Below are 57671 nucleotides of genomic sequence, written 5' to 3'. Positions count from 1 at the left end.
TTTGCAGCTCAAACACATTAACAACCAGAATATACAAAGGAACTTGCGTAACTTGGTAAGGAATCATCATGGAGACAAGCAGCACCGCAAACAGCACGCCTCTCCCTTTAAAACGAAGTTTAGAAAATGCATATCCGGCCATGCTGGCAAAAATAACATTGGACACCATCACGGTAGTCGCCACGATTAGCGAGTTCAAAATCCAACGATACGAATACTCGCTATAATCAAAGAAATATTTGAAGGAAGCGAATGTAAACTTGCTTGGTAAAATGGAGTAGCTTACCGCTCCGGCCTCAACCGGATCAGCAAAGGATGAAATGACCATGAAATAGATCGGAAATATCGTCGCCAAAGCAAAAAGTAGAAGGAGTATAAAAATGATTGAATTACGAAAGGTTTTTACGCTAGGTTTTCCTGCATGATTGCTGTATAAAGCCATTTATTATCCTCCTAATATAGGGATCTTTGAGCGTAGCTCAAAGTCTCTCCGCTTAGGGATCTTTGAGCGGAGCTCAAAGCCTCTCCGCTATTAATACTCGACGTCTTTTCCTGCGTATTTGAACTGGATAACCGAAATTCCCGCGATAATAACAGCTAAAATCAACGATTGCGCTGCGGCTTTACCGAATTCAAAATAAGTAAAGGCATTATTGAAAATCAGTAGACCAACCATCGTAGTCGCATTGTTCGGACCGCCACCGGTCATGAGGTACGCGTTTTGGAACACTTGGAATGAACCAATAACACCCGTCACCAACAGGAATAGCGTCGCTGGCTTCAAAGAAGGAACAACGATGTGCCACAGCTTTTGAAAAAAGTTCGCTCCGTCCATTTCCGCTGCCTCGTAATACGTATCATCAATGCCAAGTAGACCGGCCAGATAGATGATAATACTTGTGCCATGACTGGACAACCAGGACATCAGAACCAAAGAGAACATGGCCGTTTTGCTTGAGCCGAGCCAGTTCTGATTGGTAAAGCCAAAGAAATGAATCAACTGATTCAAAATTCCGCCTTCCATTGGATCGAAGATCCAAAGCCATACGACGGATAAAGCAACACCTGAAGCAACTACAGGCAAATAATATACACCTTTGAAAAAGCCCTGCGTTTTTTTCCTAAGCGGCAGAATCAAAATAGCGATCACCATGGACAAGAACAAGTTAACAGGCACTGTCAAAATCGTATAGACAACGGTATTGCGCATGGCTTGCCAAAACAAACCGTCTTTCACCGTAGAGACATAATTGTCGAATCCAACATAAGTGGAACCAAGAGGTTTGTATTCTTGGAGACTAATGATAAACGCGCTTACGACCGGATACGCAGTGAACATCGCAAAAACAACCAGAGCGACGGCGATGAATGCATATCCCCATGCACCTTCTCCTTTAATTCCTTTTCTTTTCATCGGTTTAGCGATATTCGTTGCCATACTGTCTAACCCCCAAACCCCGTTTCAGAAAACCCGGATTAAAATAGTTCGGATAGCCGCGCAACCTGCATCACGACTATCCGAGGTTTACATCTTATGATTAATCTTTCACAACGCCGTCTGCGCCAAATGCAGCAATCGCAGCAGTTTTCACAGCTTCATACATCGCTTCAGGAGTAATTTCACCTGCAATTAGACCTTGGAACTTAGGCACGATAACTTCTGTTTCCAATTTGATCGCTTTAGCACCCAGTTCTGTCGGGATATCCGAACGAGCCGGTGTGGCATTTTTCAGCATGTAGTCAACAGCAGCGATGTTCTCAGGGCTTCTGTCAATTTTCATGCTTTCAGCCGCTTTTTTTCCACTTTGCGTAATATGTGCAGAGAACAGATCACTGTTTGTTGCAGCAGCATTTTTACCGCTAGCTAAGAAGTAAGCCGCTTTAACGACATTCGCTTTGTGCTCAGCCGTAGGCTCCTTTTTACCGCGGAATGTCATGTAACCGTCAACGACAGTAGCGAATGATGGTTTTGCACCTTGGAAAGTCGGAGCCGGCAATACCACATAATCAACCGGGATGCTGTCTTTTACAGCACTAGCGTCACTTGCTTTAAGCTTTGCGTTATTTGTTTTAGCGGAATTCTCAAACACAGCAAGACCTTTACCTGTGATCATGGTTTGGCCTGTTAGGAACATGTTCCAACGCTTGCCAGCGTCTACAGAGCTAAGCTCTTTCGGCATGGAGCCGTCATCAATCAGCTGACGAAGATCTTTGAGCAATCCTAGGTAGTTTTTGCTTGTGTACGCATATTTCAAATCTTTATTAAACGCGTGCGGCATTCCTGCATTTTTCGCCATGATACCCAAGTAGTCAACGGCAGCAACACCTTTAACAGCGAACACGAAACCGTAGCGCGTTTTGCCGTTTTCCGTTACGATGCCTTTTTTAACCGCTTGGCGGAATTCATCGTATGTCCAACCGCTCGTTTGTACTTTTTTCCAATCGATGCCGGCCTTTTCCAAGAACGCTTTGTTCCCGCCTAGAGCGTGAACTTCCATATACGCCGGGAAGCCGTAAAGTCCTTTGCCGTTCTTCATGTATTCAAGCGGAGCTTTATCATAATCGCTAATCATCTCAGGAGTTGCTGCATCCGTGATGTCCATGAGCAAACCTTGCTGCAGATATTTAGGGATGCCGTCAGAGCCTCCGAACGCAATATCCGGCGGGCTGCCTGCATTCACTTGCGTATCCAATTTCTGTTTCATATCTTCCCAGCTTGCCGGTTCGATTTTCAAAGTCAGGTTTGGATACAATGCTGTGAAGTCTTTCGACATTTGTTCGAAAGTTTTCTGGTAGTTCGGTGAAACCGGCGGCAGCAAAGCTGTGATTGTGTCTTTAGCTGTTGAGGCGCCGGCAGAAGCCGCTGGAGCAGTTGTTCCTGCTGGTGTTGTTGTTGCTTTCGTACCGGAATTGCCGCCACCACAAGCTGTTAAAGCCATAGTTAAAGCTACAACGGATGCTAATACAGGCATTCTTCTTTTCATGAAAATAGACCTCCTAATATAGGGATCTTTGAGCGTAGCTCAAAGTCTCTCCGCTTTGGGATCTTTGAGCGTAGCTCAAAGTCTCTCCTTTTTTAATATTTCACACAACTTTACTAAAAGTAAGTATGGCTGTTTTCAAGCGGCCGTCGCATTGATGCAAGGCTTGTTCTGCCTCTGCTGCACTCAGACCGGTTTTTATCATCATAATTGCTAATTTGCAATTCATGGAAGCGCTTTCTAAATGGGCAATAGCGCACTCCTCATCTACCCCTGTTGCTGCCCTAATGATGCGAACAGAACGATCATACAATTTGATATTGCTTGCCTTCATGTCTACCATGAGGTTGTTATACGTCTTTCCTAGCTTCACCATCGTACAGGTCGTCAGCATGTTAAGAACCAGCTTCTGTGCTGTCCCCGCTTTCAATCGGGTAGATCCCATAATCGCTTCCGGCCCAACTACTGGCGCAATACATACATCACAGACAGGCTCTAATTTTGAATTTTTGTTATTCACTACGCCGATCGTTGCTGCACCAATGTCCTTTGCTTTTTGCAAACTGGCAATGACGAATTGTGCGCTTCCACTGGCCGTAATTCCAATAACAGCATCCTTGTCAGTCACACCGCACCGTTCAATGAGTGCGATCCCCTCCTCCGCATTGTCTTCAAATCCTTCAACTGCAGTCCTTAGTGCCCCATCGCCACCGGCGATATGACCTTGCACCAGCATGGGGTCAATTCCAAAAGTAGGAGGACATTCAGAAGCGTCGAGTACACCGAGTCTGCCAGAAGATCCAGCTCCTACGTAGAACATTCTGCCACCGTTTTTCAGAACATGATGCAAAATATCAACCGCTTTCATAATTTGCGGTATTTCTGCTCCCACTGCAGCGGGAACCCCAGCATCCAGCTCATTCATTAAACGCAGCATTTGTTCCGTTGTACATTCATCCATAATCAGCGTTTTCTCATTAATCTCTTCCGTAGTCAACCCCGACAGATACTCATCCATAGCCATCCTCCTATCCTGTTTGTTTCAATTTCTAATTTCATACTAGCGAAAAATTTCATGATGGTCAATAGTTTTTGAAATTTTATTTCTTTTTACAATAAACATTTGATTTTTTATTTTATGTGACAACAAAAAAAAGACAACAGCTTTATCTGGCTAAAGCGTTGTCTTGTCTTTTATTTACGATGCTTGCTGCTGGCTATAATATCGTGCGTTTTAGCTAAATATTTCTTCACTTTCTTGTATTCCGCACTGGCTACGCCAGCAAAAAGAATATCAATTACCGTCAGCATGGCAATTCGCGATCCCATCGCACCGCTTCTAATGGTGACCTCTGGTGTAGAGATGCTCAAGACGATAGTTGCCTTGTCTGCTAACTCGCTTTTATTATATTTGGTAATCGCAATAATACACGCGCCATTCTTTTTGGCTATTTCTAGTGCATCGAGAATTTCCGTCGTACTTCCCGAATTCGAAATAAAAATGGCCACATCACTTTTGTCTAACAGCGTAGCCGCCGTAAGCTGGCTGTGTCCATCCGTATAGGTATGGCACATCTTGTTGATCCGCGAAAATTTCTGCTCCGCATCGATACCGACCAGACCGGAAGCACCAATTCCGAAAAAGGCAATACGGTTACTTTCACGCAGAACTTTTACAGCACGGGCTATTTCATTTTTATCGATGACACTGAGGGTGTCTTCAATAGATTTACTATTATTGCGGGAAATATTAGAGATAATGACGGATAGATCGTCCCCTGGTTGTATATCGGTGTACTGGTCCTTCTCATCATCATCCATAGATCCAATTGAAGCTGAAATACTTACAATAAAGTTTCGATAACCTTTATACCCCATCGTTTTACAGAAACGAAGAACGGATGCGTCACTTGTCTTCGTCAGCACGGCAAGATTCTTAATCGAAAGATGCGGGATTTCCTCTAAATTCTCCAAAATGTACTCGGCTACCAACTTCTCTACAGGAGTTAGGCTGTCTTTCATTTCACGAATCTTTATCAAAATATTATCGTTAATGGACATATATATTCTTTGTTCACCCTATTTTCTCTGAGCTAAAATTTTAATCTCATCATACGTTATAATTGCTCAAAAAAACAAGATTAATCTCTAAAATTGTAAACAATTTTGAATATTAAGACGAGAAATTTATTTTCAAAATCAATCTAAAAATATAAAATAAAATTACAATTTATATTGCGACGTTTCGGAAAGCGATGCTATAATAGCAGCGAGATTGAGCTGAATAGGAAGGGTGAATACATGGATGAATAATAAATTGAAAATAGCGATTATTGGATCAGGGAGCACCTACACACCAGAACTGATTGAAGGAATGATTAAGCGTAAAGATGTATTACCAATAGATGAACTAGTGCTTATGGATATTGATGCAAGAAAACTGGAGATTGTAGGAAAACTCTGTGAACGCATGATACAGTCAGCGAATATTCCATGTCGAGTGATCTTAACCGAAAACTTGGATGAAGCGCTGCAGGATGCGGATTTTGTGTTGTCACAAATTCGTGTGGGCAAGCTGCCTGCCCGTGTACTCGACGAGACCATTCCTCTCAAATACGATTTAATCGGGCAAGAAACTTGCGGAATCGGCGGTTTTTTCAAAGCCATGCGTACAATTCCCGTAATGCTTCATATTGCCGACCGTATGAAAGAACTGTGTCCGGATGCTTGGCTCATCAACTTTTCCAATCCAGCCGGAATAATTACAGAAGCACTGCTAAACCATTCCAACGTGAAAATGCTTGGTCTGTGCAATGTCCCATTCAACATGTTCAAGAGCATTCGTGAAACCTTGCAATTAGACCATGCTAGCTTCACCTATGTTGGACTTAACCATTTAAGCTGGATTACGTCTATTGAGCAAGATGGAACGGATTATGTGAAAACAGCACTAGATATGGGGCTTAACAGTGAAGCGATGAAGAATATACCTTCAAGCGGATTCAGTAAAGAGGTCGTTCAGATGGTAGGAGCGATACCTTCTTCTTATTTGGAATATTATTACTTCAAAGAGAAGAAGCTTAAATTGCTGAAAGAAAGCGAATTAACACGAGGCGAGAAATGTATGCAGATTGAGGAAGAACTGCTAAACATCTACTTGGATTCCGAGCTGCATTCAAAACCAGAACTGCTTTCTACTCGCGGCGGTGCCAATTATTCGGAAGTGGCCATCAGCTTAGTCGATGCCATATATAACGACAAACAAGAGGTTCATGTAGTCAACCTTCTTAACAACGGGGCACTAGATTTCATGGAAGACTCCGATGCCGTTGAAGTTTGTGCTGTTATTGGAAAAGATGGCGCTGCACCGATCAAAGTAAAAGATTTCAACAATCAACATATCATCGATTATATGCGTATGGTCAAAGCCTACGAACGTGAAACCGTATCTGCCGCAGTGAACGGCAGTGAAGATGCCGCCATGCGTGCCCTATTGATGAATCCATTGGTCGGTGACTACGATGCCGCGCATAACTGCTTCAATGAGTTGAAGGAAGCCCACAAGTCCTATCTCCCGCAATTTTTCGCAAAAGAGTAGTAGTTATGATCGATAAAAACTACATTATCGGTGTCGACGGCGGAAATAGTAAAACGGACTACTTTCTATTTGATATCCATGGGAACTTTGTAGACCATATTCACGCAGGGACATGCAGTCACGAGCAGTTCCCCGACGCATACTTGAGCGCATTCAGAATCATGAATGAAAATATTCAGCATCTGCTGACGCGCAATCAGTTAACCATGGATCATATTGCAGCAGGTGCCTTCGGATTAGCCGGTGCGGACATTCCATCCCAGAAGAAAAATTTATGTACAGTCATTGAGCGTATCGGTTTTACTCACTATGCCATGGACAACGACTCATTCCTGGGTGTTAAAGCTGGCAGTGAAAAGGGCTTCGGCATTTGCTCCATTAATGGATCAGGCTCTTCTACGGGCGGCATTTCTCCAAGTGGAAAGCGCCTTCAAGTAGGCGGTGTTGGCAGTGAGCTTTCCGGGGATGAGGCCGGGGGTTTTTTTCTAGCCAGAAAAACACTTCGGTCTGTCTATGACTTTTTCTACCGTATGGGGCCGGAAACCGAGATGACTGACCCCGTCATGAAGCTGCTGCAAATACCCAGGAAAGAATTGTTCATTGAATACACCTTGAACGCCATACAAAAGCGAACAAGTCCCACCACCAAGCTGGTGCAAATCCTGTTCTCCGCGGCAGATAACGGGGATTCCGCAGCTCTGAATATATTAGATAACACAGCCAAACAACTGGCTTTCTCCACGGTTGGCTGTATGCACAATCTAGATTTTGGTCAGGAAGTCGATATCATTCTGGCAGGCTCTGTTTGGGTCAAAGCAGAGAGTCCTCTGCTGCTCCAAAACTTCAAAAAACATATCGCAAACTTGACCAATCACAGCTGCAATTACATCCTACTGCAAGTCCCGCCCGCAACTGGCGCAGTCCTATGGGCACTGGAACTTGCCTATGGACATCCGGTGAACCTTGATACTCGGCTGAAAGTGATTGAGGCTGTGGAGCAACACAATAGAAACTAGAAAATGTTGAGGGAACGACGAAGCGCTATTTGGGCGAAAATGCCCGAAATCACGAGGAAGAGGAACGAGGATGCGTTATATCGCGTTTTTTTGCCTCCAGATCGTTCCAATTGGTCAAATAGCGCTTTCTCGTTCCTCTTATTTTGATTTTATGCACATAATCCCCAAAATAAAGGATCTGCGTTCCGCACTTCATGCCTCATAAAGCCTCCAACAAACGTTGCCGCTCATTCGATCCCATCGCTAAGTGAATAAGATGAGCCACCAATTTTTTCTGTTCTGGATTTAATCGGGTGAACACTCTAGGTTCTAGTTGACACATTTCCCTGATGACAGATTCCAGCTCTTCTTTTCTGGTAGTGTCTTCAGGTTCGTCATTAAAAGTAGGAAATGCCTTAGATTCCGCAAAGTCTTCAATCACATGATCTGCGAATAATCCTAAATAGGGCTTCCTTTTTTGCTTAATAAACGTGTTGATTTCTTCAAGTAAAAATTGAAATGCCTCGCTTCTTCGGCTTGCTCCAAAAGATAATTCCAATTGTCCACCGTTGTCTTCACTATCAAAATCGAAATGATCAAATCCCTTACTTTGAATATAGACACTGTGATAGAAGGAATCACCTTTATTATTAAAAGTTGTCGGCTGCTTATGCTTCTCCGCTAAATTCGAATCGAGAAAGTAAAGTTTGGAATATTCATGATTAATTCTATCTTTCCAACGAACATATTTGATGGCAAACTCCGTTTGAGTAGGCACATGAACGATTTTAAAACATTCTCTTTCGGCGATCACACACGAGTAATCTAAGGATACGCCATCTATTCTAACGTCGAAATGTTTCTCAGAATGAAGCTCCAGGAACCACCCAAATTCCTTACATAAAAAAGTCAACAAATCCTCATAAACAAAGTCTTTTATGATATTTTGAAAAGTTACCGTCGTCCCCACTTCTTCATCTGTTAGGATGTTATTCGTCACCTCATAAGTATCCAAATTTTTCGAATGAATACGAATGGTATACGTGTTTTTAAGAAGCCCGTCCACATAGGTCGTTTTCCAAGCTGCATCGGAAGCAAAATGATGGAAGGTTAATCGACCGATGCCATTCTTTCCATGCATGGCAGAAGTCGTTCTGCCTCGCTTTTCAGGATCAACTTGCTTCTCTGATTCAAAAAACGGCGTAAACTTCCGTTCTAATTCTTTCCTATTTATGCCATACCCGTTATCAGCAATAACAATTTGATCTATGCCGCCCAAAACATTCTTAGAAAGCCTAATATCTACCACAGTAGCCTCCGCATCGAATCCATTCCAAATATATTCAGATATAGCTTGCAAATAATCAAACTTACGAAGAGTTTTTTCGATACCTTTTGAGGATATTTCTATTTTGCTTTTGCCCAAAACGATCAACCCCTTCAAATGAATAATTACGCAAATAATACAAATCTATCATATGCCAAATCTATCATTCCGTATGTCGATTCGTGCTTGCTGTATGCATATGTTTTTCGACAAAAAAATGACACCTCAAAGGTGTCGATACTGCAAAATCTATTTTTTTATTATTTAAAAAGGTTTGTTAGAGGAATTGAAGTGTGTCATATCAATCCCTTCCCAGATATTACTTTGATGGACTCGTTCTGGATGATCAAAGACTAAGAATGAAGTAGGCAGATACCGCATCCCGTAGCTGCTTGATGGTCGATTAATCACTTGATTATCCTTGACTAGAACTGAGGATGAGCCTCCATCAAGGTTAGCCGCGGTTACAGCACCTTTTTCAAGCAGAATCTTCTGAACATCGTACAGCGTGGCTCCAACGGAGTACCCAGGCTGTCTGCCATCAATGACTACAAATAAGATTGTCCCATCTTTTAATTGAGCCATACTGGTACGAGGAGCAATTCCCCAACCGTCTGATTCACTTTTGATTAGGCCTTTTCCATTCACAATGAATTTGGGTTGGAATGTTACAGCATCGTTTACGCCCATCTTAATCAATTCCGACGGTTTATACCGGCCTGCCACCATGACTCCGTTTCTGTCAATTCCCACGACATTTACCGGGTCTTCCATCCCAACATCTTTGTACAAAAGTTTGCCTCCGGACATGACGATGCCCGCAGGTTTAAAGCCATTCCCATCCCAGTTAGGATCATCAAAGGCTCCGCCATTAACCCCAGCAATGGCTCCGGTCCTTTTAACCATATCCAAAATCTGCTCGCCCTGACCGACAATCGATGTCGTAACCACTCGAATCATTTTGGGATTATGCACGTATAGAATATGCCCCTTATACCCTTTTCCCTCAATTGCCTCTACTTCTACATCCTTATTGGATTTATTAGGCAAGTTGATCGCGTGATTATCTTTCACTTGCCCCATTTCATTAAACCTGTTGAGATAGTCATCTACGCGCTTATCCAATTCGCTTTGGCCAATTAAATATTTCGCAAGATCCCGATGCTGAGAAGTAATAAGCGTATCAGCAATCATGTATCGGTAAGCCGTTCCAGACGCAGTGAGATAAAACCATGCTGCAGAAGTAGCCATAACAACGAATATAAAAACAAACGGATAAAGAATCCAATTCCATCCACGCTGTTTTCTGGGTGGAAACGGCTTGTTCTCGATCATTTGCATGCTCTGTATCTGTGCCATTGAAAAAAACACCCTACTTTCTAGTATGAATCCGTGATGTTCAGCTAACCATAAAAGTGTAAAGGTTCAACCTTAAATCTAAATGAAAATGGAACATCCAATTTAAGTTAAAAATAATGAAATGATACATACAAAAAGAAACCGCATTTTGGTGAAATAGAGTTAACCACCCTACCATAACCAAAGGAGCGATTTCTTTTGGACAATCAATCTTAATCTTAATACATGCACTAACTTTTTCTGCCAATAGATTTAGAGGAAGATATTCCATGATAAGCTGATCATAGAACTTTAACTTTTCCTTTTTTATGGGTATACATGCGATGATCCGCTTGGATAATCAATTCGCCTAAGGTTACGGGCTTAGCAGGATTATAATGAAATAATCCGAGACTGATCGAAAGATGATAGATTCGGCCAGCGCTCAAATTAAAGCTATGTAACCTCTGCTGGATTTTCAAGATCATTTCCTGTTCAAATGTATCTAAGCTTGGTGAATGTCCATGCGTATCCGGTAAAATTACGGTGAACTCATCTCCCCCCATACGAGCAATAATATCAGAATCGTAGAAAACTTCTTTCAATATATTCGCCGTATCCATTAAGGCCAAGTCGCCCATATGATGACCAAAGGAATCGTTGATTTGTTTCATGCCGTCCAAATCAGCAACGATCAAATAAAAGCCATTGCCTTCCTGAGCATTCGCATTCATAACCTGCTGCCCCTGGTTAAAAAAACCTCGACGATTGTAGAGACTCGTCAACTCATCAATAATAGATAAGTTATAAAGCTCGTCCTGAAGACGATGACGTTCAATGGCATAACGCATGGAACGCATGATTACCGAACTGTTGACTTGTCCTTTAATCAAATAATCCTGAGCCCCGTGCTGTACGGCATTTATGGCAACCTCCTCATCATCAAGCCCGGTCAGTACAACGATTGGGATGGCAGGCGCTTGCTCCCGAAAGCTGATGATTGTTTCCATGCCATGACTATCCGGAAGTGAAAGATCGAGTAAAACAACGTTAAAATCATCCTTGGTTATCAGTTCAATGCCCGTTTCCAACTGATCGACCCATTTCAACGTAATATTCTGATTATCTATATCCGATAAAACTTCGCGAATCAATCGAGCATCTCCCGGATTATCTTCAATTAATAAAACCTTGATCAATAGTTCTACCTCCTAGGGAGCTTAACAAGTGTAAGCCAAAAATTTTCAATTGATCTTACGACTGTTAAAAACTGCTCTAGGTTGACAGGCTTGGTGATATAACAATTCGCATGCAGATCATAAGCTCTTAAGATGTCTTGCTCTGCTTCGGAAGTCGTTAAAATAATGACTGGAATATACTTCAGCAGCGGATCTTTTTTAATTTCGGCAAGAACTTCGGTGCCATTGATTTTGGGAAGATTTAAATCTAATAAGATAATGTCCGGCACAATCGCATCCTGGTAGCTGCCTTCGCGCTTGAGATATGCCAAAGCCTCCTCCCCATCTTCAACCACGCTCAAATTATTGTTTATTTTCCCTTCCTTCAGCACTTCAACAATCAAACGAATATCTCCGGGATTATCTTCTACTAAAAGAATTTCTACATTCTGACTGAGCTTATTATCGATCATGTAATCTGTTCTCCTTTGTCTGGCAGCGTGAAGTAAAAGGTTGTCGAATGACCCACTTCTGAATCAACCCATATTTTCCCGCCATGACGTTCTACAATTTTTTTGCAAATGGACAACCCTATGCCAGTACCCTGGTATTTTGTTTTATTATGGAGCCTTTGAAAAATGAGGAAAATGCGATCCCGATACTTCGGATCAAAACCAATTCCATTATCATGAACGGAAAATAACCACTCATTCCCCTGCCGTTTAACCCCGATATGAATGATGGGCGCGCGGTTGGCATCGCGAAACTTAATGGCATTACCAACTAAATTTTGCAATAATTGCACCATTTGTGTAGGATCAGCCAGCAATGTAGGCAAAGGATCATGCGTGACCAGCGCGTCACATTCTTGAATCGCATGTTGTAGATTCGTAGACACATGCTGCAGCACCTCTTCAAAATCAACAGACTTAGGCTCCTTCCCCTTCGTACCCACTCTGGAAAAAGCCAATAAATCGTTGATCAAATTCTGCATACGCTGCGCACCATCAACGGCGTAATGAATAAAATCATCCGCGTCCTGATCTAATTGACCTTGGTATCGTTTTGCTAGCAGCTGCACATAACTGGCTACCATCCGTAAAGGCTCCTGTAAATCGTGTGAAGCGACATAAGCAAATTGCTCTAATTCCGCATTGGAACCAGCCAAATCTTCCTTTTGCCGCTTAAGCTCAAGCTCATTGTCTTGAATATTTTGCGACATTTGATTAAATGCCTCACATAACTGCAGCAGCTCGACGGGAGCTGACTTCAAACTGCTGTAATCGATTTTATAATGATAATCGCCTTGCTTCAGTCGTTGAACCCCTTTCAATAAATGCTGAACGGGATGTTCAATATGATACGATATCCGCAGCATCAAGATAAACCCTAATGTAAGCACGATACAAATGATGATCATCATAACAATTAATTGCCGATTAAAGGTTCGATACACTTCATCTCGCTCAATTTCGTTAACAGCGATCCATTTTCCGTTATTCACTAACTGGTAAGTCCCGAAAACTCGCTTGCCGCGGTAGCTCTCATACGTCGAGGTTGCTTGTGTTCCTTGTTTCGATCGTTCGAGAATATCGCTGTTTAATTGAAATTCCAGACGTTTCCAATTTCCCTTGAACCGCGATTCAGTGACTAGATAGCCGTTTCGGTCAATCAAATACGATTCACCACTGTCTCCATTACGAAATTGCTCCATGAGTTTATCAATCGTCTTTAACGTAACCGTTCCATAGATAACACCCGCAAGTTGCTTCTTTTTATTCATCACAGGAGCAGAAAATAAAATCATCGGTTGATTGGTGACCTTGCCGAGCATCACATCAGATATATATTCACGACCTTTGGAGGCCTCTTCCAAATAGGTTCGTTCGGTAAAATAAGCGCCAATTTGGTTCATTGTGCTAAATTCAACAATACCCTCTTTATTTGCAAAAGAGACCGCTTCGAACTCCTGTTGATGTGACGCAAAAAAGGTAAGGTTATTTTGAATACCATCCGCATCCAGCTCTACGGTCGATTGTAAATTAGCTAGATTGCGGATTTCAGAAGCTCTTGCAGCTACCCAACTATCTATGGCTGTTTGCTGAATCGCACTGTCTTTTCTCATCGAATTAATCTGATTGCTTTCCGTTTGGCGATACTCTAAAAAGGAATAAGATGAAATGGTAAGCAGTCCAACCATAAGCACTAACGAAATTCCAAAAAATCGCAATCGTGCTTTTAAGCTGTGAAGCCGAAGTAATCGCAATATGAGGTTCATGGGTCCTTCACCATCAATCCAGAATAAGGGTCGCCTTATCCTTTATATAATTCACATCGGCTTCTTTCAATTCATTTTGAAGCTCTTTCCCTGACAAAATATGATTTAACGCCGCATTTATGGCGTCATTCGCTGAATTGGTAAACAAATGTCCCGGGTTGATCGATGTTGGATAAAGCTGCAACGCTTTCTGCACATCTTTCATCGCCGGATTGGAGTACTCAGCAATCACATCTTTAAAAGCAGATAAGGCAAAGTTCTTGCTATAAATCGCCAACATGTCTTTATCCAGCAGAAGGGACATTAAATATTTGGCTTTTACTGGGTATAATGTTTTCGCATTAATCGACACCTGCTTGTCCGGCGCTGCTGCCATTACCGTTTTTCCATTCTGATCTGGAAGAGCGAAAAAACCCATTTTGAAATCAGCCGTCTTACTATCTACAACCCCAGGAGTCCAACTGCCCATTAACTGCATAGCGCCTTTTCCGTCAATAAATTGCTGCGTCGATTCATCATAACCGATTTGTGAAGCATCCGGATTAAAAAAACCATTGTGCGCGAGATCGGCAAATTTCTGCATCGCGTTGTTGACCTCAGGACCGTCAATTTTCACTTTGCCCGCATATAAATCCAATTCAAAATTAGGGTTTTGGAGAAACTCTGATGTTGCGGCAATAGGCAAGTACACGCCCTGAATCGTCCAAACATCTTTAAATCCGCCTATGATCGGCGATATCCCAGCCTGCTTGATCTTGGCGCTCAACGTAATAAATTCATCCCACGTTTTCGGCGTCTGCAATTGCATACGATCAAAAATTGCTTTATTGTAATACACGCCAAAGGTACTTACATCAAGAGCTGCTCCATAGGTTTTCCCTTTGTAGGCAACCGTTTGCTTCGCAGACTCAATCATTCGCTGGGTCCAAGGCTGATCCGATAAATCCAGCAGATAACCCGCTTTGGCGTAATCCTTGATCTTCTGATTGAATAGGATATCAGCGGCTTGGCCTGACTTTAACTGGTTATCTGTCACTTCGGCAAAAGTTTTCTCATCCAATTTATCCCATTTGATTGAACCGTTCGGATATTTCGCTTTAAACTTCTTTTCAACCGCTTCAAAGTATCCGTTTTTATCTTGAGCCCAATAGGATACGCGCAGCGTAAACGCCTCGTCGGTTCGATCTTCCTGGTTTGGAGCTTGTCCATTCGAAGGAACCGGTTGCTGCGCTGTATTACTGCACCCTGCCGTAGTCATTATAAAGGACAAGGCCGTCAGACCAATGATCCATTTACGCATCCGTTCATTCCTCCTGATTAGTTATAAACTTCGATCTCATAAATTCTGGCGTACCCGTCAAATCCCGACTGCGTCCCCTGTGTAATGTACAATCTGACGTATCTTCCTGTCGCATTCACATTGCGATCCGTAGAGTTTGCTGTATTCCCCGTCACCGTATCGGCATCTGTGAAGTTAATGCCGTCATTACTCACCTGCAATTTGTAATCCTTGGTATTGAAATTGGCGGATTCTCCATTTACAGCGGCATGTTTCACGACCCAACGGCTAATGTTAGTCACATAGCCCAGATCAATCTTTAACCAATTCGGGGACGCCGCGACGGATGCCCATTTGGAACCTGTCGAGCTGTCAACAGCATATTGCGGCGCTTCACTAGGCAAATTATAGGCATTTGCCGTGGCTATCTTGTTTAGCGCTGCATTCCCGCTTGCGGTACCATATACTTCAAATTCATCAATTCTCGCATATCCGTCATAACCGATTTGCGTTCCTTGCGTTATATACAGTCTAACATATCTGGCGTTCGTATTGATGCTGCGATCTGTTAAATTTGTCGAATTTCCCGTTACTGTGTCGACATCTGTGAAATTTATCCCGTCGCTACTTACCTGCAGCTTAAAATCACGGGTATTATAAATCGCTGATTCTCCGCCCGCTCCCGCATGTTTAACAACCCAACGCTTCAAATGATAAGACTTACCTAAATCGATTTTCAGCCAGTTGGGCGATGCCGCGACAGATACCCATTTGGTAGCTGTTGAACCATCGCCAGCAAACTGCGGCGCTTCACTCGGCAAATTATAAGCATTTGCCGAAGCTGTTCGATTCAGCGCAATATTCGTCAAACCATAAACTTCGAAATCAACGATTCGTGTTGTACTGGTCCCATCCTGCTGACCGGCCGTTACATAAAGCCGAACATATCTGCCGTTCGCGGATACATCCCGATCCGTAAGATTAGCTGTATTTCCCGTTACAGCATCAACGTCGTTAAAGTTCGTACCATCACTGCTGATTTGCAACTTATAGTCTTTTGTATTTAAAGTGGTCGATTCTCCATTATAACCTGCGTGTTTGACGACCCAGCGGCTAATATCATAGGAAGCCCCCAAATCAACTTGCAGCCAATTAGGTGCTGCTGCAGTCGAAAGCCATTTGGATGTTCCCATGCCGTCTACGGCATGATTAGCTGTATCCCCGCCCGAAGAGCTGTTGCTTGTTGCCGTTTTATTTTGCGAAATCGGAAGGGAATACGTACTCAGATCCTTGTCGTAGACATTCACGCTGCCTCCGCCGATACTGACGCTTTTGACCATATTCCCCCAAAGTAAAGAATCATAGATATTTAAGGTACCGCTAAAAGATGAAGTCGTTCGCGCAAAGTTTTGCGATGTGCTGCTTCCCGCCTGTAGGCCAATCATCTGGATCGTTCCGCCGCCTTCAACCGATACGTTTGGACCGGAAGAGGTATCGACGGAAGGCAAATAGAATGATGCATTTTGCGGCCCGGTACCCGCGCCTTCTTTGATCGTACGAATCCCTGATTTCACACCGAAGGAATCCACAGCGAATGTTTTTAGATCATTGCCATTGCCCACAGTCAGGGCATCCGTATTCGCCAGCGTATAGTTTACGGCATGCGTAAAGCCATACGTATGAGGACTATTGTTATGTTTGGATTGAAAATGTGTTCCGAAGGTGACCGCCGTCTGCTCCACCCAGCCGCGCTGTGTTCCACCGCCTACATAAACGGCTTTTTTGGCCGCATTGATCCAATTGCCGGAAACAACAAAATCATTCGACGCATTCGTGGCAAAATCAGCGCCATTGTAGCTATTTTCAAGCTCGACATATTTCATCCATGTGCCTGAGCCTGCACTGCGTACCGCATACGGATACGTGTGAATTGGATATAACGTTCTTAAATCAGTTGGAACTGACACGTCACTGCCATTCACAAAGCCTTGTTCAGGATGAAAGATGGTCAAACCACGAACACCCGCGTTCGCATTCAACGTAATGAAGGCCGTCGCCGTATCTGGTGAAGCTGTATCCTTGCCGTCATAGGCAAGCAATACGGTCGTATCTAGGTTTTCATGCGCATGCAAGTAATCGTAGCTGCCTCGCAGTTCAACGCCGCTTGGAACGTTTAATGTTGTAGAAATTTTATAAGAACCTGGAGGCAGGAATACCGTTCCGCCTCCAGCGTTGCCTGCATCGGTTAACGCAGATTGAATCGCGGTGCGATCATCCGTGATCCCGTTCCCTGTCGCGTTGTATGGCGCATTTTTTACATTATAAAAATTCGTATCGCTTGCAGGCTTTTTGGCGGGTGCAAACGTATAGTGCTGTCCACGAGCTTGCCACACCTGATCAAGATTGAGAAATTCGCCGACCTCCGGACGCAAATAATCCTGCTGAACGGAAGCGTTTATTTTCGACATCGCGCCATAGGAACCGTTAGAGGTAGGCGGGCCCTGCTCCATCAAGATCCCCATTTTCGCATCGTTAACGCTAATATCGTACATCGTTAAACCGTCATTTTTCCACAGCTTCATCCCATATAAAAACGAGTTTGTGTAACTTTTAATGTAACCAGTCTGCGTGCTGTCCGGTTTATTGGTGATCGCCGAAGGTGCATTTTGCCAAATTCCCGTATCCATAAACACATTCGTCACATACGAATATTCATAATTGCCATCCATCGTAATGCCTTGAAATAAAAAGGTTCCGTAGATATTACTGATATTCGTGCCGCTGGCGGACGAAAAATTGATGCCTTTAAAAGAATTGTAGAACGTCACGTTCACCACATTCGCTGCAAAAGAATTCGAATCAATCGTATACGGGTAAGAGGTAGGCGTAAACACGCCTCCTGTGTAACTACCTTGATTCGGATACCAAATGCTAAGATTGCGCACGGTCGTATTCGGCGCGTTCAAAGAAATCGCGGAAGCTGTCGTACTGTAAGCAGCCAAAATCGTACCCGCTGCCGGTGTGCCGTCAAGCGGACTTTTCCAATCCCCGCGTAATGTTACATTGGTTGGAATCGTCAGGCCTCCGTTCAATCGATACGTTCCCGCTGGTAGAAATACGACACCGCCGCCCATTTCCCGTGCCTGATCAAGAGCAGCCTGGATGGTTGCCGTCGCATCATTCGTCCCCGTTGTATCCGCGCTTACCGTCACATTGGCAACTACCACCTCGTCTGAGGTCAGCAAGCCGGTTTTAATAGCTGGAGCTGGATATGTAGGTGCAGTCCCTCGCTTCGTAAACGTAATGCTGTCTAAATACGTTGCCGGATCTGGACCGCCAAATTCAATAGTCAGTACATGTGTCCCTGTGCTCAAATTAACAGGCATCGGCACTGTATAGTCTTGGAACGTTGTGCCTGTTATCGCTGGCGTTGCGCCAAGCTGAATGCCGTCTATAAGCGCGGTTATCGTTGATTTCGTTGTGGAGCTGCCCATTTTGGCACGGAATTTGATGTCATGCCAGCCAGCATTCGCGCTGCTGACATTCACCGTATATTTCAGATATTCGCTTACATATCCCGCAGTTGACGACCCGCTGACCTGATCATTAGAACTCACTACGTATCGGTAGGTTACCGAATTAATCACTTCTTTAAAAAGATCGACATTCTGCACATCCCGATACGTGGTATCGCGAGTAATTTGCGCGGACGGGTGCGCAAAATAAGCATCATTTATCGCGCCAGTGTTAAAATCCTCCGCCTCAAACGTCCCAGGTACATTGATCGTCGAAAATGGGACTCCATCTGAAGCATGTGCGATTTGCGGCAGCATCCATGGAAACAAACTCAAAACCAAAAAGAAACTCATAAGAACAAGACTAACTCTATTTTTCTGAACAAACACGATATCATTTCCCTCCGATCAAATTAGGTCTAATTACCTAAGAATATTTTACCACAAACGATAGAAATGAATAATATAAATCTACAAATTTCGCATTTATTCTACAAACTCACATTTTAGAGATCGTCCGAACTTGAATCCCTTGCCTTTACCAATGAGAAAACCTCTATCGAGGCCATTCAAAGATGAGCGACCGCGTTTAGAGGTAGGTTTTATCGCCAATAAGAAAGCGGTTTTCGTCAACCGAAAACTTATACTTTCTTATGTGGTCGAAAAAAGACCTGTAAAATCCAGGTCTTGGGGTTACTCTATGAAATGGTTCCCTATTGCAAATATCTCCCTTAATGGCCAAGATACGCCTTCTTGACGCTATCCTGCGTACGCAAATTGTGCGCGGTATCGTGAAACCTGATTTCCCCATGCTCCATCACATACCCGCGATCTGCCACGGATAAAGCCATGGAGGCATTTTGCTCGATCAATAGCGTCGTTAATCCTTGCTTCTTGATGATTCGGATCGTCTCGAAAATATCTTTGACCACAATCGGTGCTAAACCCATGGACGGCTCGTCTAAAATAAGCAGCTTAGGCTTCGCCATTAGCGCACGACCGATGGCCAGCATTTGCTGTTCGCCCCCGCTCATTGTACCTGCAAATTGACTTTGACGTTCGGCTAATCGCGGAAATAGACCAAATACGAAATCGATGTCTTGCTTCAGTTCTACCTTAGAAGCTTTTCGCGAAAAAGCCCCCATCAGCAGGTTATCGACTACAGAAAGCTTAGGAAATACCCTTCTGCCTTCGGGGACCATAACGATCCCCTCTTTCACAATGTCATGGGTGGACATGCCATTCAGTTCTTTCCCATTGTACCCAATGGACCCCCGCGATGAAATGGTTCCGCAAATCGCGTTCACCGTCGTCGATTTGCCCGCACCGTTCGACCCGATTAATGTGACAACTTCACCGGCGTCAACCTGAAGAGAAAGCCCGCGAACGGCATGAATGCTTCCGTAAGACACGTTAAGATCACGAATTTGCAGCAATGGGATTCACCTCCACATCAGACTGATCGGTCTCGTCGGTCTTGCCGATATACGCTTCGATGACTTTCGGATGAGCGATGACCTGCTCCGGTTTGCCGTCCGCAATTTTCTCGCCATGATCCAGAACGACGAGCCGGTCGCACAGTCCAACAACCATTCCGACGTTATGTTCGATAAGAATGACCGTCGTTCCATTCTTTCTTATTTTCCGTACAAGATCATCCACTTCTTTGGTTTCCTGTGCGTTCATCCCAGCTGTAGGTTCATCGAGCAGCAGCAGCTTAGGATCCGCAACAAGGGCTCGGGCGATTTCCACCCGCCGTTGATTGCCGTACGATAAGCTCCCCGCCAGCTCCTGCTCGAATCCACTCAAACCTACAAGTTCAATGGCCTTAAGACTCAATTCTGCAACCTGCTCTTCTTCGACTTTGGAAGCACGCATACCGAGAATGGCTGACCACAGACCGGATTTTGTTCGGCCGAACATGCCGACTTTGACATTTTCAAGCACCGTTTCATCCTTCAGAAGCCGTATATTTTGAAAGGTTCTGGACATCCCGCTCTTTGCAATGCGAAATGGGGCAAGCCCTTGAATCGGCTTGTTTTCGAAATCAATCGTGCCTTCGTCCGCCTTATAAATACCGGTCAATATATTGAAGAACGTCGTCTTCCCAGCTCCATTCGGGCCGATCAGACCAACAATCTCTCCCTGCTTTACTTCAAAATCAACCGCTTGGACGGCCGTGAGTCCTCCAAAACGTTTCGTGATCCCTTTCACTTTAAGCATCGTTGCCACCGTCCTTTGGTGTTCCCGCTTTGTGCGGATGAAAGGACTTAAGTTTGGCTCCCGTCTTGCCGAAAATTCCTTTCGGACGATAACGTACAACCAAAACCATCAACAGCCCGTAAATAATCATCTTGTACATATCCAAATACTTCATATCGATAAAATCAAACTTGAACAAACGGAACATTTCAGGGAGCAAATACAGGAGGCTAACACCGAATAATGTGCCGCGAATACTCCCCAAACCGCCGATGACCACCATACTGAGCACAGTTGCCGAAACGGAGAATCCAAAGGAATCCGCTCCGATAAAGGACACTTTATGAGCGAACAAGGCTCCTGCAGTACCGGCGTAAGCACCGCCGATTGCGAACACAAGCACTTTATAATAAGTCGTGTTAATTCCCATCGCCTTAGCAACGGTTTCATCTTCCCGAATTACCATCCATGCTCTGCCAATACGAGAACCGGTCATTTTTTTTAGCGCATAAATACCGACGACCATGACTACTAGTACAAGCAGCAGGTACCCCGTATTATCCAGTTTCCAGCCGAACAAGGAAGGTGTGGGAATGGAATCAATCCCGTAAGCGCCTCCGGTAATTTCCGAGTTTTTGAAGAACGATTGAATAATCAATCCGAGCCCAAGCGTCGTAATGGCCAGGAAATCTTCCCTTACCCGCAGACTAGGCAGCCCCAACACAGCACTGAATACGAAGGTGATCACAACTGCTAAAATCATCGAAACCCATGTGTCCAGCCCACCTTTTACCGATAATATGGCAGAAGTATAAGCTCCGATTCCAAAAAATGCGGCGTGACCGAGCGATACTTGACCCGCGTAGCCCGTAATTAAATTTAGTCCCAATCCCAATAAAATATAGATGACTAGAAAAACGACGATATCAACGTAATAAGGATTCAGTACACTGTCCATACAAGATCACCTATACCTTCTCGATGTTTTTGCCAAAGAGTCCAGATGGTTTTACCAGAAGGATAAGTATTAAAATGATAAAAGCAATCGCATCTTTATCTACAACCATCCCTGTCATAAAGCCGTCGCTTAGCGATTCTACAATTCCTAAGATGAGGCCGCCGATAATGGTTCCCGGTATGGAACCGAGACCGCCCAGTACGACGACGCAGAATGCTTTCAAGCCAGGTATCGAGCCCATCGTCGGATACATCGAGTTGAAGTTCAATGCGACCAGAATCCCCGCAGCGGCAGCGAGTGCCGATCCGAGCAAAAAGGTAACAGCCACAACACGGTTGACGTTTACTCCCATCAAAGAGGCTGCGCGCAAATCCTGTGATGTCGCTTGAATCGCCAGACCCATTTTCGTGAATTTAAGAAACGCGTACAGAGAGCCTAGCCCGATAATGCCGGCCGCAATAATGATAAGCTTCATATTCGTAATCGTAATCGACTGTGTCAATTGAATGATGGAGATTTCGATTCCCGTCTCCGGGAATGCTCTTGTGTCCGATGAGAACATCACTTGAAACACATTCTCGAGCACGATGGCTATGCCGATGCCGCTGATTAGGGTTGTAATCGGATGTGCCCCCCGCAAAGGGCGGTAAGCATATTTTTCGATGAGTATGCCTATCCCGCCTGATACGGCCATTGCGAACAGAAATGCGACTAGAAAATGCATGTGCAAATACGTTATACCGACCATCGCTGAGAAAGCTCCGACCATATAAATCGTGCCGTGGGCAAAGTGGAGCAGCTTAAGCACGCCATATACCATCGTGAGTCCAACCGCAATCAAGATATAAATGAATCCGATGGAGATGCCGTTAATCAACTGTTGAAGAAATACCAATGGGATTCATCCTTTCCACTAGCAGATTGTTAATTGTAGGTTTTAGATTTGACGAACTGGAACTTCCCGTCCTTGACCGTCATAAAGATAACAGGCTTAATGACTTCGTGATCTTTACCGAACGTAATTTTCCCCGACGTACCTTCCAAATCTTTCGTATCATTGATAGCCTGCTTCAGCTTTTCCTTATCGGTACCTGCTTTTTGCATAGCCTCCATAATAACCATTGCGGCATCATAGCTCTGCGAGGAAAGCATATCTGGAATATCCTTAAATTTATCCTGCCATTGATTGACGAATATTTTCACGACAGAACGGTTATCAGAAGCATAAAAGGACGTCGTGAAAGTCGAACCTTCTGTATTGGTTTTCCCCAGCTCCAAATATTTCGGCGAATCGAAACCATCGACGCCAAGCAGCTGAGCGCTAATTCCCGCTTCTTTCGCTTGCTTAACGATAGCCGCTGCTTCATTGTAGTAACCAACTACGTACAAGCCATCCGGATTAGCGGCTTTGACTGCTGTCAGGATCGAGCTGAAATCTTTGTCCCCCATCTTAAACGGACGTTCAATCGCAATATTCGCACCTAACTTGCCGGCCTCTTCCTTAAATGCGGTATAAATCGATTTCCCGTAGTCAATATCGACATAAAGTACTGCGATATTTTTCTTCTTCAAATCGTTCACAGCATAATCGGCCATCGCTTTTCCTTGCAGTGGACCTGTATAGATGACGCGATTCACATAATCGCCGCCTTTGGTCGCATCTGGATGTACGGCGTAGGCAATCACCATAGGAACTTTGAGCTCCTGAATTTTTGCAGCAATCGTTTTCGTCGGCCCACTGTAAGCGCCTCCAACAATAGCAACAACTTTATCATTATTGATTAGCTTCTGAACACCTTTTAACGCTTCTTCAGGTTTTCCTTGATCGTCTTCCGCTACCAATTCAACCTTCTTGCCTTGGATACCTCCGGCTTTATTGTACTGCTCAATCGCCATTATCGCAGCATCTCTGCTATGTGTCCCGTCCGTTGCAGTCGGGCCCGTTAACGGACCGATCCAACCTAGCTTGACCGTCTCGCCGGCATTTTTAGTCGTACTATCACTTTTCACTGAGTCGCTAGACTTTGCTGCGCAACCCGAAACCATAAGAGATATAGTAAGCACACCTGCTGCAATCAAAGATAACTTTTTCAATGTATAACCCCCTATTAAATGTATGAATTCATCTTACTTTAAAAGCGTTTTCATGAATCTAGTCAAACTTGCGGAACACTAGCACAATTTTGCTGCGCGGTACTCTGACGGGCTGCAGCTCATATAAAGTTTAAATTTTCGTGTAAAGTAATTGGGATCAGGAAATCCAACCTGAGCTGCAATTAGTTGAACGGGTAAATCCGTCGTTTCTAGAAAGTGCACAGCCTTTTCAATGCGAAGTTTGTTCAAGAAATCGACGAAGCTTAAGCCGACTTCCCTCTTAAACAAATGCGCGAAATGATACGTGCTTAGATAACAAAAACGTGCTATTTCCCCTAAAGTAATTTTCTGTTGCAAATTCCCCTTCATATACTCGATGGCCGACCGAATGACGGGGGATGCCTCCCGCGCATGCGCTTCGGCTACCTGCCTCGCCAGCTTCCGCCAATAATCGCACACTTTCAGGACGTATTTATCGTAACGAATAGTATTGTTTAAATCTTGAATGACTCTGGCGCTGCCTGACAACAATTCAGACGCATCTCCTCCCACATCAAGCACTAGCCTTGATACGGTCATAATGAGGTCGAAAGTTTCCGATTTGAACATGTCAATATTATGCTTGTACGCCTGAGCTAGCCGCTCCAGTAAAATTCTTAGATATACGATGGAACCTTCTTCATCGCCGATTCTTACACGCGCGAGCAGCTCCATCTTCTCCTCATGGGTGATGACCTGAACCCATTTCTTCTCATGCCTTCTTCTTTTTTCATATTGAAAAACAAGCCGATTTCCTTGAAAAAAACGATCGATCATCGACTCCTTCGCTTCCTCATAGGAATAATGCAGCATATATGGGTTATCATAATACGTGCCGATTCCAGCTGAAACAGAAAAACCTTGTTGATCCATAATATTTTGCGTTTCATTAACCATCTGCAAGGTAAGCCCCACATAAGCTTCCTTCGATAAACTCTCCGCCTTGAGCTCCAAGAGTGCAGCTAATACGCCTTCGGATACCCACACCCAAAGGAACGGTACGGTTATCGCTTTATGAATCGCTCTAACAAGCTTATGCCCAATGTCCGCTCGCCAAATAAAAGGTTGTCCTACGGCATAATCATAGTATCGATCAATAGAGAAGACAATGACTACATGCGGTGATACTTCAATACCTAAACGATTTTGAATTTCGTTAAAGTTAGCCTCGTGCACTAACGTCCCGGATATCAGCATCTGCGAAAATGCAGCCTGCGATGCGTTTAATTTCACTAAAAGATTCCTCCCAACAGAAGTCATCCTATTATATAACCGCTTTCATTGATTTCACAATACCGGGCTGCAATAGCCCGGTATTTGTTTATTTTGAAAACATCATGCATAGAAATAATAGTAGAAAAGAACTTACAATCAGGTTTACCATAGGCTTCTAATAAGTAAATATAAAGTATAGAATGTCCTTCTTTAATATGGGAAAACTAATAAAATCTAAATAAGCTAGGGAGAGAAACTATGGAACGGGAACTTGCGTTGGAGATTGTTCGAGTAACGGAGTTGGCTGTGTTAGCATCAGCTCCTTGGATCCTAACAAAATCTTGACGATGGATGATATGGTGGGTATGGAGGATGTTATTTTTGCTGCGACTGGAGTAACTCCTGGCGAGTTTTTGGAAGGTGTGCGATATTTACCGGATCAGCGGGCTGAAACGCATTCCATTGTCATGCGAGCAAAAACCAAAACGATACGAAACATCCGTACTTTGCACTATTTGCCGAATAAACCATTGCTGAAGAAATGATACTCTTCCAAATATAGAGACTTAAACGGGAATGAATAAGACTACTCCGAACGCTAAACCTTCGATATTGAAGGGCTTGGCGTTTTTTTATATTGCGCTTTATTCCATAGTAGTATTTCCCGTTTTTGCGGCACCATGCATTGCCTAATATACCTACCACATCTTATAAGAGTAGTGCCTTTGAGGCAGGGCAAAATAAGCTGTAAATTAACCGCTTTGAAGGGTACTTTCTAGTACCTATATACCTTAAAAGTACCTATAGTACATAAAAGTACGTACTTATCAAAAACGTCTAAATGGTTTTATAATAGCACTCATGACGCGAAAGTAAAGCTTACTTCCGGTCAACATGAAATTAGGAGGCATAAAATGAACCAGTCCTTAACACATTCTGCAGCACAACATAAAGTGAGGCAAAACACAGGAACATGGGCACTTCTTGCCCTTGCCATTAGCGCATTTGGAATCGGAACAACGGAGTTTGTTCCAGTAGGCCTGCTCGCGTCCATCGCGAATGACTTGAACATTGGCATCACGCTAGCTGGCCTTCTTATTTCTGGTTATGCGATTGGCGTCGCGGTCGGAGCCCCGATCCTCACCGCGCTAACCAATCGGATAAGCCGGAAATCCTTGCTCATGTCGCTGATGGTTGTTTTCATCATCGGTAATGCGATCGCTGCACTTTCACCATCATTTGAAATATTGCTTATTGCACGTTTCATTACTGCATTTTCTCATGGTGTCTTTTTCTCCATTGGAGCGACCATTGCTGTTCAGCTAGTATCTCCAGAGAAAAAAGGCAGTGCCATTGCTCTCATGTTCACCGGTCTTACCATCGCCATTGTTACCGGTGTTCCATTGGGGACATTTATCGGGCAAGCCCTCGGCTGGAGAGCAACTTTCTGGGGCGTAGCCTTATTGGGTGTGATTTCGTTCATTTCCAGTGCCGCACTCATTCCTAAAAATCTCAAGCAATCTCCACCGGCTAAATTTTCAGATATGTTCCGTCTGCTCACCAATGGCCGTTTGGTCCTGGGCTTTCTGATTACGGCATTCGGTTATGGAGGGACGTTTGTTGCTTTCACTTATTTAACTCCACTCCTGCACGATGTGACTGGCATAAGTACAGGCATGATTAACATTATCTTGATCATTTATGGAGTAGCTGTTGCATTCGGTAACTCTATTGGTGGCAAATTAGCCAATAAGAACCCTTTACGCGCACTATTTTGGATGTTTATTGTTCAAGCAGCCATTCTAATTCTTTTAACATTCCTTGCTCCATTTAAAGTGGTTGGCGTGATTGGTGTTATCTTAATGGGCTTGCTTGCTTTCATGAATGTGCCTGGTCTTCAGTTATATGTCGTGGGGCTTGCTGAAAAGTATGTACCATCAGCGGTCGATGTTGCATCAGCGATCAATATTGCAGCGTTCAACGTCGGTATCGCTATTGGCTCGATCGTCGGTGGGGTTGTTATCGACTCCATGGGACTTGTTCATACCCCATGGGTTGGTGCTTTAATGGTTCTTGTCGCCATCATTCTTACCGGCGTATCTGCTAAGCTGGAAAGGAAATCATAATAGGAGGATAATCAAATGAAACATTTACAAGATACAATTCAATTAAACCATGGTAAAGCTTTTCCTTGGCTAGGTCTAGGTGTCTTCCAGGTCGAGGATGGCGATACGGTCATTGCAGCCGTTGAAGAAGCCATTGTTGTTGGCTACCGTCATATTGATACAGCAGCTATTTATCAGAATGAAGAAGGCGTTGGAGAAGGGATTCGCCGTGGCTTGAAACGCACCGGACTTCAACGTGAAGACTTATTCATCACCTCGAAATTATGGAATGCAGATCAAGGCTACGATAGCGCAATAGCCGCTTATGAAAAAAGCATTAAGAATCTGGGATTAGAAAAGCTTGATTTATACCTGATCCATTGGCCTGTTGAAAATAAATATCTAGAAAGCTGGAAAGCGCTAGAGTATCTGTATCACGAAGGGCGTGTCGGGGCTATTGGAGTTAGCAATTTCCAAATCCGCCACCTGCAAAACCTGCTTAAAGAAGCAACTGTGAAACCGGCTATTAATCAAGTAGAGCGTCATCCAAGACTCGTCCAGAATGAACTTAAATCTTTTTTAGATAACAACGGGATTCAAGCTGTTGCTTGGGCCCCTCTCATGCAGGGGGAGATTTTGCATGAACCCGTCATCCAAGCTATTGCAGATCGCGCGGGAAAATCGGTTGCCCAAATCGTCCTTCGTTGGCAGCTGCAAAGCGGCTGGGCAACGATTCCGAAATCCATTCAAGCCAAACGCATTCAGTCCAATGCAGAAATCTTTGATTTCTCCTTAAATGATGCTGATATGACAGCTATTTCTGCACTTGATCAGCATCGCCGTGTGGGTCCAGACCCTGATAACTTTGATTTTTAAGTTTTTAAATTTGAAAGAGGCTCTCCCAGAAGTCATTTGGGACAGCCTCTTTTCCTATTGCTGCGCTAAGCTATGGTAAGTTGGAGGTATATTCTCCTTAAGAGCATCTATCATACTTCTTAATTTTGGCATTGTTGAATTTTTGACTTTATAGGCAAAATATAAATCATTCGAACTTAATAAGGTTCACAAATTATTTTCGGCGAACCAAGATAGCCTTTCTCTTAAATGAACGACGTCACCAACCAGGATGATAGCCGGATTGGGCATATTTTGATCCTGTAGTGTTTTCTCCAAATGATTTAACGAACTTATGATTGTCTTTTGATCCTCGGTTGTCCCCCAAGATACAACTGCAACCGGCGTCTCGGGGTTCCTTCCATAGTGAATAAGCTGGTTACACAAATAAGTGATATTTCCCATTCCCATATAAAATGCAATCGTATCAATACCGGTAGCAAGCGCCTTCCACTTGTCAGGTGAAATTGTGTCGTCTTGACACAAATGCCCGGTTACCATGGCAAACGTTGAAGCTACTTTCCGATGAGTAACTGGTATGCCTGCATAAGCGGGCGCAGCGATTCCAGCAGTAATCCCGGGTATGATTTCAAATGCTACTCCGTGCTCAACTAATTTCTCCGCTTCTTCTCCGACACGTCCGAATACACAAGGATCTCCACCTTTTAGACGAGTAACTATCTTACCTTCAAGAGCTTTTAAGGCAATGATTTCATTGATTTGCTCTTGTTGAATCGAGTGATGGTTCGGCTGCTTCCCACAGTAAATGAACTCCGCATCTTTACGAGCCATATTTAATAACTCCGGATTGGCAAGGCGGTCATACACGATCACATCAGAAGATTGAATACATTTTAAACCTTTGACAGTAATTAACTCGGGATCTCCCGGCCCAGCCCCAACAAAAAATACTTTACCTTTATTATTTTCCATTTATTTGTCACCTCAATAACAAAAGTTATTATTCCTTATCCTTCTGGCTGGATTACCGGTTATTTATCCATGTGCAAATACATTTCTCCGCTAGCGTCGTCGATCTCCACCTGGAAGGACGTTACACCCCCCTCATCCGGCGCTTGAACAAGCCCGTCATGCAGGTCGATTTTCCAATCATGCAGAGGACAAAATACGTGATGATCACAAACGATTCCTTCAGAAAGCTTACCTGCTTTGTGCGGACAGCGATTCTCGATAGCTTTGATAGCACCATCTGAAAGCTTAAACATCGCGACTTCCAAGGATCCAATCCGAACAACCCTCGATCTTTTTTCAGCAATTTCTGAAATATGTCCAACGTGAACCCGTTTCATATGTGTCATCTCCCTCTATTTAAATATGTCTGCCGACTGTTCTTCCATTGGTACAAACGTCTTGCGCAGCGCTTGCTGTTCAATGATTTCTTTCCAAGGATCTTTCATCAGATCCAGCGTCTTCTCAATGCGGTCTACAAGTGCAGTGCGATCTTCTTTGGATTCTAGCGCCACTTTGATCGTATCTAAACCGACACGTTCCACCCACTCGGCAGTCCGTTCGTTGTATTTCCCTGTTTCGCGATAGTATTGCAGGTAAGCACCGGACCATTCAAGCACTTCTTCTTCGGATTTCACTTTGCACAGCAAATCGGTTCCACGAAGTTTTGTCCCGCCGTTACCTCCGACATGCAGTTCCCAGCCGCCGTCAATGGCCACAACGCCAAAGTCCTTAATTGTAGCTTCCGCACAGTTCCGGGGACAGCCCGATACCGCCATTTTCACTTTTGCCGGTGTATTCAGACCCTCGAATCTTTTCTCAAGCTGAATACCCATGCCGATAGCATCTTGGGTTCCGAAGCGGCAGAACGTTGAACCTACGCACGTTTTCACTGTACGCAGCGACTTACCGTACGCATAGCCTGAAGGCATATCCAGATCAGCCCACATGCCAGGCAGGTCTTCTTTCTTCACGCCAAGCAAGTCAATCCGCTGTCCGCCTGTCATTTTCACAAGAGGCACTTCGTATTTCTCGGCGATTTCTGCGATTTTCTTCAAATCCTTCGGCGTCGTTACACCGCCGTACATTCTTGGAACGACCGAGTACGTACCGTCTTTCTGGATGTTCGCATGATTGCGCTCATTCACAAAACGCGACTCTCTTTCGTCCTCATGCGTTTCCGGCCATACCATACCGAGATAGTAATTCAGTGCTGGGCGGCATTTGGAGCAACCTTCCGAGTTGGACCATTCGAGTACGTTCATAACTTCCTTCGTGGTCGTCAATCTCATACCGCGAATCGCTTCTACGACTTCGTCGCGTCCAAGTGTCGTACAACCGCAAATACCTTCGTTAACGGTTTTTACTCCGTCTTCTCCAAGGACATAAGTGAGTACATCGGCCACTAGCGGTTTACAACCTCCGCAGGAAGCGGACGCTTTGGTACATGCTTTGATATCATTGACGCTAGAGCAGCCTTTCTCCTGAATCGCCTGTACGATCGCACCTTTGGAAACTCCGTTACAGCCGCATACGATCTCGTCCTCGCTCATGGCAGCAACCATCTCTACTCCGGATTTGGCCTTGCCTCCACCATCACCTAAGAGCACAGTCTTTTCTTTGCCTGTTACGTCTTCGCCATTACGAATCATTGCAAATAAACGAGAGCTGTCACTGATATCACCGAACAGCACCGCACCGATGACTTTCCCTTCTCTGATGACGACCTTCTTATAAATCCCTTCGAAATCGTCCTGCACGCGAACTGCGCGCGTATCTGGCTTATCTGCATATTCGCCCGCTGAAAATACATCCACACCCGATACTTTCAGCTTGGTTGATACAACGGAGCCTTGATAGCCTGCTGTCTCTACACCTGCGAGTCGTTTGGCAAGCACGGCACCTTGCTCATAAAGCGGAGCAACCAAGCCGTAGGCTACCCCGCGATGCTCAGCACACTCGCCAATGGAGTAGACGTTCGGCACATTCGTTTCCAAAAAGTCATTGACGACGATACCTCGATTGATATCGATGCCGCTGCTTTTCGCAAGCGCAATATTAGGACGAATTCCTACAGCCATAACAATAAGGTCGGCATCGACTTCCGATCCATCTGTAAATCGAAGACCCGTTACGCGCTTTTTACCAACAATCGATTCACTGTTTTTCTTAAGCAAGAATTTCATGCCTTGGCGTTCCAACTCTTGCTGTAGCAAGAATGAAGCTGTTCTATCAAGTTGGAGATTCATCAAGTATTCATTAATGTGAACGACCGACACTTCCATATTCAGGTTCAGCAGTCCACGAGCAGCTTCCAACCCGAGCAGACCGCCTCCGATGACGACAGCTTTTTTGTAGTTCTTGGCCGTTTCGATCATCTTCTCGCAATCTTTGATATCCCGGAAGGCAATGACACCTTCTTTGTCCGCACCAGGTAGCGGAAGAATGAATGGCAGAGATCCTGTCGCAATGATCAATTCATCATAGGGTACAGTTATCCCGCCGTCTGTGCTGACGAGCTTGCGCTCTGTATCAATTTTGTTAACTGTTTGACCCGTGTGCAATGTAATGTGATTCTCTTCGTACCAGGACCAGTCATTGATGACAATGTCTTTCATATCGGCATCTCCGGCTAAAACCGATGAAAGTAGGATACGATTATAGTTTGGATGGGGTTCGCTTCCGAAGATCGTAATTTCATAGCGGTTCGGTGCAATCTTTAGTAATTGCTCAATACAGCTGACTCCAGCCATTCCATTTCCTATTAAAACAATTTTTTTCTTCATCGTGATTCACTCTCCTATACCGGAAATAAATTAACATGTAATGTTATGTAATTGCTAAAATAATCATTTTTTCGATCTTTCCGATATTTCACGTCATATTATCTAACATACGAATATTAATTACTAATGTACATCAAGACTTCGTATTTATCAACAATAATTTGTAATTCCCTCAGCGTTAATTACAATAATGCCTATATTAATCGAACTATTTATTTGTTTTTTCATTCGATCGTTCGGTTTACATTCCGTTTTCATAGACGTTTGAAGTAATTACCCGAATAATCACGTTATATTTAATTACATGCATTTGACGATATATCCCCAAAAACAAAGAGGTTGTCCCCTCAGTCTCTGAAGACTAATGGCAACAACCTCTTTATTGAGCCATATTCAATTCTATCCTATCCTTTAATTTGTTTCCCCTGTCCTTTAATCAACATAACAAGAAAAAGTATGGCCGGTATGACTCCAATGAATATCTTATTTAACATAAACTGCTCCCCGACGATTTTCCCAATCTCCAGATGCAACTGCCAGCTTGACGGGAGAAGGGAAGTTATAAAAATAATGACTCCAACAGGAAGCGCAAACCTTCGATAGTCTGTTTGAAACAGCTGAGATAACCCAATTACGGCAGCCAAAAACCATAATGTTGCTTTGATAAAAATCCCAGCATAAAAAAGTAAGATCACAAATGCGTCAAAACGCTCGAATACTTCGGCGATCTGAATCAACTGAACAGCTTGTAATAAAGGTACAGTACTAATGTTAAGTAGTTGCGGACCCAGAACAATTAGATTCATAATGTTCGAGAAAAGGATAACCAGCCCGGATACAAAAAAAGATCGAACCGACGTTTTAGCCAAGGTGCTTTTTTTGTATTCGTCCACGAAATAGCCTCATAATTATTCCATATATAGGAATTTATTCTAACTATATTTTCATGTTAGGTTTGATGCATGCTTAGTGTGAAAAACATCCTTATGGTGGGTGAAAACCACGCGTGGCGCGCGTAAGATGAGCCATAGCGATGAAAAACATCGCTAACTCGCGCCAACGACCGAGCACCCCCTCCATAAGGATGAATAACATCCTTATGGTGGGTGAAAACCACGCGTGGCGCGCGTAAGATGAGCCATAGCGATGAAAAACATCGCTAACTCGCGCCCACGGACGAGCACCACCGCCATAAGGATGAAAATCATCCTTATGAGGGGTGAAACGCAAACAAACCTAACCAATTCAGCCGCTGCTGAACAAATTAGGTTTACAAGCGAATATGCCCAGGTGCCTTAGCAATCTCCTGCTACGTATTTTTTTCATTTTTGTTTATAAACTAAAATTGTTCTCCCAGTTTTCGTTCTCACTAATCATCATGCTCCCGCTCCTTTAGCGCTATACAGCTGTTTGAATTCAGAAGGTGTCATGCCAGTATGTTTTTTAAACAGTTCACTGAAATGCGGCCTATCTTCGTATCCGAGTGCTTGGGCAATTTCTTGAACTTGTTTGCCTTGGGCCAGCATAATCTTGGCCTGCTCCATCCGCTCTGTTGTCACAAACTGTACAACGGTCATACCCGTTACCTTCTTAAACAAATTGGCAAAATAACTGCCGCTCAAATAAACAAGTTTGGCATAATCATTAACTGTCATATTAGAGGACACATTTTGACGTATGTGCTCAATAACTTGTTCCACGACTTGATTCGTATCTTCCACATGACGTTTCTGAATCAACTCACAACCCATCCTGCACAGTTCCTTCATGTTTCCTTGGAGCTCCTTGAGCTTATAAGATGAAAGATTTTTGATGTACAGAACATGACGTTCGATCTGTTTCATTTCTTCATGAGTCAGTTTCTCCGAGAAAACACGGTTGATCAGAAAAGCGAGCTCATCACAGAACCCCTTCACCACCTCTGGAGCTGGAGGCACGGACGCTGTAATTGTTTCCTCGAATAGCTCGTCTACAATGGCATATGCTTTTTGCAAGTTTCCAGATCGCAGGCAATAAAAAAGTTCTTTTTCCTTTTCTGGAGAGTAGCGCGGCGCTGTCTGGTGGACCAGGCTCATATTTCGATAACTGTACACGGTGTTGCCGCCCGTATAAAAACTATAAGAAAGCGCAGCAAGCGCTTGAGCATAGGAGTACGATATTTGATGTATCGCCTGTACTTCTTCCCCGAGACCTATGGATACGGTATATCTGGAATATTTTTCAACATTTTCACGATATTGCTCAGAAATGGCTTCTACACTTAGGGAATCCAGTGGATTGAATATGGCTACAAACCGGTTCGTGTTATCACGGAACACAAATCCTTTGGTGTACCGTCTTAGGCTTTCTTCCAAAATATTTTGCACGGTAAACCGAATCAGCTCAACCTCATGTACAGGCAGAGTCTCGGTTTGTTCAGCGAACTGATCGATTTCTGTCAGCATAACAACAAAGCGCTCCCGCTCCAGTCCGATGTTCAGGAAGTCCCAACGTCTGGCCGCTTGTTCGGGGGTCGTTCGGAATTGCAGCAGAAGTTGAAAATATTCCTGTCTTAAATACGGCAAGCTTTCCCGCAGTTTTCTTTCCATCTCATGAAAGCGCTGAGTTTCCCCCATTTCCTCTTCAATCGACTTTTTCGCCTTTAAGACCACTTCGATAATTTTTTGCGGCGTAAACGGTTTGACAATATAATCGAACGCTCCGAGCTGAACGGCCTGCTGCGCATACTGAAAATCGGTGTAGCCGCTTAAAAAAACAATTTTCGTTCGCGGAAACTTTTCCAATACCTGCTTGGTCATTTCCAAACCGTCCATTTTCGGCATCCGTATATCGGTCAGGACAATGTGGGGCTCTGTTTCGAGGATGAGCTCAATACCTCTCTCTCCGTTGCCTGCTGTGCCTACAATGCGAATACCGTAAGTCTCCCAATTGATTTGATTGGAGATCCCTTGTACCACGATCTTGATATCATCAATTACGCACATCCTAAGTTCTGTCGCCATCGTTATATCCCTCACCTGCTAGTGGTATTGTTAGTGTGACCGAGGTAGATATATGGGGTTCGCTGCTCAAGTCAATATCAGCTTCACTACCGTAATGCAGCCGCAATCGTCCATAAACGTTACGTAGGGCATAGCTTTTTTTCAAAGATTGTTCGATCCGCATGTCAGCCTTGACTGTTTGAACGTCCATGCCAGCACCGTTATCCTCCACACGCAGCTGCAGACTATCACTCAGACGTATAATGGAAATCCGAATGATTCCCATTCCCTCCATTTCTTGAAAGCCATGCAGGATGGAGTTTTCTACCAAGGGCTGCAAGATAATTTTCAATATCGGCTCATCCAGCAGCGAATCATCCTCCAGCTCAATCGTGTAATCGAACAGACCTTCATAGCATTTTTGCTGAAGATTTAAATACTGCCTAACATGATCGATTTCCTTGGCCAGTGTCGTCATCTCGTTGCCGCCGTTAAGACCCAACTGGAACAGCAGCGACAGTGAGGTGATCATCTCCGTGACATCTTGGTTTTGAGACGATTCCGACTTCCATATGATCGTATTTAATGTATTATACAAAAAATGAGGATCGATCTGCGCCTGAAGTGCTTTGACCTCCATTTTACGCTTGTCAAACTCGGCTTCCTTGACATCCTCGATGAGCGAGGAGATTTCTTCCAGCATTCGGTTAAACTTAAGCCCAACCTGGGTGACTTCATCCTCGTATTTACTGGTAAACCGCACATCGAGGTTATTTTGCTCAACCCTCTTCATCAGCCCCTGCAGTTTATGCAAAGGCTTCAGTAATAAGCTTGAAATGACATTGGACAGGATGAATGCCAATATGGCGCAGCACAACATGATCCATAGTGTGGTCGTTTTGATACGGTTCACCTGACGAAGCAAATCGGATTGCATTTGCACACTGACAAGCGTCCAGTTGTCTGCCAGCGTTAGCCGCGAATAATTAACCAAATAGGGACTTCCGGCCATGTTATATTTGAAAAAGCCTCGCTGCTGCCTCTGTAAAAGCTTCATGAACTCCGGATCCCGCTGAAATGACGAGGAGCGTGATCCAAGCGGAAGCACGGCTTCACCGCTGCCGGTTACGAGAAAATAATGGTCTGCAGGAACGAGCAGGTCGTCGGTGATGGCACTCAGAATCGCGTCTTCCTTCACATTGACTACGACATAAGCGTCATGGACATTCAAATCCGTGATCGGCTTCATGATCAGGGAGATGACCCGCTGATTCCCCAAAAATAAGGGATCCTCATGATCTTCCACCCAGATGACGCGATCGGTGCTATCCAAATAACGTGAAAACAGCGTATCCTTGAAGCTAGTTTGACTACGATGATCGGTTGTCGCATAAAGCTCTCCTGCAGGCGTATAAATCAAAACGGATTGGATGGAAGGTTCGATCAGCTTCATTTGCCCAAGAGGGATTTGCATCGAAGACAACCTTGTGTAGTAGGATCCCGAAGAATGCGAGTACACGTCCTCCATAGCCGACTTGAACGCATCGCTAAGCATCATAGTCGAGGTCGTCACAATGATGTGGCGCAGCTTCTCATCCAGCACGCGCGCGGATTTATTGAGCGTATTCTGACTGGAAATGAAAGCCTCCTGTTCTGTCGATCGAAAGGCAATCCAATAGGACATCAGGCCCGTTAGCGCGATGGAAAGGACGGTCAGCATGAGGAACGAGATCCATAACCGGCGGCGCAGCGAAAGCCGGTAATACCATTTTTTCAAGGGTGCTCCCTCCTTTCTAAAGAAGAGAAGAGACGCGCCGATTTCAGCAGCGCGCCCCTTCCCGTATGCAAATCATCCTCAAGTTCGACTGCCCGCCTACTTGGCGAGGCTGCCCTGCAGCTTACTCGGGTCAAAGTCCGGATTCGCTTTCATCTTCGTATCACCGGCTGCCCGCGCTTTCTCCAATGCCGCATTATAGCGGGTTGTCAAATCGCTCAATAGTTTATCCACGTCTCCGCCACTCAGCATATATTTAACGACGGAGTCGCCTGTCTTCATGCCTTCCACCTTCGCCTCTGTAACACCGGTCGGTGTCGGAGCATACAGACCATCGAATTTGCTTGGCAGGAAGCCGTCGATCCCCGGCATGGTCGGTTTTTTCGCAGTTGCGTTGACATCCGGAACGATGGAAATTCCAAAACCTTTCTCATGGTATTCCTTCTGGAAGTCCAGCGTATACAAATACTGCATAAATTTCCATGCCGCGTCTTTGTGCTGCGTGTTTTTGTTAATGCCAATGTAGTTGCCTGCAATTACCGAGACAGTCCCTTTCTGGTTGCCGTCGATCGTAGGAGGCAAAGCAGCGGCCCAGTTCACTTTGGTCGGGAATTGCGATTGATACACGGCCGGCTCGCCGGAGTGGTTCAAGTACATGCCGATCTTTCCTGCCGCGAACTGCGCGCGCAGCGGATCGATATCAAGCGATTCGACGCCCGGCAGCATGCTCCCATCCTGCTTCATCTGGCGCAGTGCTTCTACTACGGGCTTGTACACCGAGAAATCATACTGTCCTGTCTTGTAATTGTAGCCGTCCACCTCGCCGGTTCCGCTCAACGTTCCGATTGGAGTGACGATTCTGCTGAATGCGGAATTGGCGTTTTTGAAATTTTCCGCGAAGCCGAATGCACCGATATCTTTGCCGGCTTCCGTAATCTTCTTGGCATCCTCGACCAATTCCTTAACCGTTTTCGGCGGTTCTTTAATACCGGCCTTCTGGAATAGATCGACGTTATAAATCAATCTCCAGTATTGCCCCGTATTCGGCAGCGAATAAATTTTACCGTCGATCGTATTCATCTCTTCAACTTGTAGGTTGCCGAAGCGCTTCTTCATATCGTCGGTCATCAGATCGTTGATCGGCAGCAAATATCCTTTTTTCACATAGTTGGGGAAATCGTTAGTCCGGAACACATCCGGCGCTTGATTGCTGGCAAAAGCGATATCGACTGACTGATTATAATTATCGGCAAGTACCGTCATTTCAACTTCAATGTTATCCTTGTTGGTTTCGTTGAACTTTTTGATGGCATCTTTCATGTAATCGGCATCGTGACGGTCAATGGTCCAATAAGACAGCTTTGTTTTAGTTCCTGCAGGTGCAGGGGTGCCCGTAGTACTGGAAGTGCCAATAGCTTTAGGTTGTTCCGTTTGTGAGCTGCAAGCCGCGAGTGAAGCGACCAAAGTAACGCCGAGCAGCGTGTTCATGACAAGTTGTTTCTTCTTCATGTGGTGAAACCCTCCTAATTTTTATTTTACCTCAAAACAAAATGCTTCGTCACAAAATGTAACTGCTTTCATAATATAATCGCTCATCAAGCTGAACCGTGAAGGGCAAATCAACTTTCGATGAGGGGAAAAAACACTTTTTTTAGAGTAGGGTCATACAATTAACCTTTCAAGCTGCCTGCTGTCACCTGAACGAAAGATTTGTTCGCAATGATGTACACGACCAGAATCGGAAGGAAGGATAGGCAAGCTCCTGCCATCATAAGATGTATCTCTGCAGCAGCGCCGATCCCGTAACGCAAATTGGCCAGCCCCACCGTTAGCGTTTGCAGCTTCGGATTCGTCATCGTGAAAACAAGGGGCAAGATGTACTCGTTCCATGCGCCTCGGAAGGTGAACAAAGCGGTGACGCCGAGCGCAGGACGCAGCAGCGGAAGAATGATCCGCCAGTAAACCGTGTAGAAATTGCAGCCATCAATATAAGCAGCTTCATCCAGATCTTTGGGTATCGCTTTGAAAAAACCGATCAGCATAAAATAGACTGTGGCATGCGCGCTAATTAAGATAAGAACAACACCCCACAGCGATTTGTTTAGCCCCAGCTTTACCATGAGATCGAACTGAGGCCTAAGAACAACGGCTCCGATTGAGATGAACATCGTGCTGGCTTGCAGAATCACATATAGGCGTTTGCCTGGGAAACGCGTACGATCCACGGCATAGGCGGACATTGAAGCAACGAGTAATGTGCCAATCGTAACTGCCGTACTGACAAATAAGCTGTTCCAAGTAAAGCGCGAGAAATTCGCTTGTTTCCATGCCGTAGCGTAGTTGGAAAACTTCCAGATCGAAGGCAGCAGAGTCGCTCCCGTTGTCAATTCTGCATTTGTTTTGAATGATCCCAGAATCGCCATAACCATGGGAAATAACGTGAAGAAGGCTATCGCCAGCAAAAAAATCCATTTCAACATATGTCCCGCGACATGTCCGCTTCTAAGGACACTCGATTTCGTTTGTGTATTCGTCATTGTTGGTAGCACCCCGCTTTCATTATTCCCGATTCAACCGTTTGGACATATAGAAATAAAGGACTGTGATCAAACCGACAATCAGTGCCGTTACAAACCCGACTGCGCTGCCATAGCCGATCTGCTGTACGGTTGAAGCCGATGCAGAAACCGGGAAAAACAGTTTATACACATAGAGGTACATGACATCGGTCTTGCCGAACGGTCCGCCCTCGGTCAGAACCATAATGCTTTCATAGCCCTTCAAGGCAGTGATGATGGCTAGCATAATGATCATTTGTAGAACAGGACCCAGCATCGGAATCGTAATGTACCAAAATTTGTGTGCTGAATTCGCTCCATCAATCGATGCGCTCTCATACAAATCCTCGGGAATACCTTGCAAACCTGCAATGAAAAGCAGCATATAGTTACCGATCGCACCCCAGATAGCCGTAATAATTACGGTCAGCATCGCATAATTCGGTCCCAGCCAATCTATTGCTTTGGAGATTAAGCCATACTTCATCAAAAATTGATTGAGCAGCCCGTTATACGAATTGAAAATGGTAAAGAACACGATCGACATGACCGATGTACTGATAATGGTTGGCATAAAATAAATGGCACGCAACAGGCCCTTGGCTTTCAGTCCCCGATTAAGTATGACGGCGAGTAAAAGGGAAATCGGCAAAACGATGATAATTTTACCGCTTGCATAAATGAAGGTGTTATACACAGAGTGCCAGAACTCCTGATCGCGCAGCAACCTCGAAAAATTGTCGAGTCCAATAAATTTCTCCTGCCCATACCCCTGATAATCGTAGAACATATAGCGAAGCGCCCAAGCAATCGGATAGATTCCAAGCGCCAAAGTTAAAAATAGACTGGGAAAAATGAATACATAGGAATTGAAAAGAGAAATCCTTTTTCGCCGCATCGTACATCTGCTCCTTTAGATTATTGTACTCCAAGCATAGTACAACCCTGCTCGGGTACGGGAGCGGCAATTCAACTGTATCCGTAGGACAAATCAACTGTTTTTAAATCATGAAATGGCTCTCAATGATCTCCAGCAAACGGCTGAGGCTGTCTCAAAGGTCATTTTGGGATTTTATTCCACATTCTCAAATAGGCTAAGGAGGTTACCAATGTTGTAGTTTCTACAACAATTTACACGCTTAAAGGCTATTTTGCCTGTTGAAGTTGCAGTTTGCACAACATTTTTACCCCATTTGTGGCAAAATGGCCCTATACGGTAATTATTGTTGTACTTTATGCAACATCTAGGGAGATCAGCGGGATTTAGGAAGAAATTGTTGCACATTTTACAACATGTAGCTAATAATCATAAACTGGTGTAATTTTCACTTACCCCAAAACCTATCATTTCTTATATAAAAAAAAGGAGTTGGCAGGAACCTCGCCAACTCCTTTTTCTGTTTTCTACCTTTTCGTGAATGTTTTTACTTCAACAGAAGTGGAGGCATCTGTTTTGTTTTAAGCACAGCACCGTGTCTTGCTCCAGACGGCAGCTGAACACTTTCGCTAACGTCTTCCCCCAACAACTAGTGAATATGCACGATAAATGTTCTGATCTCGTACGGCTTCAGCTGAACATCAATCCATGATTCGAACTGACAATCACCAAGAGGTCTTTCGAGCAGGTCGCATTCCTGCCAGGACTTAATCTTCGCATCACTCGAAATTTGGGTTTGGCCGCTAATGCCAGCAAACTCATGAATGCGTAGAATAATCGCGTCGTGATCCTCTGCATTTTTTACTGCATCGATCATCACATGATCGCTGGACAGACGGAACAAGCCGAACGATTCTTCGGCAGGCTTGCCGTGTGCAAACGTTAGCGGATTGTTAAGGGACCACGCGGACTGCACCGTTCCACCGTCATACCAGTCACCGGCATGAGGGAAGAGTGAATACGTAAATTCATGCTCTCCTTGATCGGCCGTCGGGTCTGGTACCATAGCGGACTTGATCAGAGTTAGCCGCATTACATGGTCTTTGATATCATAACCGTATTTACAATCGTTCAGGAGACTGACACCGTATTTGCGTTCAGATAGATCAGCCCACTGATGGCCCACTGTCTCAAACCGAGCGTAATCCCAGCTTGTATTCCAATGGGTAGGACGCTTCACGTTGCCAAATTGAATATCGTAAGTTGCCTCCGTTGCTCGGATTTGCAGCGGAAACGCTACTTTCAGCAGTTTACGCTGCTCGTTCCAATTAACATGGGTCTGGAAATCGATTCTGCGGCTGTATGCATAGAGCACCATATCCTGCACCACGGTTGAATCCATGTATGTCCACTCGAAGCGGACTACCACTGCCAAGGGACCGTTGTCCGTCACTTCTACCCGAGTCAGAAGATTCACTTCCAGCTTTTTCTCCGTGTAAAAAATATCAATATCCCAAGCCTCATGCCGGCTTTTCGGCTTATCTTCGAACACTTCGAAACGATTCCCTGTTTCGCCAGCGGCGAAAATTTCCCGGCGCTCCATTCGATCGTACAAGCGAACAATCTGACCCTTGTCATTCCATTCTATTTCATAAAAAGGCGTCATAAATCCATGATCCAACTTTTTGAACTTATTCTCAGTTGTAGCCTGTACGGGCTGATCGACCAGTTCCTTACGATGAATGACAGCGAATCCCATCGGAGCGATTCGCTCCACGTTGACCCACCAGCTTCCGTCTACAAGCTGAGCCTCCAATGGTCGATCTGACGCATCAAGCCACTGTACTCCATCGTCCTCCGTTTCCGATTGGGGGATACAAACGAGATCTGTTCTCTCCCACGGAGAACCGTTGAAAACCGTCACTTCGCTTCCCTTCTCCCTACCCGAAGTCAAAAGCAAAACGGACTGATCCCACACCTTTTGACCAATGGCTAAAGCCTCTTCGTATTCGGTTCTGCTGTCCTCATATACCTCGCGAATCGACGATCCAGGGATAATATCGTGGAATTGGTTGCGCAAAATAATTTTCCAACCTTCGTGCAGGGCAAGGGAAGTTTCGGCCTCCATGGCACGGCCTTGAACATTCAACAAACAGCTCATAACCTGCATCCATTCCGTTTCCCGATACAGCAGCTCCAGCTTGCGGTTCATCCGTTTGTTGTATGCCTGACTCGTATAAGTCCCGCGGTGCAGCTCCAAATACAACTCGCCATCCCACGTGTGAACGTACGAATTAGTGTTGCTGATGCTCATCTGCAATTTGTTAAAATACTCGTCAGCACGCCCTGTCCTCACATGAGGAATGCCTGGAATTTCGTCCAGCCTGCGCCTCATCTCTAGCATTTCACGATTAACTCCTCCTCCGCCATCGCCGAAACCGTAAGCAAGCAGCAAATTCGTATTGAGTGTCTTATCCCGATAACTTTCCCAAATCCCCTGTACCGATGAGGGCGTCACTTGCCCATTGTACGTATAATAAAAGGCCCCTTCACTCGAACCGGGATCCGGCGTCGTAATAAAATGGGTAAGTACTTCCGTCCCGTCAATGCCCCGCCATTTAAAAGTGTCATGAGGCATCCGGTTATATTGGTTCCAGCTGATTTTGGTCGTCATAAACGATTCGATCCCGGATTTGCGTAAAATTTGCGGCAGCGCCCAGCTGTAGCCAAACACGTCAGGCAGCCATAAATACTTGCACTCCACACCGAATTCCTCACGGAAAAATCGCGTCCCGTACAACAGCTGCCGCACCAGTGATTCCCCAGAAGCTAAGTTGCAATCCGCCTCCAGCCACATCGCGCCACCGGCTTCCCAGCGACCTTCCTTGATGCGTTCCTTCATACGCTCGTAAATTTGCGGATAATCTGACTTGATATATTCATACAGCTGAGGCTGCGTTTGCAGAAAGATATACTCCGGATACTGCTCCATCAAACGCAGTACGGTCGAAAACGATCTCGCTGCCTTTTCCCTCGTATGCTTCAGCTGCCATAACCAAGCAACATCAATATGCGTATGTCCGATACACTGCACCACAACAGAATGAAGCTTAGGCATTAACGACAAAGCCTGCCGGAGATGATCGCGAGCTCTTTCGACTGAATTGTAAAAGCCTTCGCTCCCTGGTCTGGACCAATCGAGCTTCAGGAATGCTTCATCCAGCATCGCTAACAACTGGTGCCGCTCCGGACGATTTTCGTCGAGTATGCGGACCGTTTCCAGCAGCGCTTTGGCTGTATAGTATAAATCGTCCGCGTATTCATCCAACCAACACACGGAAGCCAACTCCAGTCGGCTTTCCATCTCACGGTGGCTCTGATATCCTCCTAGCCCTGACCACAAGCGGAAGCGAAGCTGAACGGTTTGGCCTGTCGCCGCTTCAGGCATAAAAACTTCCTCATGATTCGAGTCTACTCCTTGATACGGCTCGCCGTTCAGAAATAGCAGCGATTCGAATCCGCTGTTCGTTCCACCTCCAGTTTGTCCGAGACTGAACCGACCTAGTACCTTTCTTCCTTCCCACTCAGCGGGAATCATCACATCTGCAGCCAGCCAGTAGTATACATCGCGGCCTTTCCAACTGTCACCTATACGTATGTCCGTCCACTCGCCGTCTTCCGACGGATACGCTCCAATTGTGCCATCCTCATCCAGTTTGATTCGAAATTTATCGATGAGCCTTTCATCGCGATAGCGGTATGACTTCAAATCATTTATGCGTGCTTGTAATTTCTCCACGGTCCAAAACATCCAATTTCTCCTCCTTATACTTAGACAGAGCACAAAGGTCTCATCGACATGTAAATTCAAAGACTGATACCTCTATTGTAATGGATGCAAAACTCTTTAGGTGATAGGTAATTTGATGATACTGAGGGGGTAAAATCATTAAAAATGATTCCTATTGGACCCAAGATAGACGAAATAGGAGAAAAAGCAAAAGACTGCCACCAGGCAGTCCTTTTGATATTATGCATTAATGAGGTTTTGTATTCACTTCAAAAATCCATATATTTCCTCGCTTGTCGACACCGAAATCGTAACCGAGCATACCAATACCTGGATAACGAGATTCGAGCAGCTTGGTACATGTTCGGGCTACTCCGCACATCGTGTCAATTTTGGATTTGACTAGCGAAGCAGGGAAAGTACGTCGCAACGCATGAACACCTTTGAGTAACGTGCCGCCACGGCAGATGTTTGTGACGAACAGTCCCGGGCGCGCCAATCGGCCAACTACGGCTCGAATGACCCAAGACCGACCTGCTTTTTTCAGTTTGACGCGATAATCTACGGGCCTACCGTCAATTGTTGCTAAGTCAATGCCCTGCTGCAGCATAAACGGGCGATTTTTGCGGATCTGGTTTAACGCAGAAAATAGCTTCTTCCACGTGCGAATTGTTCTTTTCGTCCCGCAGTGGTGCAGCAAATAACCGTTACCCGTTTTTTGAATTTTGACTACACGGCTTCCCCCGGTTCCAATGATCGGCTTTGCCACTACAAATACATATCGTCGCAGCATGGCCTGCAGGTTCGAAGCGCTAAAACGGCGCATGTTAGGAATATGTTTGGCAACGCCGGCATGCTTCAACATAACGGAGAACTTCGACCATTTACTAGCAACCAAGCGCATAAGGGATTCCTCCTTTCGTACAAGGCTTCCTCTATGCTAGAGTATTCCTCTTCCGTCAGAAGGGATAGGGACAATCAAATAAGTGAATCAACTATTTTTTCTGATTCTTAAGGAAATCCCAGCCGCCTGTTATTGCATTCGCGGGTTTCCCATCGGATCCTATGGTTGTGTATTTAAAGTTAATCGCTCCATAATTCAACTCAATCTTTTCATCTAAAGTACTTAAGCTAAATTTACTAACGCTTATCGTTTCTAAATCGATGGTTACCAACGGTAACCTTTCCTTTCCAGACTTCTTAATGAACACCATTTGGCCTTTAGCAATGCTTTTTCCCATAACCATATCCATAAACAAAGGTATGGAAGAACTATCGAAAATTTTATCAATCGAAATCGCGCTCCGAACTGCCTTTCCTGCGCCAGAACCGCTAGTTGAACTGCTGCCAAGTTTAGAACTATTTTCGAAGTCGAATGAAACATCTTGAAGCTGGATCCACTTTTCATATCCTTTCACAGCAGATTCACCCGAAATCCCATCCAATTTCAGAAAAACATCGTAATCACCAGTTTCCGCAGCCGCGGGAACAACGCCGAACGCTAGTACAAACAAGCACATGGTGAAGAAAACAATCGAATTTCTGAACCTTCTCAAGCCTATCACTCCTCTTCATTTTTGATACATTACGTATCATTTGACTCAAATATATCCGATAATTTTCCATTTGTAAATGAGGCTTCAATCAACCTTAGGTCAGCTGAAAACGGAATGGACTACGGCACAAATTCATTCTTCAATCCAAGACCGATTTTATCGAGCAGATCAACTTAATTAGGATTATAATGAATAAAAAAAGAGAGAAAAGAGAGAAATGCTATGTCAAACAATAAGAATAATCAGCTCTGGCTAATCACAACCGTTGGCCTTGGAGTGCTCTTAAATCCGCTGAATACGTCGATGATTTCGGTTGCATTCTCTCGGCTGCAGGCCGAGTTCCATGTTACATATAGTGCTATCTCTTGGCTGATTGCGACTTATTATGTGGCCAGCGCTATTGCTCAACCCATTATGGGTAAAATAAGCGATATCTTCGGTCGCAAGCGTATCTTTTTAGTTGGACTTGCTCTCGTTACGATATCATCCATGCTAGCTCCGCTGGCCCCGAGCATTGGCTGGCTTATTGGCTTTCGTGTCATTCAAGCGATAGGCACATCTTCGCTGTACCCAGCCGGTATGGGGATCATTCGCAGCAGCATCACGGATAATCAAGCGAGGGCACTAAGCGTGATGTCGATATTTTCTTCCACATCGGCGGCCCTCGGTCCGTCAATTGGCGGGTTTTTGATCCAATATGGGGATTGGCCAGCTATTTTCATCGTTAACTTTCCAGTTATCCTCATTGCTTTTCTGCTTTCTATCCAAATTCTTCCGAAAGACGGACCGAGCAAGTCACTCGCCAAAGGCGGGTTGGACTTGTGGGGAATTGCCTTTTTCGCAGCGCTTATCATCAGTTGGCTGTTTTTCTTTCTTTCCTTCGAAAAGAGGGTCAACTTCTGGTTTCTTTTAACCAGCGTAGTGCTGAGTTATTTATTCTATAAATTTGAATTAAAGCACAACCAGCCGTTTATTGACGTGATCTTTTTGAAAAAAAACCTCAACGTTTGTTTGGTCTATGTCCAATTTATTTGTGTCAACATCGTGTTCTACTCGATCATGTTTAGCATTCCTTCTTATTTGCAGCAAGTCCGGCAATTCGATGCGCAGCAGGTAGGCATGATGATGCTGGCTTTATCAGGCTTAGGGATTTTCACGACGCCGCTGGTTGGCAGATGGATTGACCATTCCGGCTCCAAAACACCGCTAATCACCGGTTCGCTTATTGTTATGGCAGGTTCACTGCTCATTTTGCTTATACATGAAAATTTAGCTTCCTTGGCGATATTTGCAGTCCTATCTGTATTCGGCTTGAGCAGCGGGTTCCAAAATCTCGGATTGCAGACGGCTTTGTATTCCTATGTATCCGCAGCTGAGACAGGGATCGCTTCGGGATTGTTCATGACCTCCAGATTTATGGGAACGATCCTCTCCTCCAGTTTACTAGGAGCCATCTTTAGCCATGAAATCACCACACAGCGGCTGCACGCTATGGCCATCGTATGCGCAGTAATCAGCTTGGCAACACTCACATTATCGATATTGATGCCAAGTAATTCTATCCGTACAAAAGCAGTTCAAAGCAGATGAACAACTTAATCTAAGTAAGTGCCCCTTGAGCGCTGTGTTCTCGTTCGGTGAGGGTAGAAAACACCAAAGGCTGTCTCAAAAGTAGATAATTCTACTTGGGACAGCCTTCTTTGGCCTAAAATTGAAAAGACAGCTGAGCTGCAGGGTATACCTGCGCCCATCTGTCCTTGTTTTTAGTTTTCTTTTGCGAACAATGGGCATTAGAACGCCACTTTATGCTAGTATGCGGAACGTAGATGCGTTATTTTGGAAATTTTGCGCTAGAAATCGAATTAACGGAACGTGAGGACGTTATTTGCACGAAATTGAACGATCCGGTGGCAAAAAACGCGAAATAACGCATCTACGTTCCTCTTCGCCACGATTTCGGCTGTTTTCGCCCAATTAGCGGATCCTCGTTCCTCTTCCTCACGATTTCGGGCATTCTTCGCTCCTCATCCCGCTTCCCCACAATTCCGGACGCTTCTTCACTCCTCGCTCCGCTTCCAACTCCCTTACTCTTTAACAGACCCTAACGTAATCCCATGAATAAAGAATCGTTGCAAAAACGGATAAATGATGAGAACAGGAATCATAGCAATAAAGATTTTTGCCGCGTTCAAGGTCTGATTAGATAGCTCACTCATCTTCTGAATTTGTTCCGCAGTCATAGTATTCGCATCCACAATAACGACCAATTGCTGAATGTAGGTTTGCAGAGGGTAATGATCCGCATTTGACATCAACACGAGTCCATTAAAAAACTCATTCCAGTGATAGACGATACTGAACAAAGTTACGGTTGCCAATACGGGAACTGCCAGCGGAATGAAAATCTTAACAAGCATATACCAAGGCCCCGCACCGTCAACAAGTGCCGCCTCTTCCAATTCCTTAGGCAGATTACGGAAATAGTTAATGACCAGAATTACACTGAAAATCGGTACACTGTTCCCTAGAACAAGCGCCCAAATGTTATTGATCAAGCCTAGCGATTTAACCGTTTGATACCAAGGGATTAACCCTCCGTTAAATAACATGGTAAACACCAAAATCCACATCAGTACATTTCTAAACGGTAAATCCTTCGTACTTTTGGATAAGGGGTAGCCCATCAGAATGATAATTACAAAGTTAAGACTCGATCCCAACACAACTCGCTGTATCGAAATCCAGAACGAATTGAAAAACTTACTATCACCCATGATCTCATGATAAGAGTTAAAATTAAACCCCACCGGCCATAAACCAACTTGGCCCGAGGATGCCGCTGCGTTATCACTTAACGAAACAGCAAGGGTATACCATAAGGGAAGAACACATAAAAGTGCTATACCAACCAGCAGCACAATAAGGAAAAGATCAAATGCTCTGGAGCCGATTGTTGTTTCCTTGACCATATTCATGCTCCTTTATATTAAAAAATACGATAATTTGCAAACTTAGCAGCTAGGAAATAGGAGGTTGTAATTAAAAGAAAACTGATGACTGATTTTAATAGTCCCATTGCCGTTGCCAATCCATACTGGAGATTCAATAAACCTGTCCGATAGACCCATGTGTCAATAATATCTCCGCTCGAATAGACAAGAGGATTATAGAGGTTGAAAATTTGGTCAAATCCAGCATTTAGGACATTACCTAGGCTGAGCACAGAAAGTAAAATAACCGTTGTCATAATTCCAGGCAGTGTGACATGAAGTAAACGCTGCCAGCGAGTGGCGCCGTCAATGGCAGCCGCTTCGTATAAAGCTGGATTGATTCCCGTTAAAGCCGCCAAAAAAATAATCGTGTTAAATCCGAATTCCTTCCACACATCGCTTCCCACGATGATAAAAGGGAACAATTCTGCTTTGCCAAAAAACAAAGTCGGGCTAATACCGAATATGCCCAAGATGCTATTAACAGGTCCTTTATAAGACAATACGTCCAACAAGATACCCGAAAGAATGACCCATGATAAAAAATGCGGTAAATAAACAATTGTTTGTACCCATCTTTTCAAAAACGCAACGCGTAATTCATTTAGCAATAAAGCGAAGATAAGCGGAACAATCATATTCGCGATAATTTTCATAACGGCAATAAATAACGTATTAAAAAACACCGTTTTACTATCGTTAAGTGTGAACATATACTTGAAATTTTCCAATCCGACCCATTCGGAATGAAACATACCTAGACCTGGATTAAAATCTTGGAAAGCTATGACAATCCCGAACATAGGCACGATACTAAACAGCGTCAACCAGATAAATCCAGGAAGAAGCATGAGATAGTAATGTTTGGCAAACCCCTTCGTAACCATCCTACCGATCACTTCCATTCTCTCTATTGTAAGGGAAAGGCGCCAGAGTTCTCTGACGCCTCCATGCTTTCTTACTTTTTGATACTCTCATCGATTTCAGCAAGAATTTGATCTCCGCCCTGCTTTTTCCAATCTTCTACGAACTTATCAAAGGAATCCAGCGGCGCAGCTCCCATGATAATTTTGAGGAATGTTTCCTTCTCTAGTTTATCCAGTGAAGCCCATTTGCTTTCCATGGATTTTGTTTGCGAATAGGTCACGCTATAGGTTTTCTTAAACGGCTGCTGCAGCGGGGATATCCCTACGAATGTGGAATACATACGTTTCCATGTCCCTAAATCTGCGTTAGGATCCCAGTATTGAATGTCATTCTTATCATAAGGCTCAAGTTTTACCTTTTTCACCTTTTCAGCATCGGCTTTCAATAATTTATATCCTGGGAGATCTAGATCCTCCGGCTTTTTGGTGCCTGCAAGAACCTCTTTCATCATCTTGTACGTAACATCCATCTCATCCATTGGGGCAAAAACAACACGTAAAGGATAGTTTCCAATATTAACTTTCACATCGAATTTGGACTCATCACGCAGCAACAGATTTTCCATTTGAATGGCAGCTTCCGGGTGCTCGTAACCTTTGCGAACAACAAGATATTGATTGGACGGGTTCCCCATGTGCGGTGTAAATTCACCATTCACATCCAAAGGTGCCGTATAAGCTTGCCAATTTGCCTTTGGATTATTCTTAATCGCATCGGCTAATGGACCATACCCGCCAGCCCACCACATTCCAAAATAAATGCCAGAAGTTCCATTCTTGATCAGTTCCTGCGCATCCTTCCGGATGGTCATTTCCTTATCAATCAAGCCTTTGGAATAAAGATCACGCAGCTTCGACAGAGCTTGCTTCGTTTCTGGTTGAAGGGAGCCATAGGTTGTTTTACCATCCGCACCTTTTAACCAAAATCCTGGATAGGAATGATACGAAGAAAAGATAGGGTCGAAACCATAGTTATTATTATTGGGATTGATAAAATCAGCATTCAGTAAACCGCCTAATTGCGGGCCTGTTATGCCAATGGTATCGGCTTTTCCATTCCCGTCAGGATCTTGTTCGACAAAAGCTTTGGCTACTTTTTCTAAGTCGTCCATTGTTTTAGGTGGTTGAAGCCCTAATTTGTCCAGCCAATCCTTGCGAATCCACATCATGTGAACCATATCTGATTCAGTTGTGACGTTAGGAAGGGCATACATTTTCCCATCCACGGTAACTGACTTAAGCGCAAGCCCTTGCGTCGTTTCAATGATATGTTTGATCGCAGGCGAAGCATATTTATTATAAACCTCGGTTAGATCCGCGAGTTGACCGCTTTTCACCATTTGTCTGAACTGTGTATCTTTCACAACCAACGCATCCGGCAAATCGTTGCTGGCTATGGATAAATTCACTTTTTGGTCGTAATCCTTACCGCTGGCAGCCTGCCAAACAATTTTGGTATCGATATTCAAGTTTTCTTTGATATAACGGGTATACGGGTTGTTCTCAGGGGAGTCTCCCGCTGGCAAGCTCTTATCGGATGCATCAACATCTTTACCAATTTTAATCGTAATCGGTTTGGCCGATTTGGCGAATGGACCCGCCTCACTTGACGCAGCTGCTGTTTGTGCCGCCCCCGTTTGCGCAGGCGCAGTCGAAGCTGTGGGTGATTGCTTCGCCTTCTCAGAGCATGCGGATAATACGACTAGCATCCCTGCCAGTAACAGCAGCATGCTTTTTTTAGATTTTCTCATTTAAAGCCCCTTCTTTCGCTTTTAGAATTTATCTACACCCTAAAAGTATCACGAAACATCAGGCTGCAAGGATGGAAAACGGTTACAGATTTAGAGGGGGAAATGACCGAGAATTCGGCGGTAATCCCCTTTTTCACATCAACTCACAGCATTTGACCCTCTACTTTTCGGACATTTCTCTACCCGTTACATTCTTCAGCCGAAACTCGCTCGGCAGCAAGCCTGTTTGCTCCCGAAAGGTGCGGCTAAAGTACTTTTCATCCATATATCCAACGTTCTCAGCAATCCAGAGAATCGTTTTGTTCGTATACAGCAGGTACTCTTTTGCTTTCTCTATGCGTTTGTGACGTAAATGCTCGCTAAAATTAATGCCTATAATTTCTTTAAAGCACTGACTGAAGTAGCTTCTACTCATATTAACCCGTTTCGCAATACTCGCAGCCGTAATTTGCTCTTTCATCTCTTCATTAGCGATATAAACAGCTTTCATCACACATTCTACAACTTCTTGTGAAAAAGATGGCTTATCAATCGCCTTGCGAATCGTTTCACGAGTAGCCATCAACCATTCCTCAACCTGGTGCCAGCTTTCAAATGCATCCGGCAATTGGATTTCCGCCAAATCAATTGGATGGAATAAAAGATTCCACTTGTCGATTAACGCATATAACAACCCAATCAGCTTCGTTTGAGGCAAACGCAGATGCTTCAAGTCTTGGACATGAGTTGTAAATAAGTTCTCTTGATAGACCCATTCGTGACCCGACCATTGCTCTTTCACTAGGTTTAAGTCTTTTGGATCTATGCCATGAATGGATTCACTATCATAGAAGATATCCGTTAGATTTGGTGCCTGCTTCTGCTCCTCCATAATCCGCTTATAGATCCGCTCCAACACTTCCTCAAAACGTTCCTTTTCAAGCTGTACTTTGGCAATATAATCAATAGCGCCAAGTCTAAGTGCCTCTTGGATATATTCAAAATCCTGATGGAAGGTTAGCACAACGGTATAAATGCTCGGATATTGCTTTCTCACGATTTTCAATAATTCGATCCCCGACATAACTGGCATCGCCAAATCAGTCAGCAATAAATCTATCGCGTTCGCTGCTATAAATTCCAAGGCTTTCTCGCCATTACTTGCTTCCCCTACAACCTCCATGTCAAAATCATGCCAAGGCATGGCTGATATAAGACCCTTGCGAACCAATTTATCATCATCGACAATCATCACTTTAATCATGCCGGGATTTCACCTCCAGATTAGGTAAGGAAACAAGGATGGTTGTCCCTTTTCCGATAACACTCTTGATGCTTAATTCCGCCTGATCGCCATATTGGGATTCGAGCATTCGCTTGACATAATTTAGCCCAATCCCCATACCTACCTTTTTGTTTTCCGTTTCCGGATTATGCAGTAGATTATGAATCGTTTCTTCCGACATGCCTGAACCGTTATCATGAATCGAGATCTGAATCACATTCGTTAAACTGACATCTACCTTAATATATCCGTCATCACTTAACCCGTGATAAAGCGAGTTTTCAACAAGCGGCTGGAGAATAAAACGAGGAACCGGCATGTTCCATACCTCTTCATCGACATTCATCTGGACATCAAACTTAAAATCATAACGAATTTGCTGTAAAATCAAATATTGCTTTAAGGCTTCTATTTCTTCATGAATGGTTGAGGCCTGTCCCAACTTACCTAAATTATAATGCAGCAGCTTATTTAACGAGGATACAAGACGATCGATCTCATTCTGTCCGTTCATGACGGCTAACCAATGCACCGTATCCAACGTATTCATTAAAAAATGAGGATTAATTTGATAGAGCAGCTTTTCAACCTCAAGATCCACTCTTCGCTTCTCTTTTTGTTCGACTTCGGCGAACAAATTCCAAATCTGCTCTCTCATTTGCCGAAATTGATGCAGTAAAAAATCAAACTCCGGTATTTTTGTGCGTACCGTAACGGTCTGGACACGGTTTTGCACCATTAACTTGATTTCTCGATTAAAGCCATTCAAAGGGAGATATACCATCTTCCATAAGAGCCAAGCCATAAGTAAACTCATCCCTAGAAAAAGAAGCGAAAACAGCAGGATTTGAACAAACCACTGATTCATTTCTTTGTTGTAATCCGCTTTCGGTATGACCGACACGATACTCCAGCCTTGATTGCTTGCCTGCCTAAACCAGTAATATTCATTAAATGTGCCAAAGGTTTTTTCTTTAGAAAAGTTGGGGAATATCGTATCTTTCACGAAGGAATTGGGAAGCTCACTAAATGCGATTCTCCCGTTATTATCTAGGAAAACATGGAAATTCGTTCCCCCGAATTGATCATTATTCAATATGTTTTGCGTGAGATGAAACCCCGTTTCAATATAGACATAAACATCGTCACGTTGAGGTAAATCCACTTTCCTTTGTGCAGATAAAACAAAATTATTATCAAATTGATTGTTGCTTAAATGAGGACCGTAATAAGAAATTCCCGAGTATTCTGCAAGCAATGGCAGCTTCTCAGGGGAAAAATTATCCTTTACGCCCGAATTTTCGAGATCATACGTATGGTCATTTTTAAAATAGTATAAGGTTAAACCAATATTAGGATTGGTAAAGGTGACTAAGCTTAACTCTTCTTTTAATTCGCTTATCATTTGCGAGCGTTCGAACGATTGACTGGCTGGAAGCGATAACATTTGATCCAACTTCTTGCCCACACTTCCTTCAAAAGCAAGCTGCTGGGAGACATGATTTAGATTGCTTATCGTGCTTTCTAAGGAAAGCTCTACTTGTTTTAAATTACTTTGAATACCGCTCTGAATTTTATTCGTAAGAATCGAATAAATCGCGTAATACGAGATAAGAACGATACAAATAAATGGAATCAGTGTACTGCATAAGAAAATGATAAAAATCCTCTTTTTCAATGTTAAGTAATCGTATAGAAATGACTTCACATTCTCCCACATTTTAACAAACATCTGCAATCACTCCTCTCGATCAGGCTAAACACCCATTCCCTCGCTCGTCCTTAATCTTTTGCGATATTCAGAAGGTGTATGACCAAAATGCGTTTTAAACACGCCAATAAAATAACTTAAGGTATTGAAGCCGACATCAAGCGAAATCTCAGTAATCTTCTTGTTGGTATCCTTCAGTAGTAAAGCCGCTCGCTGAGACCGCACCTGGTTTAAGTATTCCAGTGGACTTTTTCCTGTAAAACCTTTGAAATATCGGCAGAAATAAGACTCGCTAAAAGAAACGATGGCCGCGAGGTCCTCCAAACGAATCGGACTGCTATAGTTTATTTGCATATATTCGATAATCAGCTTTAATCGATCTATGTGCGTTGGGTTGACGGAAGGCGGATGCTCGCGAAAAGCAGGACCTCCCAGCATAATTAGCTTTGAAATAACCAATTGCAGCAATGCTTTTGTAGAAAGCTCATATAACGGCCTTTCATTAATATTCAAATCGAACACTTGCAGCACCAACGCTAATAGCTCCCTCTCCTCAGCAGTATGGTGGGTGATGTGGGCAGGAGTGACAAATTTCTGCTGGATTAGCGGATTAATATATTTCTCACGAACGAGATCAAACCGCTCGCCTCCCAATATATCCGAATGAAATACCACGGCGGTGAAGCAGCATTCTTCATTTGCGGATATACGACCGGAATGAAGCTGACCGGAATTCACGAATATCGCTTCTCCGGCTTCCAATTCATAGTCATCCATAGAAACACGGAATACCGCCCTTCCCTTGGTAAGCATGAGAAACTCCAACTCATCATGCCAATGAAGTTCAAGCAGTTCTTCCCCTGGCTGGCAGCAGATTTCATACACCCGGATCGGATAAAGCGGATCACCGTGGATGCGGTCCTCTTTTAAATTGGCTTGCTGCATGGCGGTAGTTCCCCCTTTAAGGAATTGCAAATCACATGTCAAAATACTGATATTATTTCGCAATATAGCGAAAGGATTGGAAAAATTAAATCAATATAATTATATTACAACACTTTGGAGGGATGATGGTAATGAAATTTTCTAACGGTTATTGGATGGTAAAAGAAGGATACACCGTCCTTAATCCTGTCGATGTTCGCGATGTACACCAAGAAGATAGCAGTTTAACTGTGTTTGCTGCCGCGCGGAAGATTCAGCGAAAAGGGGATACTTTAAATGGTGCGATGCTGACTTGTGAACTGAGTTCGCCTCTTCCCGATATTATCCGTGTACGCTGGACTCATCATGCAGGCAAACGTTCGCAAGGACCCGCTTTTGAATTATTCGATAATCCGCAGACCCCTGTTTCTTTCGATGAAGGCAACGATCATGTAGCGATGAAATCCGGCGGATTAAGCGTCAAAATCAACAAACATAGTACGTGGGGAGCTGAATTCTCTTTCGAAGGTCGTCGTTTAACCGGTACCAACAGCAAAGGTGCAGGGCATATTACGACAGCTAACAAAGAGATTTATTTCCGCGAGCAGCTCGAGCTGGGCATTGGTGAGCATATTTACGGACTCGGAGAACGGTTTACGAATGTCGTGAAGAACGGACAGACAGTAGATATTTGGAACGAAGATGGCGGCACGAGCAGTGAACAAGCTTACAAAAATGTACCCTTTTACTTATCCAGTAAAGGATACGGCGTTTTCGTCAATCATCCTGAGCACGTATCGTTCGAAGTTGGCTCTGAGGTTGTGTCCAAAGTCCAGTTCAGCGTACCAGGCGAAAGTGTGGAGTATTTCATAATTGGCGGCAAAACGCTAAAAGATGTGCTGAATAATTACACGAAACTTACCGGCAAACCCGCACTGCCGCCGGCCTGGTCATTCGGTTTGTGGTTAACAACCTCCTTCACAACGGATTATGATGAAGCTACCGTGAACAGTTTCATTGACGGCATGTTTGAACGAGATCTTCCGCTGCATGTCTTTCATTTTGATTGTTTCTGGATGAAGGAATATCAATGGACCAACTTTGAGTGGGATGCTGATATGTTCCCCGATCCGGTAGGTATGCTTAGACGTTTAAAGGACAAGGGGCTCAAGATTTGCGTCTGGATCAATTCGTACATTGGCCAGAAATCGCCGCTCTTTCAAGAAGGCATGGACAAGGGATATTTGGTCAAAACCTTGGATGACCACGTTTGGCAGTGGGATCTTTGGCAGGCCGGCATGGGACTTGTCGATTTCACCAATCCGGAAGCTACAGAGTGGTACAAAGGTCATTTGAGACGGCTAATCGATATGGGCGTGGATTGCTTCAAAACGGATTTCGGCGAGCGCATCCCGACCGATGTGAAGTACCACGACGGTTCGGATCCTTTGAAAATGCATAACTACTATACATTCCTATACAATAAGGCCGTATTTGAAGTGCTGGAAGAAAAACTCGGCAAAAACGAAGCCATGTTATTTGCTCGCTCCGCTACGGCCGGAGGTCAGCAATTCCCCGTACACTGGGGCGGCGACTGCTCTGCCAACTATGACTCCATGGCGGAGTCCCTTCGCGGAGGCCTTTCACTTGGGTTATCCGGTTTCGGGTTCTGGAGCCATGACATCAGCGGCTTTGAGAAAACGGCCCCGCCAGATATTTATAAGCGCTGGGTAGCCTTTGGCCTGCTGTCTTCGCACAGCCGTCTGCACGGCAATGAATCTTACCGTGTGCCATGGCTGTTTGACGAAGAAGCCGTCGATGTACTCCGACATTTTACAAAACTAAAAAGCACACTGATGCCCTATCTGTTTGCAAGTGCTATCCAATCCACAGAAATGGGGATTCCGATGATGCGCGCCATGGTACTGGATTTTGCATCAGATCCGTCCACTCATCATCTGGATACGCAGTACATGCTCGGTGACAACTTGCTCGTTGCCCCAATCTTTAACGAACAGGGAACTGTCATGTATTATGTTCCTGAAGGACGTTGGACCGATTTCTTCAGTGGACGAGTTGTTGAAGGCGGCAAATGGCAGGAAGAAACGCATAGCTATATGACACTTCCCTTGCTTGTTAAACCTAATACGCTGCTCGCTATAGGAGTAAATGAGCAAAAGCCCGATTACGATTATGCGGATGGCGTATCGCTTCATTTGTTTGAGCTCGAGGATGGAGCTGCCGCGGAAACGTCCATTTATGACGTGCAGGCTAACCTGCAATTAACCGTAAAAGCTGTCCGAATGAATGAGCTGATTGACATCTCTGTTCAAGGAGGGACAAAACCTTACACCGTCGTACTAAGAGGCTTCACTCAGATCTCATCCGTAGACGGCGCAGCTTGGACAAGATCAGCAATCGGCATCGTACTAACTCCCCAATCCGGCGTATCGAAGATAGCAGTGAGATTGTAAATAAATGAGGCAGCAAGATTATTCTTGCCGCCTCATTTTTTTTGTTTTCTATCGGGAATCTGTTCAAATACTGATAAACAGCGGATCAAATCCAACTCTGTGGAGTGTTTCGGACAAAATAAGCGGCTAATCTGAGGTTCACGGGGAACGAGGAGACGCTAATTCAGTGATTATGATGATGCGAGGCCGATACGCGGAACGAGGGGGCGTTATTTTGGTGATTATGCCGATGCAGGGCCGGCAAGCGGAACGAGGGGGCGTTATTTTGGCGTTTTACCGGTTTTTACACCTACAAAGTGGGAAATAGAGGCTCCTCGTTCCGCAAAAACGTGAAATACGCAGTT

The 57671-nt window shown here is 44.4% G+C and carries 42 protein-coding genes and 3 pseudogenes (1 of these 45 cut by a window edge); 7 read left to right on the top strand and 38 right to left on the bottom strand.

Annotated elements, in window-relative coordinates; translation table 11 throughout:
• The 5 genes from NYR53_RS12115 to NYR53_RS12095 form a co-directional block, all read right to left on the bottom strand.
• A protein-coding gene (locus NYR53_RS12115; RefSeq protein ID WP_261305400.1) for a carbohydrate ABC transporter permease crosses the window boundary here: on the bottom strand, positions 1 to 442 show its 5' portion. 419 nt of this gene lie to the left of the window's left edge; 442 of the gene's 861 nt are visible here — the first part of the coding sequence; it begins with the start codon at positions 440 to 442; its stop codon lies beyond the left edge, outside the window.
• A 90-nt stretch (positions 443 to 532) separates the two neighbouring features.
• The gene (locus tag NYR53_RS12110; RefSeq protein WP_261305399.1) at positions 533 to 1438 is read right to left on the bottom strand and encodes a carbohydrate ABC transporter permease; all 906 of its coding nucleotides are present in this window, start codon (positions 1436 to 1438) and stop codon (positions 533 to 535) included.
• Positions 1439 to 1538: 100 nt separating this feature from the next.
• Positions 1539 to 2984: an ABC transporter substrate-binding protein gene (locus NYR53_RS12105; protein ID WP_261305398.1), complete on the bottom strand. Its 1446-nt coding sequence runs from the start codon at positions 2982 to 2984 to the stop codon at positions 1539 to 1541.
• A 100-nt stretch (positions 2985 to 3084) separates the two neighbouring features.
• A complete protein-coding gene (murQ, locus tag NYR53_RS12100) occupies positions 3085 to 3999 on the bottom strand; it encodes an N-acetylmuramic acid 6-phosphate etherase (protein WP_261305397.1) in 915 nt (304 codons plus the stop codon).
• Positions 4000 to 4175: 176 nt separating this feature from the next.
• Entirely contained in the window at positions 4176 to 5042 is an 867-nt protein-coding gene (locus NYR53_RS12095; RefSeq protein ID WP_261305396.1) for a MurR/RpiR family transcriptional regulator, read from the bottom strand.
• 244 nt (positions 5043 to 5286) lie between these two features.
• Here NYR53_RS12095 and NYR53_RS12090 point away from each other — a divergent pair, with 244 nt between their 5' ends.
• Both NYR53_RS12090 and NYR53_RS12085 read left to right on the top strand, forming a co-directional pair.
• Entirely contained in the window at positions 5287 to 6579 is a 1293-nt protein-coding gene (locus tag NYR53_RS12090; protein ID WP_261305395.1) for a 6-phospho-beta-glucosidase, read from the top strand.
• A gap of 5 nt (positions 6580 to 6584) precedes the next feature.
• Complete coding sequence (locus tag NYR53_RS12085; RefSeq protein ID WP_261305394.1) at positions 6585 to 7595, top strand: BadF/BadG/BcrA/BcrD ATPase family protein; 1011 nt, start codon at positions 6585 to 6587, stop codon at positions 7593 to 7595.
• A gap of 199 nt (positions 7596 to 7794) precedes the next feature.
• Here NYR53_RS12085 and NYR53_RS12080 read toward each other — a convergent pair whose 3' ends face one another.
• From NYR53_RS12080 to NYR53_RS12020, 14 genes and pseudogenes are all read right to left on the bottom strand, one after another.
• Positions 7795 to 9000 carry an ATP-binding protein gene (locus NYR53_RS12080; protein WP_261305393.1) on the bottom strand — a complete coding sequence of 402 codons (1206 nt, stop codon included), beginning with the start codon at positions 8998 to 9000 and terminating at the stop codon, positions 7795 to 7797.
• 165 nt (positions 9001 to 9165) lie between these two features.
• Entirely contained in the window at positions 9166 to 10260 is a 1095-nt protein-coding gene (locus NYR53_RS12075) for a phosphodiester glycosidase family protein (protein WP_261305392.1), read from the bottom strand.
• 281 nt (positions 10261 to 10541) lie between these two features.
• Entirely contained in the window at positions 10542 to 11438 is an 897-nt protein-coding gene (locus NYR53_RS12070; RefSeq protein ID WP_261305391.1) for a GGDEF domain-containing protein, read from the bottom strand.
• A gap of 5 nt (positions 11439 to 11443) precedes the next feature.
• Positions 11444 to 11890 carry a response regulator gene (locus NYR53_RS12065; RefSeq protein WP_261305390.1) on the bottom strand — a complete coding sequence of 149 codons (447 nt, stop codon included), beginning with the start codon at positions 11888 to 11890 and terminating at the stop codon, positions 11444 to 11446.
• Complete coding sequence (locus NYR53_RS12060; RefSeq protein WP_261305389.1) at positions 11887 to 13695, bottom strand: sensor histidine kinase; 1809 nt, start codon at positions 13693 to 13695, stop codon at positions 11887 to 11889. The genes NYR53_RS12065 and NYR53_RS12060 overlap by 4 nt, the downstream gene beginning before the upstream one ends.
• A 13-nt stretch (positions 13696 to 13708) precedes the next feature.
• Positions 13709 to 14995, bottom strand: coding sequence for an ABC transporter substrate-binding protein (locus NYR53_RS12055; RefSeq protein WP_261305388.1), 1287 nt, complete (start codon positions 14993 to 14995; stop codon positions 13709 to 13711).
• Between the two features lie 17 nt (positions 14996 to 15012).
• Positions 15013 to 18879, bottom strand: coding sequence for a galactose-binding domain-containing protein (locus NYR53_RS12050; RefSeq protein ID WP_261305387.1), 3867 nt, complete (start codon positions 18877 to 18879; stop codon positions 15013 to 15015).
• Positions 18880 to 19220: 341 nt separating this feature from the next.
• Positions 19221 to 19925, bottom strand: a complete 705-nt coding sequence (locus tag NYR53_RS12045; protein WP_261305386.1) for an ABC transporter ATP-binding protein — start codon at positions 19923 to 19925, stop codon at positions 19221 to 19223.
• Positions 19909 to 20082, bottom strand: a complete 174-nt coding sequence (locus tag NYR53_RS34635) for an ABC transporter ATP-binding protein C-terminal domain-containing protein (RefSeq protein WP_437180176.1) — start codon at positions 20080 to 20082, stop codon at positions 19909 to 19911. Before NYR53_RS34635 ends, NYR53_RS12045 begins: the two co-directional genes overlap by 17 nt.
• 95 nt (positions 20083 to 20177) lie before the next feature.
• Positions 20178 to 20712: pseudogene (locus NYR53_RS12040) on the bottom strand (ABC transporter ATP-binding protein); the annotation flags it as partial.
• The gene (locus tag NYR53_RS12035; protein ID WP_261305384.1) at positions 20705 to 21649 is read right to left on the bottom strand and encodes a branched-chain amino acid ABC transporter permease; all 945 of its coding nucleotides are present in this window, start codon (positions 21647 to 21649) and stop codon (positions 20705 to 20707) included. The gene NYR53_RS12035 and the pseudogene NYR53_RS12040, both read right to left, overlap by 8 nt.
• 10 nt (positions 21650 to 21659) lie before the next feature.
• Positions 21660 to 22544, bottom strand: a complete 885-nt coding sequence (locus NYR53_RS12030) for a branched-chain amino acid ABC transporter permease (protein ID WP_261305383.1) — start codon at positions 22542 to 22544, stop codon at positions 21660 to 21662.
• A gap of 29 nt (positions 22545 to 22573) precedes the next feature.
• Complete coding sequence (locus NYR53_RS12025) at positions 22574 to 23743, bottom strand: ABC transporter substrate-binding protein (protein WP_261305382.1); 1170 nt, start codon at positions 23741 to 23743, stop codon at positions 22574 to 22576.
• A 78-nt stretch (positions 23744 to 23821) separates the two neighbouring features.
• Positions 23822 to 25015 (bottom strand): helix-turn-helix domain-containing protein, encoded by a 1194-nt coding sequence (locus NYR53_RS12020; RefSeq protein ID WP_261305381.1) that lies wholly within the window; start codon positions 25013 to 25015, stop codon positions 23822 to 23824.
• 308 nt (positions 25016 to 25323) lie between these two features.
• On the opposite strand from NYR53_RS12020, the pseudogene NYR53_RS12015 reads away from it, so the two are divergent.
• The 3 genes and pseudogenes from NYR53_RS12015 to NYR53_RS12005 all read left to right on the top strand — a co-directional run.
• A pseudogene (locus NYR53_RS12015) lies at positions 25324 to 25542 on the top strand (fructose-bisphosphatase class II); the annotation flags it as partial.
• 369 nt (positions 25543 to 25911) lie between these two features.
• Complete coding sequence (locus NYR53_RS12010; protein ID WP_261305380.1) at positions 25912 to 27123, top strand: MFS transporter; 1212 nt, start codon at positions 25912 to 25914, stop codon at positions 27121 to 27123.
• A 15-nt stretch (positions 27124 to 27138) separates the two neighbouring features.
• Positions 27139 to 27978, top strand: coding sequence for an aldo/keto reductase (locus NYR53_RS12005; protein ID WP_261305379.1), 840 nt, complete (start codon positions 27139 to 27141; stop codon positions 27976 to 27978).
• A 186-nt stretch (positions 27979 to 28164) separates the two neighbouring features.
• Here NYR53_RS12005 and cobA read toward each other — a convergent pair whose 3' ends face one another.
• The 12 genes from cobA to NYR53_RS11945 all read right to left on the bottom strand — a co-directional run bounded on the left by cobA (position 28165) and on the right by NYR53_RS11945 (position 45287).
• Positions 28165 to 28929 (bottom strand): uroporphyrinogen-III C-methyltransferase, encoded by a 765-nt coding sequence (cobA, locus tag NYR53_RS12000; protein ID WP_261305378.1) that lies wholly within the window; start codon positions 28927 to 28929, stop codon positions 28165 to 28167.
• A gap of 59 nt (positions 28930 to 28988) precedes the next feature.
• On the bottom strand, positions 28989 to 29306 hold the full coding sequence (gene nirD, locus NYR53_RS11995; RefSeq protein WP_261305377.1) for a nitrite reductase small subunit NirD: 318 nt from the start codon (positions 29304 to 29306) through the stop codon (positions 28989 to 28991).
• Positions 29307 to 29321: 15 nt separating this feature from the next.
• Positions 29322 to 31751 (bottom strand): nitrite reductase large subunit NirB, encoded by a 2430-nt coding sequence (gene nirB, locus NYR53_RS11990; protein WP_261305376.1) that lies wholly within the window; start codon positions 31749 to 31751, stop codon positions 29322 to 29324.
• A gap of 404 nt (positions 31752 to 32155) precedes the next feature.
• A complete protein-coding gene (locus NYR53_RS11985) occupies positions 32156 to 32644 on the bottom strand; it encodes a GerAB/ArcD/ProY family transporter (protein WP_261305375.1) in 489 nt (162 codons plus the stop codon).
• Between the two features lie 483 nt (positions 32645 to 33127).
• The gene (locus NYR53_RS11980) at positions 33128 to 34753 is read right to left on the bottom strand and encodes a response regulator (RefSeq protein ID WP_261305374.1); all 1626 of its coding nucleotides are present in this window, start codon (positions 34751 to 34753) and stop codon (positions 33128 to 33130) included.
• Entirely contained in the window at positions 34737 to 36509 is a 1773-nt protein-coding gene (locus NYR53_RS11975; RefSeq protein ID WP_261305373.1) for a cache domain-containing sensor histidine kinase, read from the bottom strand. The genes NYR53_RS11980 and NYR53_RS11975 overlap by 17 nt, the downstream gene beginning before the upstream one ends.
• A gap of 96 nt (positions 36510 to 36605) precedes the next feature.
• Positions 36606 to 38015 (bottom strand): ABC transporter substrate-binding protein, encoded by a 1410-nt coding sequence (locus NYR53_RS11970; RefSeq protein ID WP_261305372.1) that lies wholly within the window; start codon positions 38013 to 38015, stop codon positions 36606 to 36608.
• Positions 38016 to 38176: 161 nt separating this feature from the next.
• Positions 38177 to 38986 (bottom strand): carbohydrate ABC transporter permease, encoded by an 810-nt coding sequence (locus NYR53_RS11965; protein ID WP_437180175.1) that lies wholly within the window; start codon positions 38984 to 38986, stop codon positions 38177 to 38179.
• Between the two features lie 79 nt (positions 38987 to 39065).
• A complete protein-coding gene (locus NYR53_RS11960) occupies positions 39066 to 39962 on the bottom strand; it encodes a carbohydrate ABC transporter permease (protein ID WP_261305370.1) in 897 nt (298 codons plus the stop codon).
• Positions 39963 to 40590: 628 nt separating this feature from the next.
• The gene (locus tag NYR53_RS11955) at positions 40591 to 43752 is read right to left on the bottom strand and encodes an alpha-mannosidase (RefSeq protein WP_261305369.1); all 3162 of its coding nucleotides are present in this window, start codon (positions 43750 to 43752) and stop codon (positions 40591 to 40593) included.
• A gap of 226 nt (positions 43753 to 43978) precedes the next feature.
• A complete protein-coding gene (locus tag NYR53_RS11950) occupies positions 43979 to 44635 on the bottom strand; it encodes a YheC/YheD family protein (protein WP_261305368.1) in 657 nt (218 codons plus the stop codon).
• Positions 44636 to 44726: 91 nt separating this feature from the next.
• Positions 44727 to 45287 (bottom strand): Hcp family type VI secretion system effector, encoded by a 561-nt coding sequence (locus NYR53_RS11945; protein ID WP_261305367.1) that lies wholly within the window; start codon positions 45285 to 45287, stop codon positions 44727 to 44729.
• Positions 45288 to 45509: 222 nt separating this feature from the next.
• On the opposite strand from NYR53_RS11945, the gene NYR53_RS11940 reads away from it, so the two are divergent.
• Positions 45510 to 46877 (top strand): MFS transporter, encoded by a 1368-nt coding sequence (locus NYR53_RS11940; protein WP_261305366.1) that lies wholly within the window; start codon positions 45510 to 45512, stop codon positions 46875 to 46877.
• A 494-nt stretch (positions 46878 to 47371) separates the two neighbouring features.
• Here NYR53_RS11940 and NYR53_RS11935 read toward each other — a convergent pair whose 3' ends face one another.
• The 7 genes and pseudogenes from NYR53_RS11935 to NYR53_RS11910 all read right to left on the bottom strand — a co-directional run bounded on the left by NYR53_RS11935 (position 47372) and on the right by NYR53_RS11910 (position 54874).
• The gene (locus NYR53_RS11935) at positions 47372 to 48256 is read right to left on the bottom strand and encodes a carbohydrate ABC transporter permease (RefSeq protein ID WP_261305365.1); all 885 of its coding nucleotides are present in this window, start codon (positions 48254 to 48256) and stop codon (positions 47372 to 47374) included.
• A gap of 17 nt (positions 48257 to 48273) precedes the next feature.
• Positions 48274 to 49164: an ABC transporter permease gene (locus tag NYR53_RS11930; protein ID WP_261306342.1), complete on the bottom strand. Its 891-nt coding sequence runs from the start codon at positions 49162 to 49164 to the stop codon at positions 48274 to 48276.
• A gap of 71 nt (positions 49165 to 49235) precedes the next feature.
• Entirely contained in the window at positions 49236 to 50954 is a 1719-nt protein-coding gene (locus NYR53_RS11925; RefSeq protein WP_261305364.1) for an extracellular solute-binding protein, read from the bottom strand.
• A 160-nt stretch (positions 50955 to 51114) separates the two neighbouring features.
• Positions 51115 to 51414, bottom strand: coding sequence for a helix-turn-helix transcriptional regulator (locus tag NYR53_RS34630; RefSeq protein ID WP_437180174.1), 300 nt, complete (start codon positions 51412 to 51414; stop codon positions 51115 to 51117).
• 381 nt (positions 51415 to 51795) lie between these two features.
• Positions 51796 to 52197: pseudogene (locus NYR53_RS34625) on the bottom strand (response regulator); the annotation flags it as partial.
• Positions 52190 to 53950 carry a sensor histidine kinase gene (locus NYR53_RS11915; protein ID WP_261305362.1) on the bottom strand — a complete coding sequence of 587 codons (1761 nt, stop codon included), beginning with the start codon at positions 53948 to 53950 and terminating at the stop codon, positions 52190 to 52192. The pseudogene NYR53_RS34625 and the gene NYR53_RS11915, both read right to left, overlap by 8 nt.
• 24 nt (positions 53951 to 53974) lie before the next feature.
• Complete coding sequence (locus tag NYR53_RS11910) at positions 53975 to 54874, bottom strand: helix-turn-helix transcriptional regulator (RefSeq protein ID WP_261305361.1); 900 nt, start codon at positions 54872 to 54874, stop codon at positions 53975 to 53977.
• A 131-nt stretch (positions 54875 to 55005) separates the two neighbouring features.
• On the opposite strand from NYR53_RS11910, the gene yicI reads away from it, so the two are divergent.
• On the top strand, positions 55006 to 57327 hold the full coding sequence (yicI, locus tag NYR53_RS11905) for an alpha-xylosidase (protein ID WP_261305360.1): 2322 nt from the start codon (positions 55006 to 55008) through the stop codon (positions 57325 to 57327).
• Positions 57328 to 57671 lie beyond the last annotated feature (344 nt).

It is taken from the genome of Paenibacillus andongensis (assembly GCF_025369935.1).
Lineage (GTDB): Bacteria > Bacillota > Bacilli > Paenibacillales > NBRC-103111 > Paenibacillus_E > Paenibacillus_E andongensis.
This window is presented reverse-complemented; position numbering and strand designations above follow the sequence as displayed.

What these genes read in the sequence shown, in the direction of transcription:
- NYR53_RS11980 (WP_261305374.1), bottom strand. Translation starts at nt 34,753, where the DNA reads ATGGCGACAGAACTTAGGATGTGCGTAATTGATGATATCAAGATCGTG.
- NYR53_RS12065 (WP_261305390.1), bottom strand. Translation starts at nt 11,890, where the DNA reads ATGATCGATAATAAGCTCAGTCAGAATGTAGAAATTCTTTTAGTAGAA.
- NYR53_RS11910 (WP_261305361.1), bottom strand. Translation starts at nt 54,874, where the DNA reads ATGCAGCAAGCCAATTTAAAAGAGGACCGCATCCACGGTGATCCGCTT.
- NYR53_RS34635 (WP_437180176.1), bottom strand. Translation starts at nt 20,082, where the DNA reads ATGGTTGTTGGACTGTGCGACCGGCTCGTCGTTCTGGATCATGGCGAG.
- NYR53_RS12060 (WP_261305389.1), bottom strand. Translation starts at nt 13,695, where the DNA reads ATGAACCTCATATTGCGATTACTTCGGCTTCACAGCTTAAAAGCACGA.
- NYR53_RS34630 (WP_437180174.1), bottom strand. Translation starts at nt 51,414, where the DNA reads ATGAAAGAGCAAATTACGGCTGCGAGTATTGCGAAACGGGTTAATATG.
- NYR53_RS11940 (WP_261305366.1), top strand. Translation starts at nt 45,510, where the DNA reads ATGTCAAACAATAAGAATAATCAGCTCTGGCTAATCACAACCGTTGGC.
- yicI (WP_261305360.1), top strand. Translation starts at nt 55,006, where the DNA reads ATGAAATTTTCTAACGGTTATTGGATGGTAAAAGAAGGATACACCGTC.
- murQ (WP_261305397.1), bottom strand. Translation starts at nt 3,999, where the DNA reads ATGGATGAGTATCTGTCGGGGTTGACTACGGAAGAGATTAATGAGAAA.
- NYR53_RS12010 (WP_261305380.1), top strand. Translation starts at nt 25,912, where the DNA reads ATGAACCAGTCCTTAACACATTCTGCAGCACAACATAAAGTGAGGCAA.
- NYR53_RS11970 (WP_261305372.1), bottom strand. Translation starts at nt 38,015, where the DNA reads ATGAAGAAGAAACAACTTGTCATGAACACGCTGCTCGGCGTTACTTTG.
- NYR53_RS12035 (WP_261305384.1), bottom strand. Translation starts at nt 21,649, where the DNA reads ATGGACAGTGTACTGAATCCTTATTACGTTGATATCGTCGTTTTTCTA.
- nirD (WP_261305377.1), bottom strand. Translation starts at nt 29,306, where the DNA reads ATGAAACGGGTTCACGTTGGACATATTTCAGAAATTGCTGAAAAAAGA.
- NYR53_RS12085 (WP_261305394.1), top strand. Translation starts at nt 6,585, where the DNA reads ATGATCGATAAAAACTACATTATCGGTGTCGACGGCGGAAATAGTAAA.
- NYR53_RS11930 (WP_261306342.1), bottom strand. Translation starts at nt 49,164, where the DNA reads ATGGTTACGAAGGGGTTTGCCAAACATTACTATCTCATGCTTCTTCCT.
- NYR53_RS12005 (WP_261305379.1), top strand. Translation starts at nt 27,139, where the DNA reads ATGAAACATTTACAAGATACAATTCAATTAAACCATGGTAAAGCTTTT.
- NYR53_RS12075 (WP_261305392.1), bottom strand. Translation starts at nt 10,260, where the DNA reads ATGGCACAGATACAGAGCATGCAAATGATCGAGAACAAGCCGTTTCCA.
- NYR53_RS11955 (WP_261305369.1), bottom strand. Translation starts at nt 43,752, where the DNA reads ATGTTTTGGACCGTGGAGAAATTACAAGCACGCATAAATGATTTGAAG.
- NYR53_RS11960 (WP_261305370.1), bottom strand. Translation starts at nt 39,962, where the DNA reads ATGCGGCGAAAAAGGATTTCTCTTTTCAATTCCTATGTATTCATTTTT.
- nirB (WP_261305376.1), bottom strand. Translation starts at nt 31,751, where the DNA reads ATGAAGAAAAAAATTGTTTTAATAGGAAATGGAATGGCTGGAGTCAGC.
- NYR53_RS12110 (WP_261305399.1), bottom strand. Translation starts at nt 1,438, where the DNA reads ATGGCAACGAATATCGCTAAACCGATGAAAAGAAAAGGAATTAAAGGA.
- NYR53_RS11925 (WP_261305364.1), bottom strand. Translation starts at nt 50,954, where the DNA reads ATGAGAAAATCTAAAAAAAGCATGCTGCTGTTACTGGCAGGGATGCTA.
- cobA (WP_261305378.1), bottom strand. Translation starts at nt 28,929, where the DNA reads ATGGAAAATAATAAAGGTAAAGTATTTTTTGTTGGGGCTGGGCCGGGA.
- NYR53_RS11965 (WP_437180175.1), bottom strand. Translation starts at nt 38,986, where the DNA reads ATGTTGAAATGGATTTTTTTGCTGGCGATAGCCTTCTTCACGTTATTT.
- NYR53_RS11935 (WP_261305365.1), bottom strand. Translation starts at nt 48,256, where the DNA reads ATGGTCAAGGAAACAACAATCGGCTCCAGAGCATTTGATCTTTTCCTT.
- NYR53_RS11950 (WP_261305368.1), bottom strand. Translation starts at nt 44,635, where the DNA reads ATGCGCTTGGTTGCTAGTAAATGGTCGAAGTTCTCCGTTATGTTGAAG.
- NYR53_RS12105 (WP_261305398.1), bottom strand. Translation starts at nt 2,984, where the DNA reads ATGAAAAGAAGAATGCCTGTATTAGCATCCGTTGTAGCTTTAACTATG.
- NYR53_RS12095 (WP_261305396.1), bottom strand. Translation starts at nt 5,042, where the DNA reads ATGTCCATTAACGATAATATTTTGATAAAGATTCGTGAAATGAAAGAC.
- NYR53_RS12055 (WP_261305388.1), bottom strand. Translation starts at nt 14,995, where the DNA reads ATGCGTAAATGGATCATTGGTCTGACGGCCTTGTCCTTTATAATGACT.
- NYR53_RS11915 (WP_261305362.1), bottom strand. Translation starts at nt 53,950, where the DNA reads ATGTTTGTTAAAATGTGGGAGAATGTGAAGTCATTTCTATACGATTAC.
- NYR53_RS12090 (WP_261305395.1), top strand. Translation starts at nt 5,287, where the DNA reads ATGAATAATAAATTGAAAATAGCGATTATTGGATCAGGGAGCACCTAC.